Source organism: Vibrio lentus (assembly GCF_002875945.1).
GTDB classification, from domain to species: Bacteria; Pseudomonadota; Gammaproteobacteria; order Enterobacterales; family Vibrionaceae; genus Vibrio; species Vibrio apostichopi.
Window position 1 is genome coordinate 1 of the sequence record NZ_MCZK01000177.1, and the last position, 48,479, is coordinate 48,479.

Annotated in this window: 43 protein-coding genes and 1 tRNA gene; 19 read left to right on the forward strand and 25 right to left on the reverse strand. The window is 43.6% G+C overall.

Features of this window, described 5'->3' with window-relative positions; translation table 11 throughout:
- Positions 1 to 269 (reverse strand): hypothetical protein (locus tag BCT49_RS26025; protein WP_206747750.1); only part of this gene is annotated, 269 nt, incomplete at its 3' end.
- Between the two features lie 216 nt (positions 270 to 485).
- On the opposite strand from BCT49_RS26025, the gene BCT49_RS24210 reads away from it, so the two are divergent.
- Positions 486 to 1,337, forward strand: coding sequence for a hypothetical protein (locus BCT49_RS24210; protein ID WP_102438798.1), 852 nt, complete (start codon positions 486 to 488; stop codon positions 1,335 to 1,337).
- 893 nt (positions 1,338 to 2,230) lie between these two features.
- On the opposite strand, the gene BCT49_RS24215 is transcribed toward BCT49_RS24210, so the two are convergent.
- From BCT49_RS24215 to BCT49_RS24225, 3 genes are all read right to left on the reverse strand, one after another.
- Positions 2,231 to 3,556, reverse strand: a complete 1,326-nt coding sequence (locus BCT49_RS24215; RefSeq protein WP_102438800.1) for a tyrosine-type recombinase/integrase — start codon at positions 3,554 to 3,556, stop codon at positions 2,231 to 2,233.
- Positions 3,557 to 4,401: 845 nt separating this feature from the next.
- On the reverse strand, positions 4,402 to 5,586 hold the full coding sequence (locus BCT49_RS24220) for an NnrS family protein (protein ID WP_102438802.1): 1,185 nt from the start codon (positions 5,584 to 5,586) through the stop codon (positions 4,402 to 4,404).
- 28 nt (positions 5,587 to 5,614) lie between these two features.
- On the reverse strand, positions 5,615 to 6,058 hold the full coding sequence (locus BCT49_RS24225) for an RrF2 family transcriptional regulator (RefSeq protein WP_102438804.1): 444 nt from the start codon (positions 6,056 to 6,058) through the stop codon (positions 5,615 to 5,617).
- A 268-nt stretch (positions 6,059 to 6,326) separates the two neighbouring features.
- On the opposite strand from BCT49_RS24225, the gene BCT49_RS24230 reads away from it, so the two are divergent.
- Positions 6,327 to 6,417 (forward strand) — tRNA-Ser (locus tag BCT49_RS24230).
- A 65-nt stretch (positions 6,418 to 6,482) separates the two neighbouring features.
- Here BCT49_RS24230 and BCT49_RS24235 read toward each other — a convergent pair.
- Entirely contained in the window at positions 6,483 to 7,403 is a 921-nt protein-coding gene (locus tag BCT49_RS24235; RefSeq protein ID WP_102438806.1) for a histone deacetylase family protein, read from the reverse strand.
- A 110-nt stretch (positions 7,404 to 7,513) separates the two neighbouring features.
- Here BCT49_RS24235 and BCT49_RS26320 point away from each other — a divergent pair, with 110 nt between their 5' ends.
- From BCT49_RS26320 to BCT49_RS24245, 3 genes are read left to right on the forward strand one after another with little or no spacing between them, the layout of a single operon-like run.
- A complete protein-coding gene (locus BCT49_RS26320) occupies positions 7,514 to 7,639 on the forward strand; it encodes a hypothetical protein (protein ID WP_261891219.1) in 126 nt (41 codons plus the stop codon).
- A 25-nt stretch (positions 7,640 to 7,664) separates the two neighbouring features.
- A complete protein-coding gene (locus BCT49_RS24240; protein WP_102438808.1) occupies positions 7,665 to 8,351 on the forward strand; it encodes an SDR family oxidoreductase in 687 nt (228 codons plus the stop codon).
- A gap of 7 nt (positions 8,352 to 8,358) precedes the next feature.
- Positions 8,359 to 9,360: a DUF3080 domain-containing protein gene (locus BCT49_RS24245; protein WP_102438810.1), complete on the forward strand. Its 1,002-nt coding sequence runs from the start codon at positions 8,359 to 8,361 to the stop codon at positions 9,358 to 9,360.
- A gap of 72 nt (positions 9,361 to 9,432) precedes the next feature.
- On the opposite strand, the gene BCT49_RS24250 is transcribed toward BCT49_RS24245, so the two are convergent.
- The 3 genes from BCT49_RS24250 to BCT49_RS24260 all read right to left on the reverse strand — a co-directional run bounded on the left by BCT49_RS24250 (position 9,433) and on the right by BCT49_RS24260 (position 15,039).
- A complete protein-coding gene (locus tag BCT49_RS24250) occupies positions 9,433 to 11,406 on the reverse strand; it encodes a DNA topoisomerase III (RefSeq protein ID WP_102438812.1) in 1,974 nt (657 codons plus the stop codon).
- Positions 11,407 to 12,257: 851 nt separating this feature from the next.
- A complete protein-coding gene (locus BCT49_RS24255; protein ID WP_017070328.1) occupies positions 12,258 to 12,806 on the reverse strand; it encodes an NAD(P)H nitroreductase in 549 nt (182 codons plus the stop codon).
- Between the two features lie 223 nt (positions 12,807 to 13,029).
- Positions 13,030 to 15,039, reverse strand: coding sequence for an NADPH-dependent 2,4-dienoyl-CoA reductase (locus tag BCT49_RS24260; protein WP_198595902.1), 2,010 nt, complete (start codon positions 15,037 to 15,039; stop codon positions 13,030 to 13,032).
- Between the two features lie 279 nt (positions 15,040 to 15,318).
- On the opposite strand from BCT49_RS24260, the gene sppA reads away from it, so the two are divergent.
- Positions 15,319 to 17,169, forward strand: coding sequence for a signal peptide peptidase SppA (gene sppA, locus BCT49_RS24265; RefSeq protein ID WP_102438814.1), 1,851 nt, complete (start codon positions 15,319 to 15,321; stop codon positions 17,167 to 17,169).
- A gap of 118 nt (positions 17,170 to 17,287) precedes the next feature.
- The gene (gene ansA / locus BCT49_RS24270) at positions 17,288 to 18,304 is read left to right on the forward strand and encodes an asparaginase (protein WP_102438816.1); all 1,017 of its coding nucleotides are present in this window, start codon (positions 17,288 to 17,290) and stop codon (positions 18,302 to 18,304) included.
- Positions 18,305 to 18,410: 106 nt separating this feature from the next.
- Here the strand turns inward: ansA and BCT49_RS24275 are convergent, their stop codons facing one another.
- A complete protein-coding gene (locus BCT49_RS24275) occupies positions 18,411 to 18,692 on the reverse strand; it encodes a YeaC family protein (RefSeq protein WP_017107368.1) in 282 nt (93 codons plus the stop codon).
- Positions 18,693 to 18,805: 113 nt separating this feature from the next.
- On the opposite strand from BCT49_RS24275, the gene BCT49_RS24280 reads away from it, so the two are divergent.
- Entirely contained in the window at positions 18,806 to 19,612 is an 807-nt protein-coding gene (locus BCT49_RS24280; RefSeq protein ID WP_102438818.1) for a DUF2989 domain-containing protein, read from the forward strand.
- A 142-nt stretch (positions 19,613 to 19,754) separates the two neighbouring features.
- Here the strand turns inward: BCT49_RS24280 and msrB are convergent, their stop codons facing one another.
- The gene (gene msrB, locus BCT49_RS24285; protein WP_102438853.1) at positions 19,755 to 20,153 is read right to left on the reverse strand and encodes a peptide-methionine (R)-S-oxide reductase MsrB; all 399 of its coding nucleotides are present in this window, start codon (positions 20,151 to 20,153) and stop codon (positions 19,755 to 19,757) included.
- A 358-nt stretch (positions 20,154 to 20,511) separates the two neighbouring features.
- Between msrB and gap the strand changes: the two genes are divergently transcribed.
- From gap to BCT49_RS24325, 8 genes are all read left to right on the forward strand, one after another.
- The gene (gap, locus tag BCT49_RS24290) at positions 20,512 to 21,507 is read left to right on the forward strand and encodes a type I glyceraldehyde-3-phosphate dehydrogenase (protein WP_029223576.1); all 996 of its coding nucleotides are present in this window, start codon (positions 20,512 to 20,514) and stop codon (positions 21,505 to 21,507) included.
- Positions 21,508 to 21,742: 235 nt separating this feature from the next.
- Entirely contained in the window at positions 21,743 to 22,627 is an 885-nt protein-coding gene (locus tag BCT49_RS24295) for a D-hexose-6-phosphate mutarotase (protein WP_102438821.1), read from the forward strand.
- A 290-nt stretch (positions 22,628 to 22,917) separates the two neighbouring features.
- Positions 22,918 to 24,954, forward strand: a complete 2,037-nt coding sequence (locus tag BCT49_RS24300) for a methyl-accepting chemotaxis protein (RefSeq protein ID WP_102438823.1) — start codon at positions 22,918 to 22,920, stop codon at positions 24,952 to 24,954.
- Positions 24,955 to 25,140: 186 nt separating this feature from the next.
- Positions 25,141 to 25,956 carry a 23S rRNA (guanine(745)-N(1))-methyltransferase gene (gene rlmA / locus BCT49_RS24305; RefSeq protein WP_102438825.1) on the forward strand — a complete coding sequence of 272 codons (816 nt, stop codon included), beginning with the start codon at positions 25,141 to 25,143 and terminating at the stop codon, positions 25,954 to 25,956.
- A 75-nt stretch (positions 25,957 to 26,031) separates the two neighbouring features.
- On the forward strand, positions 26,032 to 26,991 hold the full coding sequence (locus BCT49_RS24310; RefSeq protein WP_102438827.1) for a ChaN family lipoprotein: 960 nt from the start codon (positions 26,032 to 26,034) through the stop codon (positions 26,989 to 26,991).
- Between the two features lie 270 nt (positions 26,992 to 27,261).
- Entirely contained in the window at positions 27,262 to 27,615 is a 354-nt protein-coding gene (locus BCT49_RS24315) for a hypothetical protein (RefSeq protein WP_076669034.1), read from the forward strand.
- Positions 27,616 to 27,784: 169 nt separating this feature from the next.
- Positions 27,785 to 29,671: a BCCT family transporter gene (locus BCT49_RS24320; RefSeq protein ID WP_102438829.1), complete on the forward strand. Its 1,887-nt coding sequence runs from the start codon at positions 27,785 to 27,787 to the stop codon at positions 29,669 to 29,671.
- A gap of 193 nt (positions 29,672 to 29,864) precedes the next feature.
- Positions 29,865 to 31,442 carry an alkaline phosphatase gene (locus tag BCT49_RS24325; protein ID WP_102438831.1) on the forward strand — a complete coding sequence of 526 codons (1,578 nt, stop codon included), beginning with the start codon at positions 29,865 to 29,867 and terminating at the stop codon, positions 31,440 to 31,442.
- Between the two features lie 161 nt (positions 31,443 to 31,603).
- Here BCT49_RS24325 and BCT49_RS24330 read toward each other — a convergent pair whose 3' ends face one another.
- The gene (locus BCT49_RS24330) at positions 31,604 to 32,041 is read right to left on the reverse strand and encodes a YcgN family cysteine cluster protein (RefSeq protein ID WP_017067609.1); all 438 of its coding nucleotides are present in this window, start codon (positions 32,039 to 32,041) and stop codon (positions 31,604 to 31,606) included.
- 159 nt (positions 32,042 to 32,200) lie between these two features.
- Here BCT49_RS24330 and BCT49_RS24335 point away from each other — a divergent pair, with 159 nt between their 5' ends.
- Entirely contained in the window at positions 32,201 to 32,449 is a 249-nt protein-coding gene (locus tag BCT49_RS24335; protein ID WP_004734153.1) for a YkgJ family cysteine cluster protein, read from the forward strand.
- A gap of 87 nt (positions 32,450 to 32,536) precedes the next feature.
- Positions 32,537 to 33,226: an aquaporin Z gene (gene aqpZ, locus BCT49_RS24340; RefSeq protein WP_102438833.1), complete on the forward strand. Its 690-nt coding sequence runs from the start codon at positions 32,537 to 32,539 to the stop codon at positions 33,224 to 33,226.
- Positions 33,227 to 33,284: 58 nt separating this feature from the next.
- On the opposite strand, the gene recR is transcribed toward aqpZ, so the two are convergent.
- The 7 genes from recR to BCT49_RS24370 all read right to left on the reverse strand — a co-directional run bounded on the left by recR (position 33,285) and on the right by BCT49_RS24370 (position 39,352).
- Positions 33,285 to 33,884, reverse strand: coding sequence for a recombination mediator RecR (recR, locus tag BCT49_RS24345; protein WP_017111149.1), 600 nt, complete (start codon positions 33,882 to 33,884; stop codon positions 33,285 to 33,287).
- 81 nt (positions 33,885 to 33,965) lie between these two features.
- On the reverse strand, positions 33,966 to 34,295 hold the full coding sequence (locus tag BCT49_RS24350) for a YbaB/EbfC family nucleoid-associated protein (RefSeq protein ID WP_009848672.1): 330 nt from the start codon (positions 34,293 to 34,295) through the stop codon (positions 33,966 to 33,968).
- 200 nt (positions 34,296 to 34,495) lie between these two features.
- Positions 34,496 to 36,790 carry a DNA polymerase III subunit gamma/tau gene (dnaX, locus tag BCT49_RS24355; RefSeq protein ID WP_102438835.1) on the reverse strand — a complete coding sequence of 765 codons (2,295 nt, stop codon included), beginning with the start codon at positions 36,788 to 36,790 and terminating at the stop codon, positions 34,496 to 34,498.
- Positions 36,791 to 36,807: 17 nt separating this feature from the next.
- Positions 36,808 to 37,353 (reverse strand): adenine phosphoribosyltransferase, encoded by a 546-nt coding sequence (apt, locus tag BCT49_RS24360; RefSeq protein WP_102438837.1) that lies wholly within the window; start codon positions 37,351 to 37,353, stop codon positions 36,808 to 36,810.
- A 163-nt stretch (positions 37,354 to 37,516) separates the two neighbouring features.
- Positions 37,517 to 37,888 carry a YbaN family protein gene (locus tag BCT49_RS24365; protein WP_029225617.1) on the reverse strand — a complete coding sequence of 124 codons (372 nt, stop codon included), beginning with the start codon at positions 37,886 to 37,888 and terminating at the stop codon, positions 37,517 to 37,519.
- Positions 37,889 to 37,962: 74 nt separating this feature from the next.
- On the reverse strand, positions 37,963 to 38,100 hold the full coding sequence (locus tag BCT49_RS25960) for a hypothetical protein (RefSeq protein WP_017106167.1): 138 nt from the start codon (positions 38,098 to 38,100) through the stop codon (positions 37,963 to 37,965).
- 148 nt (positions 38,101 to 38,248) lie between these two features.
- A complete protein-coding gene (locus tag BCT49_RS24370; protein ID WP_102438839.1) occupies positions 38,249 to 39,352 on the reverse strand; it encodes a response regulator in 1,104 nt (367 codons plus the stop codon).
- 228 nt (positions 39,353 to 39,580) lie between these two features.
- Here BCT49_RS24370 and BCT49_RS24375 point away from each other — a divergent pair, with 228 nt between their 5' ends.
- Positions 39,581 to 40,456, forward strand: a complete 876-nt coding sequence (locus tag BCT49_RS24375; RefSeq protein ID WP_004734167.1) for a LysR family transcriptional regulator — start codon at positions 39,581 to 39,583, stop codon at positions 40,454 to 40,456.
- A gap of 78 nt (positions 40,457 to 40,534) precedes the next feature.
- Here the strand turns inward: BCT49_RS24375 and purF are convergent, their stop codons facing one another.
- The 7 genes from purF to BCT49_RS26220 all read right to left on the reverse strand — a co-directional run.
- Positions 40,535 to 42,049 (reverse strand): amidophosphoribosyltransferase, encoded by a 1,515-nt coding sequence (purF, locus tag BCT49_RS24380; RefSeq protein ID WP_017106165.1) that lies wholly within the window; start codon positions 42,047 to 42,049, stop codon positions 40,535 to 40,537.
- A gap of 33 nt (positions 42,050 to 42,082) precedes the next feature.
- Positions 42,083 to 42,574 carry a CvpA family protein gene (locus BCT49_RS24385; protein ID WP_004734165.1) on the reverse strand — a complete coding sequence of 164 codons (492 nt, stop codon included), beginning with the start codon at positions 42,572 to 42,574 and terminating at the stop codon, positions 42,083 to 42,085.
- Positions 42,575 to 42,635: 61 nt separating this feature from the next.
- Entirely contained in the window at positions 42,636 to 43,202 is a 567-nt protein-coding gene (locus tag BCT49_RS24390; RefSeq protein ID WP_102438841.1) for an SPOR domain-containing protein, read from the reverse strand.
- Positions 43,203 to 44,465: a bifunctional tetrahydrofolate synthase/dihydrofolate synthase gene (gene folC, locus BCT49_RS24395; RefSeq protein WP_102438843.1), complete on the reverse strand. Its 1,263-nt coding sequence runs from the start codon at positions 44,463 to 44,465 to the stop codon at positions 43,203 to 43,205.
- A gap of 42 nt (positions 44,466 to 44,507) precedes the next feature.
- Complete coding sequence (accD, locus tag BCT49_RS24400) at positions 44,508 to 45,434, reverse strand: acetyl-CoA carboxylase, carboxyltransferase subunit beta (RefSeq protein WP_017106162.1); 927 nt, start codon at positions 45,432 to 45,434, stop codon at positions 44,508 to 44,510.
- Positions 45,435 to 45,610: 176 nt separating this feature from the next.
- The gene (gene truA / locus BCT49_RS24410) at positions 45,611 to 46,405 is read right to left on the reverse strand and encodes a tRNA pseudouridine(38-40) synthase TruA (RefSeq protein WP_004734161.1); all 795 of its coding nucleotides are present in this window, start codon (positions 46,403 to 46,405) and stop codon (positions 45,611 to 45,613) included.
- A gap of 146 nt (positions 46,406 to 46,551) precedes the next feature.
- The coding region (locus BCT49_RS26220) for a FimV/HubP family polar landmark protein (RefSeq protein ID WP_277869436.1) at positions 46,552 to 48,479 on the reverse strand (1,928 nt) is incomplete at its 5' end.

Here is a 48,479-nt window from a genome sequence, read left to right on the forward strand (position 1 = left end):
TGAATTACGCAACAAAGCCTATCTCTACTTCTCAACCCATAGTAACTACGATCACCAAGCGACAACCAATTACTTCCTTTATTCGTAAATGGATTATTTGGGTAGCCATAAAAACAACTCGTAAAAATCTTACCATCGTTGTAAGTCGTTGAATAATAGTAAATATTATACTTATTTCCTTTGATTTGTTTGATCTGTGTATGTGTCTTCGCAGTTGAAAAAAACGCTGTGAAACAACACAAAATCAAAGTTATTATTTTAATCTTCATTATCTCTAATTCCTTTTTCTCTTTATTATTTATATATCACAACTTTGATATTAATAAACCTTACCGTATGCAACCCCCAACCGACAAATCCAATACTTATTTTTTATTTCTCTTATTTTAAAATAAAAAACAATTAGACAAACCCAATATTTTTATTTGACAAGTTAAAAATTAAATGGTAATTAAATAATTAAGATCAAATAAGAGAGGTTCGAAGTGAATTATGAAATAAAAGATAACAAAATACATTTTAATCAGACAAAAACAGAAATTAGACGTTTGTATAAAATTAACGTTTTTGATATGAGAGAAATTACAAATGAACTTACTGACAGAGTTTGTAACTCATATTTACAAGACTTGGAAGACGTAAAAAAGACAGTTTCTGATAATAAAATCAAATATTCAAACATTAAAACAAATAATTGTTGCATATCTAGTTTCTCAATTTTCGAAGATAATCAAGAAAATATTGAAAACTATTTAACATATAAAAACTTTATTAAAGAATTAGAAATTAAAGCTATTCCGTATTATTCATTTGGCTGGCGATTTGGAAAACTTGGAATTAAGAAATTGAGGGATTTTTCAATGCCAGAAAAACCGCTATTTCTGGACACTAAAAAGCTTTCTTTAAACAGTCGTCAACGTCTTAAAAAACTAACGAATAACAAAGAGTTTAAAAAATCTTTTAAAGATCATTTTGACGGTTTGACTATCAATAATCGTGAGTTTTCAGACATTATCACAGAAGTTTTAGCGACTTGTGGAAACAAAATTTTTACTAAAAATGAGTTTCGTGTTGATACTGAAAAGTATTTGATTGCTGACGGAAAGCGATACAGTTACTTTAATTCTCGCTTTACTGCTCTTAAAAATGAAGCTCAAATAACATTGACTGAAACGTTTGTAGAACCGCCAAAACGACTAGGAAAGCGTGATTTTACAGTAAGTTACAACATCAACAACAATACTTATTCAAAGATAGTAACGCTTGATTTCTACGGTTACGACGAAGCAGATTTTGAAGAAATTAATGATATGTTTGACTTGTATACGTCTATGTAATCCATTGATTTTAATTAATTTTTAACGCTCAATAGGGCGTTTTTTTTCATTTAAATAAAAGGATTTTTAATCAAAAGTTGGACAAATCCAACTTTTTTAAGCTCTGAATAGTTTGGCATTGTTTGCGATAAATCTAACAATTTTTCTTTCATGGACTCAACCGACAAATCCAACAGTTTTGATATTTCGATAGTTTTGAAAGTGTCGTTATGTAAATTACCATATAATTAGAAATATAGATAATGTGTAAATATAACAACCTAACACATTAAATCTATTCAAGTGTATATTTTAGCAACTCAAAACCTAAAAAAGCCCTAGAAATAAGGATTTTTTAATTTCACTTTTTACACTTTTCTTTTTTAGTGATTATATGCAATCTTTTTGATAGAAAAACCAACCGTTTGATTTTTTCAATTTTGACAGTTTAGGGGTACACCCTAATTTTTACCGCAACACTTCAACAACTCAACTTTTCATATTTACAACACCAAAAACCTTGATATGTAGGGATTTATCCGCCTTGTGCGTTGTTGCTGCTTGTCTCGTTTCTTTGTTGTGTCTATCGTTTTTTGAAAATTAAAACTCAATCAAAACCTAGCTTTGTTTAAATCTCTTAATTGCAATTATCAACTAAGAACATCATCAAAATCATAAACTTACCAAAATAAGACTTAAACCACCATTTTCAAATAAAACACTTAAAAATTGCAATATCACTTTTAATCAAGAAAATGTTGGATTTGTCCAATTGATCGATAATCAAAACTGTTGGATTTGTCCGTTTGTAACGTAACCCGACACATACAGCACTTTTTTTAAAATGCCTTACATATCGGGCTTTTTTCAGAACAGGAGAAAACTTGTTTTCGACTTAAACGACTCTGCACAAATCACGCATCGAAATTGTCAATAAGATTATCAATAACCTTGCGTTTTTCCGCTTGTGTCTTTTCCAGTCTTTCCCCATTTTCAAACATTATTTTGTCTCTTAAAAGGGCTTTTCTAGCTTCTGGCGTAAGAACTGTAATGTGTGAATAGTGTCTCTCGATCATTGTGCCGCTAGTTCCTGCATTTTCAGCGATTAACGGGATTGGAACGTTGTTCTCAAGTGCTATTGTGATATAGCTATGACGTAAACTGTAAAGCGTTAAATCCTTTGATTTTGATAGTGTTTTTGTCTCTTTCAACTCGTCAATCCACTTCTTAAAAATCTTTGGATATGTGGGTTTTTGGCTGAAATTGGTTGAAAAAATTGTTACTCCTGCTTTGTTGTTTTTCAAGAACAACACCGCTTCTTTTTTCGTGAATTTTTGCGCCAATTTCGGGAACTTCAAAGCAACAACTGAATGGATAGTTTCTTCTGCGAAATGGTCAAGAATGACGTTTCTATTATTTCTTGTGTAGTTCTTCGTTTTCCCTTCTCGAACGGTGCAATACAGATCCCCAAAATCTGAAAAGTTCAAGTCTCCCCAAGTTATGCCAAGAGCTTCAGATCCAGCCCGAACGCCCGAATAAAAAAGAAATGACGAGTAAAGAATTGCCATTCTCTGAGTGTGTTGTCCTTTTCCGTGTGCGTTTCTGCATTCGTTTATAGCGTGGACTACTACTTTCGAAAACTCTGAGTATGTGAAATGATCTTTTCTGCTTTCGGGTTTCTTACTTGGCTTGATTTTTTTCAAGTCAACAACGTCATTTTTAGTAATGAGTTTTTTCTCTACGCTTCGATCAAAAATCTCATTAAAACAATACTTTGTAACTCGTAGTTGAGTAGTTGAAAACGGTTGATTTTCTTCAAAATAAGCACGGATTAAAGGCATTTCAAGACCTGACGGATTCAAGTCTTCTTTGTAAAATTGCTTGATACGTTTAAAGATTCTTATGTGTGTTTCGTGTTTTTTCTCTTTTCCGTCAATTTTTAAAGCATCTTGATTTTTTTCGTGGACTTTGATCAGTTCATCAATGATTTTGTGAACTGTTGATTTTTGCTTTGGTTGGCGGATTTTTTCGCCACGGCTTAAAAGCATTTTATTGAAGTAATATTCTTCCATTGCTTTTTCTACCGCTTCGTCATAATCGTCAGTTCTTAGCGAAAACTGAAGAGGTTTTTGGTTTGGAAACTTTAAGTAAATACCATAATTTTTTGACTGTGGAACTTTTCGAATTGCTAACCCGTCTTTGAGCTTGTGATACTCGCTTTTTTGTCCATTTTTAGCCATTTTTAACACCTTGATTTGTTTAGTTTTGTGTTTACACGACTTGATAAAAAGCGGTAACGCATTGAAAAATAATACATAACAACACTTAAACAATCAAACTTGAAAACCGGCAACCGTTAATAGCGGTTCTAGGGTTCAAATCCCTATCCCTCCACCACATTAAAGAAAGCCGCTGAGAAATCAGCGGCTTTTTTGCATCTGACGTACAATCAATCGCGCCTAAGATCTAATCTTTCACAATCCTTAGTGACCAGCCTTAGCTTACCCGATTGGTATCTGTTCCTACAACCAAACCTGTTCCTCACGACACATCTGAACACTTTAAAGCGCTGTTACTGCTCTATTGCTGTTTGACTATCGCCAATCCTATTGAATGCATACTCCCCCGCGTTTCAGTCACCGATACAAATGTTAAACCACACCTACCTACACGCACGTTCATTGAATGTGATTGGCGAGCGATACATGCCATTTGGGTAAAGTCATTAACTGGAGGGGCAGGCTGAATTGAAGAGTCAAATTTGGTTTTTCTCAGACTCTCTCTATGAATCCATAAAAATAAAAAATCCAGAGGCTTCATCGAAATCTCTGGATTTTTAAATTTGGCTTGAGCGCTGCTTAAATTAAGCGTTTTCTTGCTTAGTCTCTTGCTGCTCTGCTTGTTTCTTTTGTTCAGCTTCATTTGCTTGTTCTTCGTGGTTTGAACCACCACATCCGCCACAACAGCTCATAATCATGCTCTCTTTGGTTGTATTTAAGTAACTCAATAAGGACATAATATTAAAGATGCATTTTAAATGCAACTTTAATATTAGTCGAATTTCCCACTTGTTATCATGGAGTATTTAAGCTTTTGGTTTTATTAGAATTGGTAAGTACAACACAACGAAACAACTGTATGCAGCAACCCACAGAGCACTGGATAAGGTAATGATATAGACAATATTATGGGTAAAGTACCCGCCAAACACTCGCACAATAAAGGCAAAGACAATGGCGATTAACGCCGCGGTCATTATTTTGCCAATCGCGATAGTTCGACCGGTGTGTCCTAGCGACACACGTGAGATCATTGATAAGATCATCACTCCCATTCCACCCACAGTTAGCGCATGAATCGCTTGTGATTGCGTGACCAATGGCGAAATGATCGAAACGCCAAATAAAATAAGCCCTAACGAAATTGCCCAATAGCTTAAATGTAAAGTCCACACGAGGGGTGTCTTGAATGCTACCCATATCTTCCACCTTACCGCCCTAAACGCGTTTGCCAAGCCACTGACAATAAACACGGTAGCAACGATGCCTTGTGCAACGGGAAGTATCTGAAAGCTCAACACAACAGCGAGAATCGTGCTGACTATGCTCAGCTTTTCAAGCCATGGTAATGCTGGAGTTCGTGGCGTCTGTGTGCCATTAGCGGTAAACATAGGAAAGACTCGTCCACCCATAATGCACATGACTAGGGTCACCAACAGCACCATGCCTGTACTCGCTTGTGAAATTAAGACTGGCTGCTGAAATAGAACGCCATAGTGCATTGCGGCATTGGCAAAAGTCATTAGCAACAAAATGGGAACGAACAACAGGTTTCGCCAAAGTTTTACACTGACAATATTGTGAGCAAGAGAAATCATTGCGATAGGTAAAAACAGCAAATCAATTCCAGCCACCAACCAAGGGCTTAACACATCCGGCAAGAACATCGCTACTCTCGCGCAAAGCCAGATAGCCAGAAGTAACATTAACCCGCGCCCGTTAATACTGCGGACACCTGTCCAGTTCTGTACTGCCGTCAGCAAGAAGCCCACCACGACAGTGGCAGCAAAGCCAAATAACATTTCATGAATGTGCCACCACATTGCTCCGCCATAAACATTCAGGGTTGCGCTGCCATTCCAAAACGCGGCCCACCCGACTAACGCTGCAATACTAAAAAGTGACGCAAACAAGAAAAACGGTCGAAACGCGAGTTCAAAAAATGCTGTCATTGAGACGCCATTATTGGGGTTTGCATTTAAATCTTTCATCATCATAAACCTAGTGAGTTAACCAAAATTAAATAACTTCAACCGCCAAGATTTGTCCTAGCTTGTAGCTGTGCTCTTCGCCTAGGAGATCTTGTAAGCTATAAGCGTCTAAGCTTTTGTAAAAACACTCTTGAGCTTCAGCAAAGATAGTTTTCAATTGGCAATTTGGCGTAATGACACAGCGGTTATCCTCGCCAAAGCATTCAACTAAGTTACGTTTATCTTCTAATTCTCGAACTAACGTACCAATATTGATCTGACTTGGCGGGCAACTCAGTTTCAAGCCACCATTTTTGCCGCGGGTAGCGATCAAATGCCCCTTAAGGTTGAGCTGTTGAACAATCTTCATTAAATGGTTTTTAGAAATACCATAGCTGTTAGCAATGTCGCCGATGGTGCTAAGAGATTGGTTGTTGATCGCTAGATAAATCAGAACTCGCAGGGAGTAATCAGTGTAACGTGTGATATGCATAGTGGGATATTTCACTCTATAAGATGCATTCATTATGAATCTTATAATCATTAAAGGCAAGATTAACCCTAGAGGGAAATAAGAACGACACAGAAAGAAGCTAAATCTACACCTTTGCCTGCCCCCTTAACTTCGTTTATTGCATCTCTTGTATTAGATGAATTTTCACTCTAGCAATATATAAACACACAAACTTGTTCATAAAAAAAGCAGTCAGTTCATAAGGGTATTTACAAGCGAATCACACCACTATATTATTCGCGGCACTGGAGGGATGGCTGAGTGGTCGAAAGCACCGGTCTTGAAAACCGGCAACCGTTAATAGCGGTTCTAGGGTTCAAATCCCTATCCCTCCACCACATTAAAGAAAGCCGCTGAGAAATCAGCGGCTTTTTTGTATCTGAAGATCACGTACCTCAACAATTCAGCTATTCACAGCCAATGCAGCGTTTAGTAACTGCATGTGGATCGGCACCAGATCTTTATGTTCCGACCGATAACCACCACCGACAACACACGCCATTGGAATCGCTTTACTCTTTGCTAAATTGAGCATCAAACAATCGCGTTTAAATATCCCTTGTGTAGAAATATTCAAATACCCCAATTCGTCATCTTGATGAATATCGACACCCGCATCATAGATAATCAGATCCGGTTGATGATGAGCAATAGCCATGTTGGTGACTTGTTCAAAGCAACGCAGAAACTCTTCATCTTCTGTTTCACGGCTTAACGGTACATCCAAGTCAGACACAGGTTTACGCGCAGGGAAGTTCTTATCGCAGTGGAATGACAGAGTAATAATGTCGTCATTCTCTTGGCAAAGTGTCGCTGTACCATCACCATGGTGGACATCACTGTCTATGATCAGCACTTTATCGATATGCTCAAACGTTAGCGCATGCTTTGCTGCCAAAACCAGATCATTCAACAAACAGAAGCCACTGCCAAAATCTCGGTGCGCATGATGATAGCCACCACTGAGATGAATCGCTAAACCACTCTCAATAGCCATTTCAGCGGCCAAGCAGGTTCCACCACTTGAATAGAGTGTCCTTTCTATAAGCTGTTCACTCCACGGAAAGCCGATGCGTCTCATTTTTGCCGCAGGCAAATTTCCAGAAACCAGCAAATCGACATATTCACCATCGTGTACCTGCTTTACTTGTTCTACCGAAACAGGCATTGGCTGGAACATTTCGAATGCATTACCCCATTTTGAATCGCTGTCCATTTGGTGCTTCACCGCACTGTGCAACAGTTGGTATTTATGGATTGGATAACGATGCCCTTCTGGTAAAGGCAACTGAGAATAAATTGGATGGTAAATTAAAGGAGTCATAGTCAGGCGTATTACGTATCAATCTCAAAATCATAACAGTCTCAGACTTGGCGACAACCTTAATTAATGATAATAATTATCATTAGATTTAATTAGTTTCAGAGACAACAATGAAAAACGTAATACTCATCTGTGGTGTGATCTGCGGCTCTGTCGCAGCAGTAATGATTTTCGTGAGCATGCTAATGGTCAGTTGGTGGAGCGTTGATTTTCTCGCGTTAACCCATCACACTTAACTGATTGAACTAACAAGGAATCATTATGAGCGTTATTTTTATCACTGGTGCGAACCGAGGTATTGGCTTAAGCCTAGCCCGACACTACGTCAATGATCGGCACACCGTGTATGCCACCTATCGCGATGCTTCCACAGCACAAGAGTTACTTGCTCTCGCAAACGAAAACAGCAACCTTTCGTGTATACAGCTCGACATCACGGACTATCAATCCGTCAATGAACTTCCTTCAAAACTTGAATCCATCGACATTCTCATCAACAACGCTGGCTACTATGGCCCTAAAGGTTACGGATTAGGTAATACCGATGTAGAAGAGTGGCGTCGCGTTTTCGAAACCAACACCATCGCTCCTCTCAAGCTCGTTGAATCCTTACTGCCTCTGCTTGCAAAAAGCCCAATAAAAAAGATCGCGTGCCTTTCATCAAGAGTGGGCAGCATGTCTGAAAACACATCAGGCGGAGGCTATATCTATCGTTCCTCTAAAGCGGCTCTAAACTCGGTTGTGAAGAGTTTAAGCAACGACTTGACCGATGATGGTTTTACAGTGTTGGCGTTACATCCTGGTTGGGTACAGACCGAAATGGGCGGACCAAATGCTCTTATTGATACAGAGACTTCGGCTAAAGGCCTTGTGACTGTAATAGAGTCATCGAATACTGAAGTGAGTGGTCACTTCTTTAATTTCGATGGTAGCGAAATAGACTGGTAGCCATAACATGGGTCGTCGCGTTATCTCAAGCTTACTCGTACGTTCAACACTGTTGTGTCTAACAATGGTGCTCACTGGATGTTTCGATGACAGCCCACAGAGCTACTTCGACGACTATCAGACCAAAATAGCCAACGTGCAAGATGCTGACGAGATACAGGAAGACTGGGAGCTCGAAAGCTTACCGAGAAAGCGAGAACTCTTTATTGAAGTTCCTTCGCTCTCTATCGGGCTCATCGACAGTTATCAACTTCGACAATGTGGATTGTTCAATCTGATTGCAGAAAGAAATTCCGTACTCGGAAAAGTCGCCGACGAGTTCCGAAATTACGATTATCAAGTCGCTCTACTGGAAGGTATTGGTCAATGTTTATCTAATAACGAATTAGATCCAGAGATCGTAGAATTACTCAAAGAAATCAAGCAGCAGAAGCTCGCACAATTTCCACTGCACCAATGGAATCTCATCTATGCCAGTGAAGCGATGCAGTCTCAAATGCGTGGAAGTCAGTGGTTGCGTGCTGATATCGGCGAACAAGTCCGACAGACAAGTGACGCCCTAGAGCATATTAACCGAGCGTTAAATACACCGCTCGTTTCCGGCAAGACTACTGAGGTTCAAGAAGGGTTAGAGAAGAGCTCGACGCTTGGGGATTTGTACTACTCACTATCTCGTGCCTCTGTTGAGCTTGATACCATTACCAAACAACTCACAACTTTTGACGCCAACATAATTTGTAGTGAGCAGCGAGACACGACTAAGTTTCGTTACCTTAACAATGTGTTCGAACAGCAATACATTGGCAAGGTTCAGCCTTACATGGCGCAACTGGATGGCTACTATCAGCAGCTAGATCCGCAGCTTGCTATGTTTGACGCACAGCCGGAGCTACACAGTTATTACTTTCCCATACAAGATGCGCATCAAGCCTTTCGATCATCTACTCGACGCCATGTTGATTATTGGCAACAGCTATTTAAGCGCTGCGGGCGCAAAGTTGGTCGTTAGTTCCAGTATCACCAATAAGCAGCAGTAGCGCCAATAAACAGCAGTTTGTTCTCAGTGCCTAACTTTTAGCTCCTAGCTTTTAGCACCTTTTTTAGCATACGTACCTTTCTTGGCATAAGACTTCGCACCACCACCTTTGCGACGTTTAAAGGCAGGTCTTTCGACTTTAGGAAGATGACGCAGAGACTCAGGGACTTCACCCGTTTTTACCTTGCCCATCAAGCCGTCGATCTTGCTTTCTAATTCTTGCATGAAGGGTTGATACGCTTGGTTTCGCTCAGCCATACCTTGCAACTGATGTTCCCAGTGAGCAGTCATATCTGGAAAGGTTGAGTCCTCAGGCAAGGCATTAATCAAACCTCTTCCCGCCGGGCTACTGTGAATGCTTTTACCTTGTCGAGTTAGCAGCTGCCTTTTGAACAAAGTATCTAAAATGCCCGCACGAGTTGCTTCAGTTCCAAGGCCATCGGTCTCTTTCAAGATAGCTTTGAGATCTTTATTCGCCACAAAACGTGCAATACCTGTCATCGCTTGTAACAGCGTAGCTTCGGTAAAGTGTTTTGGTGGCTCGGTTTTCTTGTCGCCAATCACGCCTTCACGACACGTCAGCACCGTTCCTTTATCCAATGGAGGAACCGTATCTGTGCCATCGCCTTTCTCTTCTGTGTCCGTTTTACCCATCAACACCTTCCAACCTGGGTTGATAAGCTGACGTCCTTTTGCGATGAACACGCCACCAGCGATATCAAACACAAGCTTGGCATCGGCAAAAATGGCCGGCGGATAAAACTGCATCAGATACTGACGAGCGATTTGCTGATAGATTTTCATCTCATTAGCAGACAAGCCATTCACCGATGATTTCTTCGGTGTTGGGATTATCGCGTGGTGAGCATCGACCTTACTGTCGTTCCATGCTTTGGATTTAAGAGAAAGATCCGCACCTTGAGCACCACGTTGCAGCTCTTTCGCATTATTAGCGATAGCATCGACTACCGACTCTCGTTGCGAGTAGTGATCTTTAGGCAGGTATCGGCTGTCAGAACGTGGGTAAGTGATGAGTTTGTGTTTCTCATACAATGACTGACAAGTGTCGAGTACCTGTTGAGCACTCATGCCAAAACGCTTAGACGCATCAATCTGCAGAGCTGACAGCGAATAAGGGAGTGGTGCCGCTTGTTTACTTTGCTTTTGCTCTGATTCCGTCACCGTTGCAGGTTGATTCGCAATTCGGTTAGCAACATTCTCAACCAGCTTTCGATTGAGCACGCGGCCTTCTTCATCTTGCCAAGGTTTACATGCTTCGCTTGGTTTCCAACGCGCTCGAATATCAAAGCTCTGGCCGTTGTTTTGATAAGGGATCAGCGCATGCAGAGTGAAGTAATCTTTAGGAATGAAATTCTCGATTTCTTCATCACGTCTTACAACCAAACCAAGTACTGGCGTTTGCACTCGCCCTACCGACAACACGCCTTGGTAACCCGCCTTTTGACCAAGCAAGGTGTAAGCTCGGGTCATGTTCATGCCATACAGCCAATCGGCTCTAGAGCGTGCTAAAGCAGAAATAGACAGTGGAATAAAGTCTCGGTTACTGCGCATTTGAGAGAGCGCACGCTTCACGGCTGGCAAGTTCAAGTCACTAATAAGTAGCCTGTCCATCGACTCTTTCTTAGCCTTAGATACCTTGCAGTAGTCAATCACTTCATCAACCAGCAACTGCCCTTCTCTATCCGGGTCACCCGCATGGACAATTTGGGTCGCGTCCTTTAATAGCTTTCGGATCACCGTAAGCTGTTTACTTGAGGTCTTACGCGGTCTCAGCTGCCATTGCTCTGGCACAATAGGAAGATCGGCGAGATTCCATTTCTTATAACGGTCGTCATAAGCGTCTGGCTCAACTTGCTCCAATAAGTGTCCAATACACCAAGTCACCACATCCCCATTACCACATTTGATAAACCCTTGGTCTTTCTTTTGTGGATTAGGGAGTGCGGCGGCGATCGCGCGGCCTAGGCTTGGTTTTTCAGCAATAATAAGGCGAGACATGTTTTTCCAGATGCTACAAACAATTAGGGTCACATTATCTAATGTGGCCCCTAGAAATCAAGGAAAACTGGTTGTTTATACAGTTGGCATTCAAAAAACTACTGACTAGTAAATATGCACTGCTAAATACTTGCCTGATTAAGCTTTCATTACTAGCTCCTTGTTTTGAGTCTTCCAATAACTATTCGGCTACTGCCTGCAATGACTCTAGAAAAAGCAACGATTTTGACACTATATTATTGGTTTTATTTATTTTTCCTAAAGAGAGAACTAACGTAATAATAATGAATTGATCTTGGTCAGCTTGGGGCTTTTATTGACCTAAATCAATACTCAAAGTTGGTGGTTCTCGTTAAATACGAGAAAATATAGCAGGTAAATAGTATAGAAAAGCACGCTATATTGTTCAGTTAAAATCAAGCAAGCACAACATATCGTGGTAAAGGAAAACCAACTTAAGAGAGGAATAGAATGACAATACACAGGCAATAAAAAAGCCCACACTAGTGTGGACTTATTTATCAGTATCACGCACGTTGCATTAACAAAGTTTGAATCCTTCTCCTACAAAGGGCACAGACTTCTGAACAATGATTACGATTACTAATTTCACGTCGAATCATATCAAAGTTTGAGTTAAAGACAATGTGCAATTCTTGACACAAAGCGAGAGCATAAAATATGTTTCAAAAACTAACTAATTTGTTAGATTTTATCGAATCAGTCTTAGCAATTATAGATTTCTTAGTTGCTGATGAATTTCAACTACCTACGGCTGTTATAGCTTTTATCGCAAGATTCAGTTTGTAAGTCGAATTGGGCAGCTCTTTGTTGGGCTGCTTTCAAAGTATCTATAAGAACTCGACGAACTTTGAGAAGTCACGCTCTGGCACTTTCATTGGTGTGCAGCCCGGAGTACCTAGGTATAGGAAACCAACAATTTCGTCATCGCCTTCTAGGCCGAAAGCTTGGTGCACTTCAGGGTGGAACATCCATTTACCTGAACGCCAAAAACCTTGGAAGCCTTGTGCGACTGCGGCCATTTGCATGGCTTGTGCTGCGCAACCTGCAGACAAGTGTTGTTCGATAGCGGGCACTTTCTCGTGCTCGGTTACTTTAGCAATCACGGTGATGACCATTGGAGCTCGGAACGGCGCTTTCTTTACTTTCTCAATGACCGCTTCTTCGCTTTCGTCCGCTTCAGCAGCACGAACCAAGATATCAGAGAGCTTTTGTAGCCCTGAACCTTGTGCGATAACAAAGCGCCACGGTGTCAGTGCGCCATGGTCTGGAGCACGTAAACCCGCTTTGATGATATTTTCTAACGCGACACCTTCAGGTGCTGGATCAGAGAGTTTTGCGATAGAGCGTCTGTTGAGCAATAGATCCAAAGCATCCATTTGAAGTCCTTACTAATTTTTATTGTTTGTATAGTTGAACTGTAGCACAGAATACAAACGATAATAAATCTCAACAGCTGTCCAATCGAAACAATCGTTCAAACAGTACTGGAAACAATAAAGGCTCCTAAATCTATGACTTAGGAGCCTTATTTCTCTTTCTAGTTCGAGCTTATTTACCCCATCTAGTTCAGCTTATCGAACAAGAGTACTCTGTTTGTTGTTAGAGCTTAATCGCTAACTCAACACCTTGTCGAATAGCACGTACCGCATCAAGTTCACCCGCGTAATCAGCACCGCCGATCACGTGAAGCTTGCCACCAAACTCTTGCCACATATCTTCAAACGGACGAACAGAAACTTGACCCGCACACACGATAACGGAATCGGCATCCAGCACCTGCTCCTTCTTGTTGATGGTAATGTGCAGACCTTCGTCATCAATTTTGTTGTAGCTGACGCCACCTAATAGGTTAACGCCACGTTTTTCTAGCGTACGCTTATGAATCCAGCCAGTGGTTTTGCCTGGGCCTTTACCGACACGACCCGCTTTACGCTGCATCACCCAAACCGTTTTATCACTGAATGAATCTGGATAAGGGTAAAGTCCTCCTGGGTGCTCCATGTTTTTATCAATGCCCCATTCGTGAAGCCAATCATCTAAGCCATGAGAAGTTGGCTCAGTGAGCATGGTTGCCACATCAATACCGATACCACCAGCACCAACAATCGCAACCTTTTCGCCTACCGGTGTCTTTTCACGAATTAAGGTTTGGTAATCGACTACCTTTTCTTGGTCAATCCCTTCAAGATTAAGCTTTCTAGGTTCAACACCCGCTGCCATCACGACTTCATCGTACTTAAGTAGCATCTCAAATGTCGCTTCGGTATCGAGTTTAAGGTTTACACCAGCTGCATCAATCTGGTTCGCAAAGTAACGAATGGTTTCTCTAAATTCTTCTTTACCCGGAATCTGCATCGCTAGTCTAAATTGGCCACCGATTCGGTCATTTTTCTCAATCAAGTCAACCTTGTGTCCACGCTGCGCCAGTGTGGTCGCACAAGCTAAACCTGCTGGGCCAGCACCGACTACGGCAATGGTTTTGGTTGCTTGAGCTGGTTGCACAACAATTTCTGTTTCATAACACGCTCGTGGGTTAACTAAGCAGCTTGCTCGCTTCCCTTTGAATACATTATCAAGACAAGCTTGGTTACAACCGATACAGGTATTAATAAATTGAGCTTGGTCTTGCGCGGCTTTATTGACAAAGTCAGGGTCCGCCAAGAAAGGACGAGCCATAGAGACCATATCCGCCTGACCAGAGCTGAGAATGCGTTCTGCTTCTTCTGGTGTATTGATTCGGTTACAAGTCACGACTGGGATAGACACATAAGGCTTAACCTTTTCCGTCACCCAAGAGAAAGCACCACGCGGTACCTGAGTCGCAATCGTAGGAATACGAGCTTCGTGCCAACCGATACCAGTGTTGATAATGGTCACGCCCGCTTCTTCAAGCTTTTGAGCAAGTAATACAACATCTTCAAACGTGCTGCCTTGTTCAACCAAATCAAGCATCGACAGTCTAAAAATGATAATAAAATCGTCGCCAACCGCTTCACGAATCGACTTAACGACCTCTAGTGGGAAGCGCATGCGTTTTTCATATGAGCCACCCCATTCGTCGTAACGCATGTTGGTACGCTTACAGATGAATTGGTTAATGAGGTAGCCCTCAGAACCCATGATCTCAACACCGTCATAACCGGCAACTTGAGCAAGCTCTGCACTGTTTGCAAAGGCATCAATGGTTTTCTTAATCTGACGCGGGCTCATTTCGCTCGGTGCGAATTTGGCGATTGGCGCTTTTATGCCTGAAGCACTTTGAGCAAAAGGGTGCATCGCGTAGCGGCCAGCATGCAACAATTGAAGGGCAATTTTACCGCCATGCTTGTGCACGGCCTCTGTGACAACTTGGTGAGCTTTCGCGTGTTTAACCTTGCTGAATTCAGCACTGAACGGAGTTAATCTGCCACGTAGATTTAGAGAAAAACCACCGGTTACAATAAGGCCAACGCCTCCTCTAGCTCGCTCTTCGTAAAATGCGGCGAGTTTGTGTAGGCCTTCTTTATTTTCTTCTAAACCCGTGTGCATTGATCCCATCAATACACGGTTACGTAACTGAGTAAATCCAAGATCGAGTGGTTCGAGTAAATGTGGGTACATGGCAGACATCACTTCTATTATTTTATCCTTGTGGTCTGACCACAGTATAGCTCAATCACCAAAAGTTCAAACAACCGTTTACATTTTTGTAACACCGATCATAATGCAGGACATATTAATCGTTCAGAAACCCTTAATTTGACTACACTTAATGAGAATATATATCGATTAACAATTCTTGGTGTAGTTTGAGCTAGGGAATTATCGTAGGATACTAAGCAGTTAATATTATTGAGATTAATGGTACTACGACTTGTTAAAGCGACGTAATCTCACTGTGGAGACAGAATGAAAAAAATATTCAAATTTATCGGTATGATCTTTAAAGGGATTTGGAAGCTCATTACGTTTGTGCGTCTTGCGCTTGTTAACCTGTTCTTTTTGCTCAGTATCGCCATTATTTACTTTGTGTACTTTCACTCAGATACGACTCAACCAACTGTCCCGCAACAATCGGCATTGGTACTCAACCTTTCAGGGCCGATTGTCGAGCAAAGTCGCTACATTAATCCAATGGACTCCGTAACAGGTTCACTGCTTGGCAAAGACCTCCCGAAAGAGAACGTCCTGTTTGATATCGTTGAAACGATTCGTTATGCAAAAGACGACGAAAACGTCACTGGTCTTGTTTTAGCACTCAAAGAGCTGCCAGAAACCAACCTGACCAAGCTTCGTTACATTGCTAAGGCTCTTAATGAATTCAAAGCAACAGGTAAGCCGATTTATGCGGTGGGTGACTTTTATAACCAAAGCCAGTACTACCTAGCCAGCTACGCTAACAAAGTCTTCTTATCGCCAGACGGCGGCGTGCTGCTTAAAGGCTACAGCGCTTACTCGTTGTTCTACAAAACTCTATTAGAGAAGCTTGACGTAAATACACATGTATTCCGCGTCGGTACTTACAAATCTGCAATCGAACCTTTCATTCGCGACGACATGTCAGACGCAGCGAAAGAGTCAGCTTCTCGTTGGTTAGGCCAACTGTGGGGTGCATACGTAGATGATGTCTCTCATAACCGTCAAATCGATGCGAAAACATTGAACCCAAGCATGGACACATTCTTGGAAGAGCTTGAGTCTGTCGATGGTGATATCGCGAAACTGGCTGAAAAACTTGGCTTAGTGGATGAACTAGCAACACGCCAACAAGTGAGACTTGAATTGGCTGATGTGTTTGGCAGTGATGGTCAAGACAGCTACAACGCATTCGGTTACTACGAATACCGTTCAACCATGCTCCCAGACATGACAAGCGAAGCGCACGACGTAGCAGTTATTGTCGCTAGCGGCGCAATTATGGATGGCAAACAACCTCGTGGCACTGTTGGCGGTGATACCACTGCAGCCCTGCTTCGCCAAGCGCGTAACGACGACAAAGTAAAAGCGGTTGTACTGCGTGTCGACAGCCCAGGTGGCAGTGCCTTTGCTTCAGAAGTAATTCGCAACGAAGTCGAAGCGCTTAAAGAAGCCGGCAAACCTGTGGTAGTTTCAATGTCGAGTCTTGCCGCTTCTGGTGGTTACTGGATCTCAATGGGCGCAGACAAGATACTTGCTCAACCAACCACGCTAACCGGTTCTATCGGTATCTTTAGTGTCATCACGACCTTTGAAAAAGGCTTGAACGAGCTGGGTGTTTACACGGATGGTGTTGGCACGTCACCTTTCTCTGGTCTTGGTATTACAACCGGACTCAGCGATGGTGCGAAAGACGCCTTCCAAATGGGCATTGAAAATGGCTACCGCCGATTCATTAGTTTAGTTGGAGAAAACCGTGGCATGGAAGTCGATGCTGTCGACAAGATTGCTCAAGGTCGAGTTTGGACGGGTCAAGATGCGATGCAGAAAGGTTTAGTGGACGAGATTGGTGACTTTGATGATGCAATTGAAGCCGCCGCTTCACTCGCTGAGCTAGAAAGCTACAATATCTACTGGGTAGAAAAGCCACTTACCGCGACTGAACAGTTTATTCAGCAGTTTATGAACCAAGTTCAGATGTCGATAGGTCTTGATATTCAATCGATTATACCAAGCAGTTTACAACCTGTTACTCAGCAGTTAGCTCAAGATAGCCAACTATTAGGCAACTTTAACGACCCACAAGGACGTTATGCATTTTGTCTAAATTGCCAAGTTCAATAAGTTAATTCTAACGCTTTGTAATCAAGAGGCGCCTCTGTGTGAGGCGCCTCTTTTTATTGCACGATAATTCGCTATAATCGCCCCCCTGTTCCCTACATCACACTAAGTATTTATCGCCATGGAAAGAAAACACATCTACATCGCGTACACCGGCGGCACAATTGGCATGCAGAAATCTGTTGATCACGGCTACGTTCCGGTCGCTGGTTTTATGGATAAGCAGCTAGCTGGCATGCCTGAGTTCCATCGCCCAGAGATGCCTGAATACACCATTCACGAATACGAACCACTCATGGATTCTTCTGATATGACGCCACTTGACTGGCAGACTATCGCTGATGATATTCGCGCAAACTACGATAAGTACGATGGTTTCGTTATCCTGCATGGCACAGACACCATGGCGTATACCGCTTCTGCTCTGTCTTTCATGTTAGAAAACCTTGGCAAACCTGTGATTGTTACGGGCTCTCAGATCCCATTAGCAGAGTTACGTTCAGACGGACAAGCAAACCTGCTGAATGCACTGCACATTGCGGCTAACTACCCAATCAATGAAGTAACGCTGTTTTTCAACAACAAGTTGATGCGTGGTAACCGCAGTACTAAATCACACGCGGATGGTTTCAACGCCTTTACCTCACCAAACCTGACTCCACTGCTAGAAGCTGGTATCAACATCCAGGTGAGCAGCAACGTTTCGGTCAACGAACAGCCTGAGGGCGCTTTTAAAGTCCATAACATTACACCGCAACCCATCGGTGTTATCACTATGTACCCAGGCATATCACACGAAGTGATTCGCAACACGCTACTGCAGCCTGTGAATGCGATGATCCTGCTTACTTTTGGTGTTGGTAATGCCCCACAGAACCCAGAACTGCTTCAGCACCTGAAAGACGCTTCTGAGCGTGGTGTGATTGTGGTTAACCTAACTCAATGTTTGGCGGGAAAAGTCAACATGGGTGGTTACGCTACGGGTTGTGCGTTAGCGGAAGCTGGCGTGGTGAGTGGTTACGATATGACGCCAGAAGCAGCGCTTGCGAAACTGCATTACTTGCTTAGCCAAAACCTAGGCTACGAAGAAGTAAAAAATAAGATGCAACAAGTGTTACGTGGCGAGATGAGCTTATAATTAAGCGGGTATTGTAAAGCAAGTTATTTAGATTTATTGCTTAAAAATAAACAGCTTAACATTAAAAAGGGGTGGCACAGCGCCTCCCCTTTGTTGTAATTTAAACCTAATGATTCGGGTTAACCCTAACAATATCTTCTTGGTCTGATTTAAACTGTTTCTTGAGTTCAGCCTTTGATTTAAAGCTAATGTCACCACCAGCCGCAATTGTCATATGCTGAGCTTCATCATTATGTTTAGATTGGTATAACATGACAGCTTGCATACACGAATCACGTTGTTCTTTGGAAAGTGCCGTACCTTCTGGCCATTTGCCCGTTTCAACGGCATAAGTTAAACGCTCGTAGACCTCAGGAGTCATTGCGCTAAGAAGTTGTTCTGCATCCATGATAGAGCCCTAGTTTTAACAATTTTCACCAGAAAATAACCTGTAACAGAATTGAGTCAAGAACCTCACCGAAAATAAGTGTAATTGATCACAAGTGAAGGAATATGAAGATTATGAAATGGTTGGCTATTGGCATATTGCCTCTTGCGCTTGCTGGTTGCCTTGAAGGGAACAAGAACACGGATCAGCTATGTCAAAGCAATTCAGCGTTACAATGTGAACAACTCAATATGAACGACGGACAATGCCGCGTTGCACGTACTGATCTCATCTGGCATCGCTTCGAAGTTCTAAAACAGCCAACCGAGATCAATAAGATCAAAGAATTTAAATTGGTCGCCTCTTATAAGAAGTGTCTAGAGCTGGCGGCGCAAATTGAAACCATTGATCAATCTAAACTTCAAGAACGTCGCTTCACCGCTCTAATGCATAGTATTGAAGAGTCTGAACGAATCGTTAAAGAGCTGTCTCAATCGGATACACCAGAGACGCTCTACTTCTTGTGGTCACAAACCGGTGACACCAATGCCAGACGCAGTTTCTTGCAATTAGAAGGAAAAGAAGCGTTAAACACGGCAGAAATGCAATATGCGTTAGCCACCTTCTACACGACTCGCGATCATGAAAAAACCTTAACGCTGCTCAACAATGCTTTAACGCTTTCTAACGGTTCTGCCGTCAATACCGAGATTTTCAAATCCATGGCCAGTATTAACCACAGCCTAGGTCATTTAGAAAAAGCGTATTTGTGGGCCATGGTCGCCAAAGATTTTGATGTACCCATCGCTTCAGAAGCAGAACTTAATGTGTTGTATCGTTTCGACAAACCTCAATACAAACAATTCAATGATGATGCCGAAAAGATTGTCGAAGCCATTGAAGACGGCGTTTACACCGCATCCATAGTGCCGAACTATTAGTTTTCGATTTCTAAATGCACAAAAAAACAGCTACCTTCATGGTAGCTGTTTTTATTTGTACTAGAGTTAACTCTACTCACTTGGCTATTCATCCCTTTGGGGGCCTAAAAGCAACTTGTAAGGATTAGACAATAGTTACAAGTTATTTCGTAATTTTGTCATTTTTGTTGAAAATTAACGACACTGAGTTAACACAAAAGCGCTCACCTGTTGTCTTGGGCCCATCAGGGAAAACGTGACCTAAATGGCTATCACAAGCTGCACAACGGATCTCTACACGCTTCATTCCGTGACTTAGATCTTCTATATAGCGTACTGCTTCATCATTCACAGGGGCGTCAAAGCTAGGCCAACCGCACCCTGAATCATATTTGTTATCCGATATAAACAAAGGGGCTTCACAACAGGTACAGCTATAGATCCCCGTATCATGGTTATGTAACAACTTACCACTATAAGGGGCCTCAGTACCACGTAGTCGACACACCTCATATTCATCATCAGTTAGGCGCTCACGCCAGTATTCATCAGGCTTTGTCATATTTTCTTCCTCGTGAATCACGTTAATATCCGTCCACATTCTCTTTTATTATATTTACTTTTTTCTATAAAGGCTTGCATATGAGTCGTTTTGTAGCACATACTTTCTCACCAGGAAACATTGTACATATACACTCATAAGTGAATCATCATTTAGGGGTATTTTACCCAACTGGAAGGGTTCAGAGCCAGTCGCAATGGTCAAATTTCAACCACTTACACCCAATTGTTAAGAAAAGCGTCGCTTTTTTTTGACATTAAACAAGTTAAGTCGGATTATCTATTGCAGATGTATACTGGATTCTGTAATTTTACTACCAGTTATCTTTAATCAGAAATTAAGTTGTGGAGCAACTACAATGACTATCAAAGTAGGTATTAATGGTTTTGGCCGTATCGGTCGTTTCGTATTCCGTGCAGCGCAAGAGCGCAATGACATCGAAGTTGTTGGTATCAACGACCTTATCGACGTTGAATACATGGCATACATGCTTAAGTACGACTCAACTCACGGCCGTTTCAACGGTACTGTTGAAGTTGAAGGCGGTAACCTAATCGTTAACGGTAAAACTGTACGTGTTACAGCTGAGCGTAACCCAGAAGATCTTAAGTGGGATGCTATCGAAGTAGACGTAGTTGCTGAAGCAACTGGTCTTTTCCTTACTGACGAGACTGCACGTAAGCACATCACTGCTGGCGCTAAGAAAGTAGTTCTTACTGGCCCTTCTAAAGATGCAACTCCAATGTTCGTAATGGGCGTTAACCAAGCATCTTACGCTGGTCAAGACATCGTTTCTAACGCTTCTTGTACTACTAACTGTCTTGCACCTATCGCTAAAGTACTTAACGATAAGTGGGGCATTGAGTCTGGTCTTATGACTACAGTTCACGCTACTACAGCAACTCAAAAAACTGTAGATGGCCCTTCTGCTAAAGACTGGCGCGGTGGCCGTGGTGCTTCTCAAAACATCATCCCATCTTCAACTGGTGCAGCTAAAGCTGTAGGCGTTGTTCTTCCAGAACTAAACGGCCTTCTAACTGGTATGGCTTTCCGTGTACCAACTGCTAACGTATCTGTAGTTGACCTAACTGTTAACCTAAAAGAAGCTGCATCTTACGAAGAAATTTGTGCTGCAATGAAAGAAGCTTCTGAAGGCGAAATGGCTGGCGTTCTTGGTTACACTGAAGACCAAGTAGTATCACAAGATTTCATCGGTGAAGTTCAAACTTCAGTATTCGATGCTAAAGCTGGTGTTGCTCTAACTGACAAATTCGTTAAAGTTGTATCTTGGTACGACAACGAAATCGGTTACTCAAACAAAGTTCTAGACCTAATCGCTCACATCTCTAAGTAATTTCTTTTTAGAAATAGCTTTAGATAAGCATTAGCGAAGACTGTTTTGAGCAGACTTTGAAAAAGGCGACCTTAGTGTCGCCTTTTTAATACCTGCTATCTTTTAAACGACTTCCGACTTTAATCCCAATCACCAAAATTTAATTCTAATACTGACTCTGCTTGTCACTCATAAATTCACAAGCACCCTAGTTCTAGTCAGCATTTGAATTCAATTTCCTTAGAAGGATCATGTAATGGATTTATCTACTCTACCTGCACTGACTGTACTTTCTGACAACGTCACTATCGTTGAACATGAAGGTGTCAAATTGGTTCGCGTTATCCACGATAAAGCAAACGCTGCGATTTCGTTGTTTGGCGGTCATGTTGTGTCATTCCAACCACAAGGTCAAGAAGACCTGATTTGGATGAGCCAACAAGCTAAATTCGACGGAAAAACGGCCCTACGTGGCGGTATTCCAGTATGTTGGCCTTGGTTTGGTCGCATTGCCGCACCAGCACATGGCTTTGCTCGTTCAAGCGAATGGCAATTGGTTGAGCACCGTGAAAGCGAAGCTGGCGTGATTGTAAGCTTAGGTCTGAAACCTAGCGAAGCGACTCTGGCAGTATGGCCTCATCAATTCGATGCTCGATTGAACGTTGAGATTGGCGACCAACTAAAAGTAACTTTGGATGTGAAGAACACAGATTCGCAACCATGGACTTTCTCTGGTGCGCTACACACTTACCTAAATGTTGGCGATATTCACAACACAACGACTACAGGTATGGGTGCTGAGTACATAGATAGCTTGCAAGGTGGTAAGATCTGCCAAGGTGGTGCTGAGCTGATACTGACTGACACAATTGACCGTGTTTACACACAGCCAGAAGCGCAAATCTTCGTTGCCGACAAAAAGCTGGATCGTACACTAATGGTTGAAAACCACGGGCATAACTCTGCTGTATTGTGGAACCCGTGGGCGGAAGGCGCTGCAAGTATGGGCGACATGCAAGACGACGGTTACCTAACTATGATGTGCGTAGAATCAACACTGCACGCACCAAGCCTAGAAGCAGGCAAAACGTTACAGCCTGGCGAAAGCCACCAGCTGATTACGGTGATTGCATCGAACTAAGCTTCTAGCTAATTTAATTAAAAACAAAAAATGCAGCCTACAAGCTGCATTTTTTATTGCCTCATACCTCGCGCGTCTCTAAGCAATTGAAACCTTTCGTAGAAGTAATCCCCTCTCCTCTGTTCAAATAAACGTCAGCTCGTGATTTATTTGTTTTATTTATAAATATAACTATCAATTCATTAATAATTATCAATTGCTGCCGATAAATAAGTTTCTATGATAGAAAACTCAATAAACCTTCCTAACCCCACTTAACAACGGCTCAATGAAAACAGGATAGTTAATTCATGTTCGATAAATACAAAAACCAAAGCGTCGGCTTCCAACTTAAGTTGGTCATTTTGCTGTGCTTGCTTATCGCCTTTGGGTCTATAGCAACACTCGTCTATCGAAATGCCTCACAGGTATTATTAGAAAACACATTAAAGGAACATCAATCCAAAGTGGAAGCGATGGCCAAAACCATCTCTGGCCAATTTGATGCCTACCTGCATACCGCCAAAGTTTTAGAGTCTACCTTTCGAAACGGTTACTTAGCAGGTGTTTACGTTGAAAGCTATGACGTTGAGTTCAACGGTCATTCAATTCCTAACATGACACAATATGGTGAGAGCCTGATCAACGACACGAAACTCGTTGATAGCTTTACCCGAGACACAGGTGCCGTAGCCACCCTATTTGCCCCATTTGGCGATGACTTTATTCGTGTGTCGACTTCTCTTAAAAAACCGTCAGGTGAACGAGTCGTTGCGACCACATTAGGGCAAAACCATCCCGGCTATAACAAACTCAAAAATGGCCAACCTTATTACGCTCAAGTAAAACTCTTTGGTCAGCGTTACATCACCTATTATGCGCCTCTGACAAATGCACAAGGCAAGGTAAACGGCGTCTCTTTCATTGGCTTGCCTGTTGAAGATGCGACACAAAGCTTATTTGAATCTTTACGCTCGGTTTCTTGGGGTGATACTGGTTACAGCATCATTGTAGATAACGAAAAAGAACACCAAGGCCAGTACTTACTGCACCCTACTCAAGTTGGAGGTGGTAAGTCGATTATTGAAGTGGCTGATTACGACGGCAACAAACCTTTCTACCAAATATTTGAACAATCGTCTGGGCTGATTCGATACCCGTTCCAGTATCAAGAAACCGTTGGTGAAAAGTACCTCGTATACACAGAAGTTCCAGGCTGGGATTGGAAACTGCTTGGCGGTACTTTTATCAAGGAAGTGACCAAGGGCAGTGATGAACTGTTGAAGCTCATCGCTATTATTGCCACCTTGATTGCTGCCGCTACCATCGTCGCCTTAACCTTCGTGTTAAACCGTACACTGACGCCACTAACCACTCTAAACGAATACATGTTGCGCTTAGGGAAAGGCGAAGTCAGCTTACATATACCAAACAATGGTAAGCAGACTAAGAACGAAATCAGCAACCTAAACACTGGTGTGGCGAACATGGCAGCCCAGTTGAATACATTAGTGGGCGAGATTCGTGCGACCAGTGACCAAGTACAGAACAGCTCGAGCAGCGTGTCACAAGATGCTAGCCACAACTTGAGTCAATCTGATCGCCAACAAGCACAGGTTGAGCAAGTTGTTACGGCCATAGAAGAAATGGCCACCTCTGCAGAATCCGTGGCGCAACAAGTAAATAGCATTGCGGAAAATGTTCGCCTTGCCAATGAAGACAGCCAGAAAGGTTTAGAAGTCGTTGAAGGTGTGTGTATTGATGTTGCCCAACTGAATGATCAATTAGACAAATCAGCATCGGCCATCGAGCAAGTGAGCTCTGATAGTGAAAGCATTCAAACCGTCACCAAGATGATTGATGACATTGCAGAACAAACCAACTTACTTGCATTGAACGCTGCGATTGAAGCTGCACGTGCGGGTGAACAAGGTCGTGGTTTTGCCGTTGTTGCTGATGAAGTAAGAACGCTCGCTCATAGAACACAAACATCAGTACAAGATGTAGTGAGCATCATCGAGAAACTGAAGTCTTCGACACACAATGCCGTGAACCTAATGACGCAGAGCCAATCAAATGCCAATCAAGTACTCGATAAAGCACAAGAAGCCGGCACAGCTCTAGAGTCTATTGCCTCTCAAGTTGAATCTATTGCTTCTCAAGCAGAAACCATTGCTGCAACATCAGAAGAGCAAGCTCAGGTTTCTCAAGAGATAGCAGCTAACGCACATGCGATCAGCGATCTCAACCAGCAGAGCCGTGAAACCAGTGCTAAGACTTCCCACAGCGCTGACGAACTTCAAAAACAAGCTGAATCGTTGAAGAATCAGGTTAACTTCTTTAGTTAACAATTATGGTTAACCATAATTGTTAACGGCCATACTAAGTGAACCACTAATAACCAATAGAGCCAGCCATACGTTGGCTCTATCTCTTCACTGGCTGTCACTAGCTAAGACAACTGCGTTTATTCTAGCGCCCCTCTATGCTTCCTGTTAAAATTTTGAACTTGAAATTTCTACCTCGAGTTCGCAATGACTTACCAATGCCCTTTGTGTCACCAACCTTTATCTCAACACGATCGTACGTTTAAGTGTGAAAAGAACCATCAGTTCGACCTAGCGAAAGAAGGCTATGTCAATTTGATGCCAGCGCACCACAAACGCTCAAAAGATCCAGGTGACAACAAAGAGATGATGCAGGCACGTCGCCGCTTCCTTGAAGGCAACCATTACGATCCAATGCGCCAAGCCGTTGTTGGATTGTGTTCTCGCTACTTGCCAGAAGAGGCACCTAGCCTGTTAGATATTGGTTGTGGCGAAGGGTATTACACCAACGAAATTGCGGTAAATCTTCAAGAAAAGAGTGGCGCTACTTTTGGCCTAGACATTTCTAAGATTGCTATCAAATATGCCGCTAAACGCTACCCTGCGGTCGATTTCTCTGTTGCTTCGAGCCATCGCCTACCCTTTGCTGAAAATAGCTTAGACGGCATTCTGCGCATTTATGCGCCATGTAAGGCTGAAGAATTACAGCGCACCATCAAAGACAATGGCGTCGTGATCACCGTGACACCTGCTAGCCGACACCTGTATCAACTGCGTGATGCGATTTATGATGGTGTTCGCTTGCACGATGAAGATCCAGAAGTTATCGAAGGTTTTACGCTTGAGCACCAAGAGCAACTAAACTATATGATGGAACTATCGGGGTCAGACGCATTCGACCTGCTACAGATGACGCCGTTTGCTTGGAAAGCGAGTGAAGAGTTTAAACAACAACTCACTGATGCTGAGCAATTCAACTGTGAAGCTGACTTTATGCTGCGAGTGTACCGCAAACAAATTTAATTGATATTGATTATCGTTTGCATTGAAATCTCATCTTGCCTCCTTTAGTATGCGTGTTCTTCAAGGAGGCATTTCATGCAACGTATTATTCTTATCGGATTAGCAACCCTGCTCACGGCTTGTACTAATCAACCTTCAAACAACACTTCTCAAAAAGTGGCTAACACGCAAACGGAAACCGTTTCCACATTCTATGATTACCAGTTTGCTTCTCCACAAGGCGAAACGCTGTCTCTCGAGGCATTACCTCAACAGTTGATTGACGCTGATGTGGTTCTCATTGGCGAATGGCACACTCATTCGGCAATCCATCGTTTTCAAACCGACTTCTTAAAAGCACGCCGCAACGCCACATCAAACATTGCGCTTTCAATGGAGCAGTTCACTCGAGAGCATCAAGACACATTGAACCAATATCTAAATGATGAGATTGGTGAACAAGTTCTTATGTCTCAAGCGGCAGCTTGGCCAAATTACGAAAGTGATTACCGCGCGTTAGTTGAGTTCGCTAAAACCAACGACGTCGATATCATTGCGGCAAACGCACCCAAGCCGTTTGTACAATGTATTGGCCGTAAAGGGTTAACTTATCTAGATCAGCTATCTTCAGAGCAACGAAACTGGGTTGCATCCGAAGTCGATACTGGCGATAGCCCTTACAAAGAAAAATTCATGGCTTCCATGCATCACGGTACACCAGAGCAAACCGAAAAGCAGTTTGCCGCTCAGGTAACGTGGGACGAAACCATGGCTGAATCGATTGTTGATTACCTCGCATCGAACCCCAATCAGCAAGTGATTCATGTCGCGGGCAAATTTCACACCGAAGGTGGTTTAGGCACTGCGGCTTCTATTTTACGTCGTAACCCTGATTTGAAAGTGGCCGTTATCAGCCCGGTTGACGAGTTCTCATCGGATACTAATGATTACCAGCTCAAAGTACTTTCTCCACCCGCTCGCTTTGTTCAAAAAGAGAACCGAATGAAGGCATACAAGCACCTGTCTAAGCGCGGTTCCGATCTCAAGTGCGACTAAATTCGCTATCCAGACTTAAGCTTTATTTAGGTTTAAGTTTGGTAAGCGAGAAACCTGGTAACCTAGAAGTCTGGCACGCTAAAAGCTTGTTCAATCGCGCCTTAAGATAAATATTGATATCGGCATAGGAATTGCTTAATTACCAAGCAGTTTTGATTAAGCAGAAGAAAATGTAATGTGCGAATAAAAAGCATCACTATCGATGATTAATTGCACAAGTTTTTCACACCTCTGCCGATACTATATTTAAGGATATGTAAGGAGAGCGATATGACGCCAGTAGGAACGAGTAACACTCAGCTGTATTCACCTTCGCAAATGAACGCACAAGCTAAAAGCACTGAAGCTGAAAAGCCTGCGCCTCTTAAGGTTGAGCAAAATACCGTTAAGCTTTCTGATGAAGGCAAAGCCCTATTATCTGCCCTTAAAGAAATCGATAAAGAAGCGAAGAGAGTTGCAGCAGAGAATGAAACCGTAACGGATAAGGTTGAATCATTTGCTCATGGCGCGCTTGGTATGGATCACCCAGATAAGATTGAAGAAGAGGAAGATAACTCTTATTCAGCAGGGCAATACTTATCCGCAGCGGCAACGGTTGGTGGCATTCTTCTCGCTCTGATTTAACCTTACCCCCTTTACTGCATTCCTTTCACCGCACCACGTGCATTGTCCCTATCGCACTGAGCCTCTTTCATTGCAAAAAATCGATTTGTCGTCACGACAACAGACCCGATTTGTCCTAAAAAACGAGTTCACGACATAATTCCGTTCTCATTTTAATGGAATAATACTCGTGAAAAACTCTTTTGCGCTTATTGATAAGCCAACCTTTTTTGGTGCGATAGCACTCCTACTCACGATCATCTTCCCGCTGATTATGTTCCCGACGCAAGGAGCAGACTGGATTGCGGTAGCTAAAACATTTATGACCGACCAACTTGGTTTCTTGTACCTAGCGCTTGGACTCGCAGCTTGTGCCTTCATGGTTTACGTTGTGTTCAGTGACATGGGACAAATTAAGCTGGGTGAAGCTGATGAAGAACCTGAATTCAAAACCGCATCATGGGCAGCAATGCTTTTCTGTAGTGGTATCGGGGCGAGTATCTTGTACTGGGGTTGTATTGAGTGGGCTTACTACTATCAATCACCGCCTTTCCAACTAGAACCTGGCAGTGAAGAAGCCGTTCGTTGGGCTGCGACCTATGGTTTGTTCCACTGGGGTCCGATTGCTTGGTCTATCTACCTAATCCCTGCGATTCCTATTGCCTACTTTTTCTATGTACGTAAACAACCTGTACTAAAAATTTCTAGTGCATTGATGCCAGTATTGGGTGAGCACCATAGCCGCGGCGTTGCGGGTAAAGTTGTCGATATCCTATTCATCTTTGGTCTATTAGGTGGCGCTGCAACAACGTTAGGTTTAGCTGCCCCTCTTATTACTGAAGGCCTTAACCACCTATTCGGCTTGCCAAAAAATAACGTAACTCAAGTTATGGTGCTGCTGGTTTGTACTGCGATATTCGCGTACTCATCGTATGCGGGTTTGGAAAAAGGCATCAAAATCCTCAGCAACATCAACTTCTGGGGCGCAATGGGACTATTAATATTCGTCCTAATCGCTGGCCCAACGATTTTCATGCTTGAAACAGGCTTAGATTCGATTGGTCGCCTATTGTCTAACTTCTTCGTGATGGCAACATGGGCTGAACCATTCGGCGGCTACGGCACGTTTGAAAACACACACTTCCCACAAGATTGGACTATTTTCTACTGGGCATGGTGGCTAGTTTTCGCACCAAGCATGGGCCTGTTTGTTGCGCGTATCTCTCGCGGCAGAACCATTAAACAAATGGTGTCAGGCTCTATCTTCTTTGGTTCATTAGGCTGTTTCTTATTCTTCATGATCTTAGGTAACTACGGTTTATCCCTACAGTTATCTGGTGAGCTAGATGTCGTTGCAATCCTAAACGAAGAAGGCGCAACCAAAGCTATCTTCTCGATGTTGGCACAATTGCCAATGAGCACGTTAGTGATCGCTGTGTTCACCTTGTTGTGTATTATTTTCACTGCAACAACGTTCGACTCGATCTCTTACATTTTGGCGTCAGTAGTACAAAACAACGTAACGGAAGAGCCAATGCGTTGGAACCGAATGTTCTGGGCATTTACCCTATCATTCTTACCGACGATTCTAATGTTCCTTGGTGGTTTAAGTACGCTTCAAACGGCTGCGATTGTTGGTGGCTTACCGCTACTGGCTATCTCTGTGATGTTGATGATCTCAGCCGTTCGTGCAACGAGCCTCGATTTGCGTCACCAAGAGAGTTACATCGAGCCAACGATTAACATCGAAGAGCTGCCAGACATGGATCCATGGTCGGCAGAAGGTATGGCATTGGCACAGTTCGAGAAAGAAAAAGATGCAGCACAAGATGCAGCAGAACTTGAACGTGAGGCTTATAAAGCCCTTGCCGATGTGAAGAAAGAAATCCGCGCTTATGTTCTTGAACAGGGTGCGCAAATGGAAACACATGAGCTTCCTGAAAACCTACAACAAGCACTTGAGCAGGCTGAAAACAACCTAAGCACAGCTCAAGCGAAAAAAGTTGAGTTATCAGAGCAAGCTCAGAAAGCTCGAGTCGCGTTCAATCAGGTGGTTGCTGAACTGCCACTTGCTTGACATTAGCCATGACACAGTCCATTGATTTGGACTCTCCTAAATAAGCCAAAGGCTCACAGAAATGTGAGCCTTTTTTTATGCTTTTCTAAAAACTTGAGTTATTGCTCAATTTCATATTGATGAAACAAATATGAAACGACTTTGACACAAATCGGTGTTCTAATCATCCCGCTTATATAAATAGGGATAAACAATGAAGCAGCTTATAAAACCAATTATTGCCGTAATGGCAACTTCCACACTTTCATTTAACGTGCTTTCAGTGGAAATAAAAAACGTTATCTTAATGATTGGCGATGGCATGGGACCACAGCAAGTGGGTTTGTTAGAGACCTACGCAAACCAAGCGCCAAACTCCATCTATAAAGGGAACAAAACAGCCCTTTACCAATTGGCGCAAGAAGGCGTTATTGGTTCATCCCTAACGCATCCGGAAGACGCAATCGTGGTTGACTCAGCTTGCTCTGCGACCATGCTTGCGACTGGTATTTATAGCGGCTCAGAAGTGATCGGCATTGATTCTCAGGGTAACCATGTTGAGACGGTACTTGAGAAAGCAAAAAAAGCAGGTAAGGCGACTGGCTTAGTGTCTGATACGCGCTTAACTCACGCGACTCCTGCGTCTTTTGCCGCTCACCAACCTCACCGATCGTTAGAGAATCAAATTGCATCCGATATGCTGGCTACTGGCGCTGATGTGATGCTCTCTGGAGGGCTGCGTCATTGGATCCCTAAATCAACCAACGACAAAGGTGAAACTTATAAGCAGCTTGAGCAACTGACTCAAGGTGATGTTTACCTAAAATCAAAGCGTAAAGATGACCGTAACCTTCTCACTGAAGCAGAGAAATACGGCTACCAACTGGCGTTTAATCGCAACATGCTAGACGACGCTAAGGGCGAGAAACTACTTGGCCTATTCGCCTACTCAGGTATGGATGATGGCATCGCTTACAGCAATAAGAAAAAGAGTAGCGAACGAACTCAACCAAGTTTGAAAGAGATGACACAAAAAGCACTCAACATCCTATCCAAAGATGAAGATGGCTTTTTCCTAATGGTCGAAGGCGGCCAAATCGACTGGGCTGGCCACAGCAACGATGCGGGTACGATGCTGCATGAATTGCTTAAGTTTGATGAAGCAATCCAGACTGTGTACGAATGGGCGAAAGATCGTGAAGACACGCTTGTGATTGTGACCGCAGACCACGAAACAGGATCTTTCGGTTTCAGCTACTCGTCGAATAACCTACCAAAACCACAGAAACGTTCTGGCGAAGCCTTTGCCGACCGCGACTATGCACCCAACTTTAACTTTGGCGCATTCGATATTCTTGATGGTTTATACAATCAGAAGCAAAGCTACTACGGCATGATAAGCGAATTTCAGAAGCTGGATAAATCGTTGCAAACACCTGAAAAGCTAGCTGAGATCGTCAGCAAAAACAGTGAGTTCCCTATCACTGCTGAACAAGCGAAAAACGTATTAGCAAGTAAGCCGAATCCATATCGACTGGCTCAGCACAAATACTTATCGGCAGAAGAAGTGCCAGCGATCAACGATTTCGATGCATTCTTCCCTTACAACGACCGTGGCAACTTGCTTGCTCGCGAACAAGCAACAGGCCAAAACATCGTTTGGGGTACAGGGACACACACTCATACACCAGTGAATGTGTTTGCTTGGGGCCCAGCTGAAAAGATACTGCCGGTTTCGAAAATCATGCACCACTCAGAACTGGGTGAATACATTAAACAACAAGTAAACTAGCCTGAATCTTTTTTGCTCGTTTCACTTAGCGCCCTTCGGGGCGTTTTTTGTTTTAAGCCTTTAAGCTAAGTGAGTAAGTGAGTAAGTGAGTAAGTGAGTTTTAAATTTGGGCAACGCCAGATTGCAAAACAGCCGCTCAAGAGCGGCTGTTTTTATAATACTTAGCGATTTGGGTGATTCAAGATATGGTCTTCCCAATCGACAACATCGATTTCGTATACCACTTTGTTACGAACGCTTTCACCTGCAGCATGCATCTCTGATTTAGAGCCCGTAATCAGTGGATGCCATTCAGGAATCGGCTTAGATTCAGATAAAAGACGGTAAGCACAAGTATCTGGTAGCCAATGGAATTCATGAATCTTGTCACGAGTCAGCTTCAAGCATTCTTCACCTGAAGTGAAGCGATTCGGGTAGTCTTTACACGAACATGTTTTGTCGTTTAACCAGCTACACGCCACGTTGGTGTAGTACACTTCATCGCTATCTTCATCCATTAGTTTATGTAGGCAGCACTTACCACAACCGTCACAAAGTGATTCCCACTCATTCTCGGTCATTTGCTCTAGTGTCTTTTCTTGCCAAAATGGATTCGTCATAGGATTACTTCTTACTCTTTTACTGGGGTGCGTGTTATACCGTTAGCCCATAAAAAGTTCAAGGATAAAAATTGTTCATTCTGTGATCCAATCAATAGCTGTCACTCCCATTGTTTTTTGCTACTATCGCGCACCCTGTTATTTAGTGAGTTTAATTTGATGGAATGTCGTTTAGGTTGTGGAGCTTGTTGTATCGCTCCGAGTATTACATCTGCTATTCCTGGAATGCCTAATGGCAAGCCTGCTGGCGTACGCTGCATCCAATTAAATGAGCAAGATCTGTGTAAGTTATTCGGCCAACCTTCACGTCCTAAGGTGTGCCATCAGTTCAAAGCCTGCCCTATTATTTGTGGAAAGACGGACCAAGAAGCTCTCGATAACCTTATCGAACTAGAAGCTATTACCTAAGATTTCTTTTCTAAATGCCCAAGATTTCACAACTTTGATAAATCTAAACTATCTTATTGATACTGGTACAGATTAATAAGGATAGTTATGAATAAGTATATCGCAGAAATGTTCGGTACGTTTTGGTTGGTGTTAGGTGGTTGTGGTAGTGCCGTCTTAGCCGCCGCTTTCCCCGATGTGGGAATTGGTCTACTCGGAGTTTCCCTCGCCTTTGGTTTAACCGTACTCACCATGGCCTTTGCTATTGGCCACATATCCGGTTGTCACCTCAACCCCGCGGTCACGATTGGCCTCTGGACTGGCGGTCGCTTCGATGGCAAAGAAGTCGCACCTTACATTATCGCTCAAGTGATTGGCGGTATTATTGCGGGTGGCGTGTTACTTGTTATCGCCTCTGGCCAAGCAGGCTTTGATGTTGTCGCCTCTGGTTTTGCCTCGAATGGCTACGGTGAACACTCTCCTGGTGGCTATTCACTTACCGCAGCACTCGTCTGTGAAATTGTCATGACCATGGTGTTCCTATTCGTGATCATGGGCGCTACCGACTCTAAAGCACCGGCTGGATTCGCACCTATCGCAATCGGTCTCTGTTTAACCCTAATTCACCTTATCAGCATCCCTGTAACCAACACCTCTGTGAACCCCGCTCGAAGTACTGGTGTAGCTGTGTTTGTCGGTGACTGGGCTGTTTCGCAACTATGGTTATTCTGGGTTGCACCGATTATTGGAGCCGTGATTGGAGCTGTGATATACAAAGCAGTACGTGGGAAGGACTAAGCATTAAATAAACAGGATTTCGGAACAAAATAAAAAGCCGCTCAAATGAGCGGCTTTTTTAGATCTTATGACGACCGAGTAAGGAGTGCGAAAGCGTGGTGCCATCCACCAGCTCTAGCTCACCACCAACGGGAACACCATGGGCGATACGGCTGGCGTTCACTTCATGGGCATTACAGAGTTCAGCAATGTAATGCGCTGTTGCTTCCCCTTCAACTGTCGGGTTGGTCGCTAGAATTACTTCAGTGATATCACCACGACGTAAACGGTAATCCAAGACATCGAGACCGATATCACTTGGACCGATACCATCAAGTGGTGAAAGATGCCCCATAAGCACAAAGTAACGACCTGAATATTGGCCAGTTGCTTCAATGGCTGCAATGTCTGCAGGGCTTTCAACTACACATATTTGACCGTTATCCTGACGTTTAGGATTGGTACAAATGTGGCAAGTATCTTCTTCAGTAAAAGTACGGCACTCATTACAATGACCAATTTCAGTCATTGCTTGGCTAAGAGCTTCAGCCAACTGTAGGCCGCCTTTTCTATCGCGCTGTAACAAATGAAAGGCCATACGCTGCGCCGACTTGGGGCCAACCCCAGGTAGACAACGTAAGGCCTCCATCAAATGCTCCAGCATATGACTGGTACGCATATTTAACCGTTCTAACTTTTAAAGTAACGGCCTATTCAAAATAGGCCGTTGATCGAGACAAGTCTCTTATAAATAAGTCGCTTAGAAAGGCATTTTCATACCTGGTGGAAGTTGCATACCACCAGTTACGCCAGCCATTTTCTCTTTTTGTGTCTCTTCAACACGACGAGCTGCATCGTTGAAAGCGGCTGCGATAAGATCTTCAAGCATCTCTTTATCGTCTTCCATTAGGCTTTCATCGATATCAACGCGACGAACACTGTGACTACCAGTAATCGTAACTTTTACAAGGCCAGCACCTGACTCACCTGTAACTTCCATATTTGCGATTTCTTCTTGAAGCTTTTGCATGCGTTCTTGCATTTGCTGGGCTTGCTTCATCATGTTGCCCATACCGCCTTTACCAAACATGTTATTACTCTCTGGTCTAATTGGTTTATTAAAATCATTTAAGCTACTAAGGGCTTAAATGGGGGTTAAAGCTCTGTGATTCAACCCCACGAGTTCAGTTCTCTGATTTGCTTTCCAAGGATGATATGCCCATCACTAAATGAAAGAGGTCTCTATCCTGATAGAATGTTGCATTGGAGAAACGTTATATTGGAGAAACGTTATATTGGACGAACGCTATCTCTATCAAGCTCGGCAGCAAAACGTCTTTCGATAAACTGTACGTTGGCATCGTTCTCCAAACTGGAAAACGCGTCTTTCAACTTGCTTTGATACAGCCTTTCTCTTAATTCTAGTGGCGTTTCTCCACCATCGCCGATTTCCACACTCAAATGACACTCTTCTCCTAGCACAGCATTGAGCGACTGTAATAGCTCGCTTTGTGCACGGTCGGTATTCAAGTGAGCTTGGCTTGCTCTCAGCGTTAAGGCAATCGAAGTGCCATTTTTATCAAACACTGAATTCAACGCTAACTGTTCAACAAGCTTCGCGGTCTCTAGCTTTTGAATCGTGGCGGACCAGTCATCTTGAGCAATCGATTCTTTGAGCAATTTCTCGACCATTTCTGGTGTCTTAATATGCTCAAGCGCGCGCTTGATCTGAGTAGGTGTAAGCTCTTTGCTGACTTCTTTTACTACAGGTTTAGACGGTTTCCAACGATAAGGTTCATTATCATTGGTAACATTTTCTGTCGAAGAGGTCTTTAAAGAAGCTGGCGACACCCGCTCAGAACCACCGTGTTGCTGAGCAACTCGGTCAAGAACTGAAGTTTTAGCTGGTGTCGCTTTAGCCTTTTTTGGCGTTGAACCTTTGCTCTCTGGTGCTGCACTACCTCTGCGTTGAGAACGCAGTTGGTGGCGTAAACCACTCACTGGCGATGAAGAGCGTGCTGGTTGTTCTTGTTGCGTCGGTTCAGCGCTTGCCTGTTGAGGCTGGCTCTGATTCGTCGCTTGATTATGCTGTGGTGGCATTTGCTGAGTCGCAGGGCTCATCGCTTGCTCTGCACCGTAGCTTGGACGTTCGTCATAAGCCGGTGGCGCATCATACTGACTGTGCGGGTAATCTTGTTCTGGATAACCTTGGTTGCCTGAATGATCAGCGTAACCTTGCGAATCTGAATATTGTGCCGGGTTCTGTTGTTGATGTTGCTGCTGTTGTTGCTGCACAGGTTGCTGCTGAACAGGAGCTTGTTGAGGCGCTTGTTGCTGCACTTGAGGCTGTGAAACCGCAGGAGCCTGAACTGGCTGTCTCGGAGCTGCCATTGGCGCAGGTTGACTCACAGGCTGAGCAACGCTTTGAGCTGGAGCCTGTCCTTGAGCTACTGGCGCTGGGCTAGTCGACTCAGTCGAGATAGCCGTCGCACTAATTTGCTCTGCAGGTCTGAATGCCAACATACGCAGAACCACCATCTCAATGCCAACACGAGCGGTTGGTGATAATGGTAGGTCTTGACGCCCTTTCAACACAATCTGATAGTACAGCTGGATATCTTGTGGGCTCAACGCTTTGCTAAGTAGTTCTAGTCGTTCAGCATCAGGCTGCGCTTTATCTAAGGTGGATGGCAGCGCTTGGTACATGGCCAGACGGTGCAATTGGGTCGCAAGTTGACTCAACAACCCATCCCATTCCACGCCATTCTCGGCAAGACCTTGGATGCAAGCCATCGCCACTTGTGGCTGCTTACTGCTGATAGCTTCAAGTAGATGAATCGCTTGGTCAGTGTCCAGCGTTCCGAGCATATGAGCAACAGTGTCCGTTTCGACATTACCGTTACCCAACGCAATAGCTTGATCCGTAAGACTCAGCGCATCACGCATACTGCCGTCAGCAGCATGGGCAATCATGCCAAGTGCACGAGACTCAGAGGTCACACTTTCTTGTGCAAGAATATGATCAAGCTGCTCGTGGATATTATCGACACTAATCGGCTTGAGATGAAACTGAAGACAACGCGAAAGAATCGTAACCGGAAGCTTTTGTGGATCGGTCGTTGCGAGCAAGAACTTCACATACTCAGGCGGCTCTTCTAAGGTTTTTAGAAGCGCGTTGAAACTGTGCCTAGACAGCATGTGTACTTCATCGATCAGGTAAACCTTGAAGCGACCACGTGCGGGCTTGTACTGGACATTGTCCAAAAGCTCGCGGGTATCTTCTACCTTAGTTCGAGATGCAGCATCAATTTCAAGAAGATCAACAAAACGACCTTCATCGATCTCTTTACAGGTTGCACACTCACCACAAGGTGTTGAGGTAATGCCTGTTTCACAGTTTAGACCCTTAGCAAATAAGCGACCGATGGTCGTTTTACCGACACCTCGAGTCCCGCTGAACAGGTAAGCATGGTGCAACCTGTTCTGGCTAAGTGCATTCTCTAATGCTGTTAAAACATGGGCTTGACCAACCACTTCTTTGAATTTGGTTGGTCGCCATTTTCGCGCTAACGCAAGATAGCTCATGAATAATTCCGAAAGGATTAGTGACCGTCGAATTCGCAGATGCTAAACACTTCAAGATCTAAACCTTGTAAGCGTTTTTCACCACCGATTTCTGGAAGGTTAATAACGAATGCAGCGTGCTCTACCACACCGCCAAGTTGACGGATCAACTTAGTTGTTGCTTCAATCGTACCGCCAGTTGCTAACAAGTCATCAACCATAAGTACTTTGTCGCCTTCTACGATAGCGTCCGTATGGATTTCTAACGTATCCGTACCGTACTCAAGCTCATAAGATTGCGCCACGACTTCACGAGGCAGCTTGCCTGGCTTACGAACAGGAACAAAGCCAACACCCAGCTCTAGAGCTAAAGGCGCACCAAACAAGAAACCACGAGCTTCAGTACCCACGATCTTAGTAAAGCCCATGTCCTTATAAGTTTCCGCTAACAGTGCGATCGTCGCTTTGTACGCGGCTGGATCTTCCATCAAGCTTGTCACGTCACGGAATAAAATACCCGCTTTTGGGTAATCAGGAATGGTTTTGATGCTTGCTTTGATCAGAGCGATTTTTTCTGTGTTCATAATCTTATGCACTTCATTAGGCCGCTTTCCAAACTCTCACTAACGAGTCAAACACGTTAATGCACTGGATTAAGGAAAGGTACGATTGGTATTCATTGCAACGAGAGTCATAACCCTGATTGCTGAAATAATAAACGCCCGCTATTGAAGCAGGCACACTGGCTTAATGGTAGTGATTTTCTTTGCTGTCAGCAACCAACTCATGGGTTGGAAGTCGCATAAACCATGTGAGAAGAATAACAAGTACACAAATTAGGAAGGCCTTGACCCAAATGATCGGGGCAAAGTAGATCGATAACGCAAAACTCAACAAGATAAAGAATACGCCACGCGTTTTAACTTGCTTGGTCACAGCACCATGTTGATACCAATTGTTCAGTAGCGGGCCGAGCGTTTTATGCTCATGCATCCATTTGTGAACTTTAGGATTACTTCGCATGAAGCATGCACTAGCAAGAAGAAGGAAAGGTGTTGTGGGCAGAACAGGTAAAACAATACCTAAAACCGCGAGGAATATACAAAGGCCACCAGCAATATTCAGGCTTATAACTCGAACGCTAATTGTGGCCTCCTTGAGTTAGCTATCATAGGTTGACTAAAATAACTTAACTAGAATGTTGCGTAACCATTGAATACACGAATCAACGTTAGTGTTGCTGGTAGCAATGGAATCATTAAAAATGCGGCTAAAAATCCGAGAAAATAGAATACATTAAACGGGTCTTTAAAGTCTTTGTTATCTGCCATGATTGCTTCTTATTTTTGTTAGTAAAGGTAAGTATCTGGCGAACCAAACCCGCTTTGCTAAATCGACATTTAACAAAAAAGGCATAGCCACACCATTTGCGCAACTATACCTTAATCAATTATTCACAAAAACCGAGGAAAAATAGGGTTAATCGGTTGACCCTTGGTGGATATCTAAGCTGAAGCTCGCCGAACCCAGTAGGCTCAATGTCAACTGACAACCCTGTTGAATCGGCAGGTCTCGAGTAATGAAGTTCTTCTTACAGTTTTCTCCCAAACGCTCCCCTGCAGCAATATGTTGATTCAATTCACCATTTGACCACTGACCATCTAAACCCGCAGGTAAAATAGAAATGGTTCCCTCAGCAAGATCGGCGACACCGAACAAAGCGTTAACTGGTGTTGAGCACTTAGAGCATTGGATTCCTTTTTCTAGAATTTCAGCAATATCTTTGAGATCAGCATTAAAATCTTTGCGGTTTCTCAAGTAGTCATGGAACAGAGCTCTCACCAACAATGTGGTTGCAGAGCCTCCGTTATCAGCAGACGACGAATCGACGAGGTAAAAAGCAAACTGCCCGTTCATCATCCACGCGTAATCAAAAACAAGTGGCATCATTTCTGTCGACTGCAACAATCGATAGCTACAGCGCCACGAACCTTGCTTAGTGTCTTTTTCAGGTAACAACGCATGCAACAAGTCTTTTGCAGCACTTGGATTATCTTGCAAGTAATTTAGGTGCCAATGCAGCTCTTGGTCTTCTGGGATCTCTCCCCCATCATCGACGCAGAACCATTGGCTTGAGAAATCTCGTTGATCTGAAATATTGTCGAACGAATCTTTTAATGTATTCGCTATCGCGCTTCCTAAGTGGCCATGATCTTCTAACGGCTTCGCTAGAAAGTCTTTGATACCAAAACGCAGTGCTTTTGCGACATCTGACATGTCATCGGTCCCTGATACAACGATCATAGGCAATGACGGGTACTCCAAGCTGAGCTCTTCTACTAGCTCGATGCCGTCCAAAATCGGCATTGATAAGTCACACACAATTAAATCTGGCGCTGAGTCTCTAAGTTTTTGCAGAGCGTCCAGTCCATTTTCAGCCTCAACCACTTTATAACCAATCTTGTCTAAATACGCGCTGGTTATACGGCGAAAAATAGGATCATCATCAACCAACATAACGCATTTCTGGTTGGGAACTTCCTGAGCCGAGGTCATTACTGGCTGACTGTGAGTTTTGTACATAATCTATAACCTCACAAAACTAAGTCGAATTATTATTGTTATCCGTTCTAAGAACTAATATAAAACTTAGTAATAAAATGCTAAATACACAAATGTGCACTCTTTACTGGTAATTCGTGACGAGGGTTGGAATACTTGTAAATAGTGCAACGAGTTGACGTAACGCAAACATTGATCTCACTGTTACGTATAAATTAGATGAGATTGTAAACAAATGTGTCTGGATTTATGAAATTAGATGATTTAAACCTCTTTCGACTCGTCGTTGAAAATGGGAGCTACACCGCAACATCGCGCAAGACTATGATTCCGGTTGCGACCATTACACGACGCATCCAAGCCCTAGAAGATTCTTTGAACCTAAGGCTTCTCAATAGACACGCGCGTAAACTCTCTTTAACAGAGGCAGGCGAACGTTTTTTCAATGAATGCTCTCCGTTACTGCAACGTCTATCTTCTACTGCAGAAGAGCTCACTGACGTGTGTAAAGGGGCTTCAGGGAAGATTCGTATTACCGCTCCCTCCAACCTGACTAAGCGCATGATGATGCCGATGTTCAGCGAATTCATGACTCAATACCCTGATATCAATATTGAGTTAATGATGAATAACCAAGCTGATCAGCTCGACCCAACAGAGTGGGATGTCATTTTCAGAGTCGGCCCGCAGCGTGACTCAAGCTTAATCGCCAGAAAGATCAGTGAAGTCAAAGACATTCTGATCGCAAGCCCTGACTATTTAGCGAAGAACCCAGCGCCAAGCCACGCAGAAGAACTGGCGAATCATTCTCTACTCAAAGGTTACCCACTCATTAAGTGGCAACTGAGTAACTCGAATGAAGAGACAGTGGTCAACAGCGAGAAAGGTCGTTTCAATGCGAATGCGCTTAATGTCGTGAGACAAGCCTGTTCTGAGGGCCTAGGTATCACCCTAATGCCTGATGTAATGATCCGTGAATACATTGAAGATGGCAGCTTAGTACAAGTCTTAGAAGACTGGAGTGCTAACCCTCGTGATATTTACATGCTTTATAACCACAAAGACCACCTGCCAGAGAAGGTTAGATTGTTTATCGATTTTGTGATCGCATACCACATTCACTAAGATTCAATCCCCTTCCCCGCAAACAAAAAAACCAGAGCCGATGCTCTGGTTTTTTATTACTCATTTTTTGTGAGTAAACTAAGCGCCTTCGTTATGTAACTCTAGGTTCGCGAGATCTTGTTGAATCTCACGCTCAACCTTTGAATCGTCATTACGTAAAGAATCTAGGAAATCTAGGTACGCTTGGTCGATATCGCCTGTTACATACTCGCCGTTGAATACTGACGTATCAAAACGAGAGATGTCTTGATTACCCATACCTACAGCAGAGATTAAGTCTGGTAGCGTTTGGAAAATCAAAGCGTCTGCGCCAATCTGCTTACAAATCGTTTCGTTGTCACGGCCATGAGCAATAAGCTCAGTCGCGCTTGGCATATCAATACCGTAAACGTTCGGGAAACGAACCTCAGGAGCAGCAGAAACCATGAAGACTTTGCTTGCGCCAGAATCACGAGCCATCTCAATGATCTGCTCTGATGTCGTACCACGAACAATCGAGTCATCAACCAATAGAACGTTCTTACCTTTAAACTCAGAACGAATCGCGTTGAGTTTACGGCGAACCGACTTCTTACGTTGTTGCTGACCAGGCATGATAAACGTGCGACCAACGTAGCGGTTTTTCACGAAACCTTGACGATATGGCTTATCAATCGCTTGAGCAATTCGTAGTGCGATATCGTTTGATGTTTCAGGAATTGGAATAACCACGTCAATGTCTAAGTCCGCGTACTCTTCTTTAATACGCTTACCTAACATCTCACCCATCTCAACGCGTGCGCTGTAAACCGAAATTTTGTCGATGAATGAATCTGGGCGTGCAAAATAAACAAACTCAAAAATACATGGGTTTAGTTGTGGGTTGTCTGCGCATTGTTTAGTGAAAAGCTCACCATCGAATGTTGCGTAGATAGCTTCACCAGGAGCAACGTCACGCATAAAATCAAAACCAACAGCGTCTAACGCCACTGACTCAGACGCAACCATGTACTCTGTTTTACCGTTAATTTCACGCTTACCAAGACACAGTGGACGAATACCATGTGGGTCACGGAATGCGATCATGCCGTGGCCGATGATCATCGCTGTGACTGCATAAGCACCACGAATAGTGCGGTGTACGTTTGCAACTGCGCGGAACACATCTTCTGAAGTCACATTACCTTTAACCGTATCGATCTCATGAGCCAATACGTTCAGTAGAACTTCAGAATCAGACGTTGTGTTGACATGACGACGGTCTTTTTCGAACAACTTCTCACGAACTTCACTTGCATTCGTTAGGTTACCGTTGTGCGCCAACGTGATGCCAAAAGGAGAGTTTACGTAGAAAGGTTGCGCTTCAGAAGCACTCGAACTTCCCGCTGTAGGATAACGAACATGACCAATACCAACGTTACCTTGGAGGCGCTGCATGTGTTTTGCTTCAAAAACATCTTTAACTAAACCGTTCGCCTTACGCAGACGGAAACGATTGCTTTCTATGGTACAAATACCAGCGGCATCTTGGCCACGATGCTGCAATACCGTTAAAGCGTCATAAATAGACTGGTTTACAGGTGTTGAACCCACGATTCCAACAATACCACACATGTCCTAATCCTCGATTTTCGACATTAACTGGCGCTAGAGCGCGCCAGATAAGAAACTAGATGTTGCTTGTAAATGCTCAAAGAACGGCGCAATGATTCGGCTAAACTCCGGAACCAACTGCGAATTCTCCCACCACTCAGAACTTGGGAATGCAGTAAACGCATCCATGAAAAACAACACTGCTGAGACAATCAGAACACCACGTAAACCGCCAAAGACGACACCGAGGATTCTGTCTGTACCCGACAGGCCTGTTTTCTGAACTAGTTGACCGATGACATAGTTAACTAAGGCACCAACAACTAACGTTGCAACAAACAATGCTGCTATCGCAGTTCCGTTACGAAACATCTCATCTTCGATATTGGTGAAGTACATTGCTAATTTAGCGTAGTACTGGCTAGCAATAAAAAATGCTCCAAACCAAATAACTAATGACAACGCTTCTTTAGCGAAACCACGAACTAAACTGATCACGGCAGAGAAGCCGATCACGCCTAAAATGACAAAATCTAACCAATTCATGAATTCTTCATCTTAAGTTGGCGCGCATTTTAACAGAAAAAATGCTGACGCAAACGTTTTCTTATGGATTTAACGGTTTAAATTTGAGCAGTTGGCCTTTTGAACCCGTAATTTTTTCTAATTCCTTAATTTGTCGCTCAAGTTTGGATTTAGAGACATCGGGACCAATAATTACTCGCGTAAAAGTTTTTTCTTGCTTCGTGTGGGCTTGGTAACCGCGCTTTTGTAAATCCTTAACCATGCTTTTTGCATTGTCAGCATTCTTCAAAGCCATCAATTGAATGAGCCAAGCACTATCTTGGTATTCATTTTTTTCAGGTACCGGTTTAACCACCACGGCCACTTTGTCTGCTTCTTTATTATTTGAAGCCGACGCGGTTTGGGTTTCTGAATTTCCACTTTCAATCACTTGCTCAACCGGAGAGTCCGGTAATGCAATCTGATCTTCAACGGGGTCGAGTACTTCAAAAACCTCAACATTACTATCAAGCTCAGGCTTAATCGGAATGCTTGCAAACTCCTCTTTATAATGGAGCTTCTTACCATCAAGCACGTCTGGCAATACGATAACGCCAATCGCGACTAAAATGATGGTGCCGACTAATCGGCTTTGGAATTTACTTGCCATTTAGTTTCCTTTTTTCTGCCAATGCTCCAAGACTTCTCCAACAGTATGGAAAGAACCGACTACCAACACAACATCATTACCTTTAACAGCCGATAAAGCCGCTTCAAACGCTGCTACAGGGTTTGAATGCTGCTCAACACCTTGTGGGAGGCTTTGACATAATTCAGCTGCTGTTGCCGCACGTGGCCCTTGCAGTGAAGCTGGGTACCAATGTGATGCAATTGGTGCTAATACTTCCAATGTCGCGGGAATATCTTTGTCATGAAGCATGGCGACTACAACGTGTAAATTTTTTCCTTCATACTTTTGAGTCACTTGTTGTGCAAAATACTCAGCAGAATGTGGGTTATGAGCCACATCTAACACAATCACGGGTTGGTCGCTAATTTGTTGCATACGTCCAGGAAGCTGCGCGTTGTTCAAACCGTTAACGACATTGACATCACTGATGCTAAGTTCTGAAGTCCCTAGCGCCATTAATGCAGTTGCCGCGTTCGGTAGCGGTAAGCTAGGAATAGGCAATGCGTCCAGTCGAAATGCACCGCTGTTCCAATTCCAACTATCGCCGTTAACTTCGTAGGTATATTGAATACCCACTTGGTAGAACTCAGCCTTAATATCATCAGCATGTGCAGCAACCGTTGCCGGTGGCTTAGGTTGACCACAAATAGCGGGTTTACCACTACGATAGATACCCGCCTTCTCAAAGCCAATCACATTAATGTCATCACCCAGCCAATCAACGTGGTCGACAGCCAAGCTAGTGATTACAGACACGTCATGATCAACGATATTAGTCGCGTCTAAACGTCCGCCCAGACCCACTTCTAATAGAACAACATCTACTACTTCGGTTTGAAACGCACGTAACGCCGCTAAGGTACCGTATTCGAAGAAGCTCAGGCTGATTTCACCACGCTCTTTCTCAATGAAGTCGAAAGATTGAACCATCTTTTCATCAGACAGATCTTGGCCGTTAATACGAACGCGTTCGTTATAGCGAATTAAGTGAGGAGAACTGTAGACACCAACGGAGTAACCAGCGTCCAATAGAATAGCTTCCATTAGGGCACATGTTGAGCCTTTGCCATTGGTTCCGGCAACGGTAATCACGTGTTTAGCAGGTTTGGTGAGATTTGCCTTAGAGGCGACGGCCTGAACTCGGTCTAACCCAAGGTCAATAGCGCTTGTGTGGATGTTTGATAAATAATCAAGCCACATCTCTAATGAGGATGTGGCTTGAGGAATAGGTTGTTGACTCATCTAACTCATAACCATAATTAAGTAGGTTTGTTAGAAGGTACTTTACCCTTTTTCTGGCGCTTCTGGTACTTCATAAGTAGCTTCATTCGGTGAATCGTTCACAGAAACTACTAATGGCGAAGGCTGGTTGGTCATTTTAGCAACAAGGCTTGCAACACGCTGACGCATCTCACGACGGTCAACGATCATGTCGATAGCACCGTGGTCAAGTAGGAACTCACTGCGTTGGAAACCTTCAGGAAGGTCTTCACGTACAGTTTGTTCGATTACACGACGTCCAGCGAAACCGATCAGTGCTTTTGGCTCACCGATGTTGATATCGCCAAGCATTGCCAAACTTGCAGAAACACCACCCATTGTTGGATCAGTCATAACTGAAACAAACGGTAGGCCTTTCGCAGATAAACGCTCTAGCGCAGCACTGGTTTTTGCCATTTGCATTAGAGACATAAGCGCCTCTTGCATACGTGCGCCACCACTTGCAGAGAAACAAACTAAACCACAGTTGTTTTCAATAGCTGCGTCTACTGCTTTCACAAAGCGAGCACCAACAACAGAACCCATTGAACCGCCCATGAATGAGAATTCAAAAGCACACGCTACGATAGGTAAACCAAGCAGTTCGCCTTTCATTGCAACTAATGCATCTGTCTCACCACTGTTCTTTTGAGCAGTAGAGATACGTTCTTTGTAACGCTTAGAGTCTTTAAACTTCAGTTTGTCTTGTGGCTCAAGATCAGCACCTAGTTCAACACGCTCACCTTTGTCTAGGAATGTATCCAGACGACGACGAGCTTTCATGCGCATATGATGATCACATTTTGGACATACTTCTAGGTTACGCTCAAGTTCAGCATGGTAGAGAACCTGCTCACAAGAAGTACATTTAGTCCAAACACCCTCAGGGATAGACGCTTTACGAGATGTAACGATGTTGCTTTTTTCTAAAATCTTTTCAAGCCAACTCATGGAAGACCTTTTTGTTTCGATTCCTCCGCTTGATTGCGAAAGAAATAAATTTGGGAATTATGCGTGGGAATTAAAGCACATAAAACAGCGACTGTAGATAAAAAACTGGTTGTACCTATTTTCTCACGCTATTTTACGCACGAAACCGTAATAATTTTTGAACCTAAGTCTCACATTTAGTTCAAATTATCAGGTAAAAATAGAGGGCCAATTGGCTCTCGTGGTAGCTCAAAATGTTCAGGATAATCAACATCAACCAGATACAAACCTTCCGCTTTTGCGGTTGCGCCTGCTACTTTTCGGTCTTTAGCCTCTAAAAGCCACTGGATCCATTCTGGTTTCTGCTCACCTTTACCTACCGCAATTAAGCTGCCAGTAATATTCCTCACCATGTGGTGAACAAACGCATTCGCTTTAATATCGATCACTATGTAGTGTCCGTGACGCGTCACATTTAAGTGAATCATATTTCGCCATGGGCTACGAGATTGACAATGTGTCGCTCTGAATGAAGTGAAGTCGTTCTCGCCTAACAAGTACTGACCCGCTTCATGCATTTTTTTCTCATCAAGGTGACCATGGTAATGGCTCACTCCTGAATTAAGAATGCCTGGGCGCAGTGCATGGTTAAAGATAATGTAGCGGTAACGACGAGCCGTAGCAGAAAAGCGAGCATGAAAATCTTCATTCACTTCTGTCGCCCAACGAACAGCAATATCTTTCGGCATGTTGGCATTCGCGCCCATTGTCCATGCCACCATCTTACGATCGACATTAGTTTCAAAGTGAACGACTTGTCCCGTACCGTGAACACCGGCATCCGTTCGTCCTGCGCACATAACTTCTACAGGGTGATTCGCGACAACAGAAAGAGCCTTTTCCAATTCTTCTTGGACACTTTTCACGTCTCGTTGGCGCTGCCAACCAAAGTAGTGGGTACCGTTATATTCAATACCTAAAGCAATTTTCATGTTCTTGTTCTCTTTGAAAATGGGCGAGAAGTATATACGGAAATCAGTGCTACCCCAAATCGGATGGGGTTAAATCTGCAATATTAAAGGAAAGGTCTGTAATAAAATAAAGGGTAGCCAATGCTACCCTTTACGTATCGTTTAATTTATCGGCCGTTAATCGTATCGATAAGATTCTTAGCCTCGCGGCGAATATCATCACTGCCGTCGACTATCGCTTCCTCTAAGAGCTTTATCGCTCCTTGTGAGTCGCTCATCTCGATATAGATTTTAGCCAAATCAAGCTTACCAGCAGCCTCTGCATTGCTGTCGACATCATAATTACCAATGTCACCGATTACATCTGGGAACTCGTTAAGGCCAACATCCAGTTTTAACTCTTCGTCATCTGGATTAATCGCGTCTTCACCTTCTTGTTCCACTTGAGCCATCAGTTCATCAATCGTCATGTATTGCTTATCACGACTGTTTCCTGATTCGGTTAAGTTGTCTTGTTGTGCCCAATTCTCTTGCTTGATCTTAGGCTCTGGTTGTTGCTCCGCCGATGCCCAGATCTCTTGTTGATCATCCGGCACATCATTGTGCAAGCTCGATTGTTGCTCGGGTGCTAAGTTAAAGCCTTTCCAATCTTCACCACCGACTTCAAGCATCGCATCAATATCTAGCCCAGCGCTATCAATCGATGTGGCATCCAACGGTTTATCGAACATGTTGTCAACAGAGTCTTGAACGTCTTCTGAAAGTAACTCAGCCAGCGCTGTTTCATCAAAGTCATCAAAACCTTCTAGAGGTTCGTCTTGCACCGCTGTCGGCGCTGAGTTCGATTGTGCTGGCCCTGAATTGAATTCTGAAGCCGAACTCGGTAACTCATCTGATTGCCCGAAAGCCGCCAGCTCAGGCTCTTCTGCACCTGCGAAAACTTCTGTTTCTGATAAATCGTCTGCGTCCGAGAAATCATCAGAGTGACTGAAGCTTTGCGGGTTTGAGAACAAGTCATGTAGCGCGTCTTGCTCTTCGCCTTGTGGGCTAAAAGACGTTAATGGTGTTGGCTTCTCAGCAAACGCATCGGAGATAGCTTCATCTTCACCGTATTCAGGCAGATCAAGCACATCCAGTTCTACGCCTTGGTCTTCCGCTACCGGCTCAGTATTGCTTTGTTCAATATCATCTAAAACAGAGTCCGCTTTGGCACTCTCTTCGTCGTATTCTGGTAGGTCAAGATCATCGAACTCAAACTTCTCTGTACCATCAGATAGGTCTTGCTCTAACTGAGCTTCATCAGGTTCGCTAACCACTTCCGCTAACGCATCGTCTTCGCCAAACTCTGGAAGCTCGAAATCGTCGAAAGAGAACTCTTCTGATTCCACTGTCGGCTCTTCAGCTTTAAGCTCAGAAGCAACAGCACTTGCTTCAGGGGCTAACGGGCTTACTTCTTCAGGGGCTAAAGCATCTACTTCAGGCTCAAGGCTATCTGGAGAGTCCACAGACGTCATTACAGACTCTAACGGAGCTTGTACATCTGCATCAGCAAATGCATCTTCTTCGTTAAACTCAGGCAGCTCAAAGTCATCAAACGAGAATTCATCTTCGTCTTTTTGTCCTAAAACTTCCGCTTGTTCCGCGACGTCAGCTTGTGGTGCAGCTTCAACTTTCGGATCAACATCTAGTTGAGGTTCAGCGTCTAACAGAGACTCAGCAGCAGGTACTAGTGGTTCTGGTGTAACTTCGGCATCAGCTTCTGCCAATGCGTCTTCTTCGTTAAACTCAGGAAGCTCAAAGTCATCAAACGAGAATTCTTCTTCGCCTTCTTGTTCTACTTCCTCAACTTGTTCCGCCACTTCAGTTTGTGGTGCAGCTTCAACTTGTGGCTCAGAATCTAATTGAGGTTCAGCATCTAACAGAGACTCAACAGCAGGAACCACAGGCTCTTCCGTTACTTCATCAGTTTGTGCCAATGTTTCTTGTTGAGCCGTGTCATCTTCAATCAGCCAATCATCGTCTTCTGGCACACCGAACTCATTTGGAATGATTTCAGGCATATGCGCTGCACGAACTGGCTCTGGCTCTGGCTCTG

What these genes read in the sequence shown, in the direction of transcription:
- BCT49_RS24215 (WP_102438800.1), bottom strand. Translation starts at nt 3,556, where the DNA reads ATGGCTAAAAATGGACAAAAAAGCGAGTATCACAAGCTCAAAGACGGG.
- BCT49_RS24220 (WP_102438802.1), bottom strand. Translation starts at nt 5,586, where the DNA reads ATGAAAGATTTAAATGCAAACCCCAATAATGGCGTCTCAATGACAGCA.
- BCT49_RS24225 (WP_102438804.1), bottom strand. Translation starts at nt 6,058, where the DNA reads ATGCATATCACACGTTACACTGATTACTCCCTGCGAGTTCTGATTTAT.
- BCT49_RS24235 (WP_102438806.1), bottom strand. Translation starts at nt 7,403, where the DNA reads ATGACTCCTTTAATTTACCATCCAATTTATTCTCAGTTGCCTTTACCA.
- BCT49_RS26320 (WP_261891219.1), top strand. Translation starts at nt 7,514, where the DNA reads ATGAAAAACGTAATACTCATCTGTGGTGTGATCTGCGGCTCTGTCGCA.
- BCT49_RS24240 (WP_102438808.1), top strand. Translation starts at nt 7,665, where the DNA reads ATGAGCGTTATTTTTATCACTGGTGCGAACCGAGGTATTGGCTTAAGC.
- BCT49_RS24245 (WP_102438810.1), top strand. Translation starts at nt 8,359, where the DNA reads ATGGGTCGTCGCGTTATCTCAAGCTTACTCGTACGTTCAACACTGTTG.
- BCT49_RS24250 (WP_102438812.1), bottom strand. Translation starts at nt 11,406, where the DNA reads ATGTCTCGCCTTATTATTGCTGAAAAACCAAGCCTAGGCCGCGCGATC.
- BCT49_RS24255 (WP_017070328.1), bottom strand. Translation starts at nt 12,806, where the DNA reads ATGGATGCTTTGGATCTATTGCTCAACAGACGCTCTATCGCAAAACTC.
- BCT49_RS24260 (WP_198595902.1), bottom strand. Translation starts at nt 15,039, where the DNA reads ATGTCTGCCATGTACCCACATTTACTCGAACCACTCGATCTTGGATTT.
- sppA (WP_102438814.1), top strand. Translation starts at nt 15,319, where the DNA reads ATGAAAAAAATATTCAAATTTATCGGTATGATCTTTAAAGGGATTTGG.
- ansA (WP_102438816.1), top strand. Translation starts at nt 17,288, where the DNA reads ATGGAAAGAAAACACATCTACATCGCGTACACCGGCGGCACAATTGGC.
- BCT49_RS24275 (WP_017107368.1), bottom strand. Translation starts at nt 18,692, where the DNA reads ATGGATGCAGAACAACTTCTTAGCGCAATGACTCCTGAGGTCTACGAG.
- BCT49_RS24280 (WP_102438818.1), top strand. Translation starts at nt 18,806, where the DNA reads ATGAAATGGTTGGCTATTGGCATATTGCCTCTTGCGCTTGCTGGTTGC.
- msrB (WP_102438853.1), bottom strand. Translation starts at nt 20,153, where the DNA reads ATGACAAAGCCTGATGAATACTGGCGTGAGCGCCTAACTGATGATGAA.
- gap (WP_029223576.1), top strand. Translation starts at nt 20,512, where the DNA reads ATGACTATCAAAGTAGGTATTAATGGTTTTGGCCGTATCGGTCGTTTC.
- BCT49_RS24295 (WP_102438821.1), top strand. Translation starts at nt 21,743, where the DNA reads ATGGATTTATCTACTCTACCTGCACTGACTGTACTTTCTGACAACGTC.
- BCT49_RS24300 (WP_102438823.1), top strand. Translation starts at nt 22,918, where the DNA reads ATGTTCGATAAATACAAAAACCAAAGCGTCGGCTTCCAACTTAAGTTG.
- rlmA (WP_102438825.1), top strand. Translation starts at nt 25,141, where the DNA reads ATGACTTACCAATGCCCTTTGTGTCACCAACCTTTATCTCAACACGAT.
- BCT49_RS24310 (WP_102438827.1), top strand. Translation starts at nt 26,032, where the DNA reads ATGCAACGTATTATTCTTATCGGATTAGCAACCCTGCTCACGGCTTGT.
- BCT49_RS24315 (WP_076669034.1), top strand. Translation starts at nt 27,262, where the DNA reads ATGACGCCAGTAGGAACGAGTAACACTCAGCTGTATTCACCTTCGCAA.
- BCT49_RS24325 (WP_102438831.1), top strand. Translation starts at nt 29,865, where the DNA reads ATGAAGCAGCTTATAAAACCAATTATTGCCGTAATGGCAACTTCCACA.
- BCT49_RS24330 (WP_017067609.1), bottom strand. Translation starts at nt 32,041, where the DNA reads ATGACGAATCCATTTTGGCAAGAAAAGACACTAGAGCAAATGACCGAG.
- BCT49_RS24335 (WP_004734153.1), top strand. Translation starts at nt 32,201, where the DNA reads ATGGAATGTCGTTTAGGTTGTGGAGCTTGTTGTATCGCTCCGAGTATT.
- aqpZ (WP_102438833.1), top strand. Translation starts at nt 32,537, where the DNA reads ATGAATAAGTATATCGCAGAAATGTTCGGTACGTTTTGGTTGGTGTTA.
- recR (WP_017111149.1), bottom strand. Translation starts at nt 33,884, where the DNA reads ATGCGTACCAGTCATATGCTGGAGCATTTGATGGAGGCCTTACGTTGT.
- BCT49_RS24350 (WP_009848672.1), bottom strand. Translation starts at nt 34,295, where the DNA reads ATGTTTGGTAAAGGCGGTATGGGCAACATGATGAAGCAAGCCCAGCAA.
- dnaX (WP_102438835.1), bottom strand. Translation starts at nt 36,790, where the DNA reads ATGAGCTATCTTGCGTTAGCGCGAAAATGGCGACCAACCAAATTCAAA.
- apt (WP_102438837.1), bottom strand. Translation starts at nt 37,353, where the DNA reads ATGAACACAGAAAAAATCGCTCTGATCAAAGCAAGCATCAAAACCATT.
- BCT49_RS25960 (WP_017106167.1), bottom strand. Translation starts at nt 38,100, where the DNA reads ATGGCAGATAACAAAGACTTTAAAGACCCGTTTAATGTATTCTATTTT.
- BCT49_RS24370 (WP_102438839.1), bottom strand. Translation starts at nt 39,352, where the DNA reads ATGTACAAAACTCACAGTCAGCCAGTAATGACCTCGGCTCAGGAAGTT.
- BCT49_RS24375 (WP_004734167.1), top strand. Translation starts at nt 39,581, where the DNA reads ATGAAATTAGATGATTTAAACCTCTTTCGACTCGTCGTTGAAAATGGG.
- purF (WP_017106165.1), bottom strand. Translation starts at nt 42,049, where the DNA reads ATGTGTGGTATTGTTGGAATCGTGGGTTCAACACCTGTAAACCAGTCT.
- BCT49_RS24385 (WP_004734165.1), bottom strand. Translation starts at nt 42,574, where the DNA reads ATGAATTGGTTAGATTTTGTCATTTTAGGCGTGATCGGCTTCTCTGCC.
- BCT49_RS24390 (WP_102438841.1), bottom strand. Translation starts at nt 43,202, where the DNA reads ATGGCAAGTAAATTCCAAAGCCGATTAGTCGGCACCATCATTTTAGTC.
- folC (WP_102438843.1), bottom strand. Translation starts at nt 44,465, where the DNA reads ATGAGTCAACAACCTATTCCTCAAGCCACATCCTCATTAGAGATGTGG.
- accD (WP_017106162.1), bottom strand. Translation starts at nt 45,434, where the DNA reads ATGAGTTGGCTTGAAAAGATTTTAGAAAAAAGCAACATCGTTACATCT.
- truA (WP_004734161.1), bottom strand. Translation starts at nt 46,405, where the DNA reads ATGAAAATTGCTTTAGGTATTGAATATAACGGTACCCACTACTTTGGT.